We start from the raw sequence: 47131 nt of genomic DNA, 5'->3' as shown, positions 1-47131 counted from the left end.
TCACCACCAATATCCAGGCATTTCACAGCCTCTTGGAGCCTGTCGGACTTAAGCGTCCGTAGCGAGGATTGCGAGAAATTGAGGATAAAAATTTCTGCTTCTGAGGAGAATAGCGGGGCTATTTGACGAAGAAGCAGGAATTTTTAGACCAATTTATCGCAACCGCACGACTGCATGGATGCAGAAGCTAGGGCAACGCAGGAGCAGTTGCCGCGTAGGAAAGTCTTAAGTCCGACAGTCTCCTCGGCGGGCTGTTAACAGGCAACCGAGGTAATGAATGTTCACAAAGGACATGACCATCGCTGAATTTGATCCGGAGCTGAAGGCGGCTATTGATGCAGAAACCCTGCGTCAGGAAGAGCATATCGAGCTGATCGCTTCCGAGAATTATGCCAGTCCAAGAGTTATGGAAGCTCAGGGCAGTGCGCTGACCAATAAATACGCTGAAGGCTATCCCGGCAAACGTTACTACGGCGGCTGTGAGCACGTTGATGTGGTTGAGCAGCTGGCCATTGATCGTGCCAAGGCACTGTTTGGCGCAGGCTACGCCAACGTTCAGCCGCACTCGGGTTCCCAGGCCAACTCGGCGGTTTTCATGGCGATGCTGAAGCCCGGTGATACGATTCTTGGCATGAGTCTGGCCCATGGTGGCCACCTTACCCACGGTGCCAGCGTCAGCTCCTCCGGCCGAATCTATAATGCAGTGCAGTACGGCATTACACCTGATACCGGTGAGTTGGATTACGAAGAAGTTGAACGCCTTGCCCTGGAGCATAAACCCAAGCTTATTATTGGTGGCTTTTCTGCTTACTCCAGGATTGTTGACTGGCAGCGTTTTCGGGATATTGCCGATAAGGTCGGTGCTTACTTCCTGGTTGACATGGCGCATGTTGCCGGGCTGGTGGCTGCTGGCGTTTATCCTTCGCCAGTGGGCATTGCTGATGTGGTCACCACCACCACTCACAAAACCCTGGGTGGACCGCGCGGTGGTTTGATTCTGGCCGCTGAAGATGAAGAGCTGAACAAGAAACTGAACTTTGCCGTCTTTCCTGAATCCCAGGGCGGTCCTCTGTGCCATGTTATTGCTGCCAAGGCTGTCTGCTTCAAAGAAGCGATGTCTGATGAATTCAAGACTTATCAGGCCCAGGTGGTCGAGAATGCCCGGGCCATGACCCGGGTGATGATGGAGCGGGGTATCAATATCGTGTCCGGTGGGACCGATGACCACCTGTTCCTGATGGACCTGATCGGTAAGGAATACACCGGTAAAGATGCCGAGGCAGCCCTTGGCCGTGCCAATATCACGGTGAACAAGAACGCGGTGCCTAATGACCCTCGTTCACCTTTCGTAACCAGTGGTCTTCGTATCGGTACTCCGGCTATTACCCGTCGCGGTTTTAATGAAGAAGACTCAGCAGCCCTGGCTGGCTGGATCTGCGATGTCCTGGACGCCCTGGGTGATGGTTCCGGTGATGCACAGGTGGAAGCAGCAGTGAAAGCCAAAGTGCTGGAAATCTGTTCGCGTCTTCCGGTTTACAAGTAACTGTTTGGTGGGGAACAGAAAGCCGCTGTGCCTTGAATGAGTGCAAGGTCAGCGGCTTTTTTTATAGATCGCAATTGAGGTCCTGAGGTTAAAAAACGGCTTTCTACGTTGAGTGCTTCAGTGGCTGAAACTGCTTCGGGTTCTGATATACGGTTAGAAACCGGGAACTTGTAATAAAACCGCAGCTGGTTATCATTGCTTTGGGACATATAGCAAATGGTGTCCCCTTATCCCCTCAAAAACTCAAGGATTAACTTGCTCAATGCATTGTCCATTCTGTGGTGCTGCTGAAACAAAAGTGATCGACTCGCGTCTGGTTGCAGAAGGCAGCCAGGTGCGCAGGCGTCGCGAATGCCTGTCCTGCATTGAACGTTTCACCAGTTATGAAACAGCAGAACTGCTGATGCCGAGGCTGGTGAAGCGGGATGGTACCCGTGAACCTTTTAATGAAGATAAACTGCGGGCGGGCATGTCCCGTGCCCTGGAAAAAAGGCCGGTAGGTGTTGAGCAGCTGGAAGAAGCGGTGAGCCGCATTACTCATCGCCTGCGGGCCATGGGTGAGAGGGAAGTCAGTTCCCGGATTCTGGGTGAAGAGGTTATGCGCGAATTAAAGCAGCTGGATGAGGTGGCCTATATCCGTTTTGCCTCCGTCTATCGTCATTTCAAGGATCTGAATGAGTTTCGGGAAGAGATCGACCGACTGGAGACTGAGGATCGGGATTAAATGCCTCTGATTCTGTTATTGCTGGCGATTCTGGTCCTGGTTTTTGGTCCCCAGTTCTGGGTCAGGCACACGTTCCGTAAATATGGCAGAGACCGACCGGATCTCCAGGGCACCGGCGGCGAGCTGGCACAGCACCTGATTGAACGATTCCAATTGGATGGCGTATCCGTTCGTGAAGGTCAGGAAGGTGAGGATTATTATGATCCGGAAAACCGGGTAGTTTCGCTCTCCTCATGGCACTATCGGGGGAAGACCATCGCTGCTGTTGCCGTTGCTGCCCATGAAGTCAGCCATGCCTTGCAGCATCAGGAGCAGCACCCCGGGTTTATGCGCCGTCAGCAGCGGGTAAAGATGGCCATGATGATTGAGCGGTTCAGCGTTATGGCCCTGATGGTGACACCTTTTATTTTCTTATTCACCCGGCTTCCCCAGAGTACCCTGATCACTTTGCTATTGGGCGCTTCCGGGATGATTGCCTCACTCTGGGTGCAATTGATGAACCTGCCCGTTGAGATGGATGCCAGTTTTAACAAGGCCCTGCCGATTCTGGAGGAAGGGTATCTTGCCAGAGACGATCTACCGGGGGCCAGAAAGGTCCTGAAAGCCGCGGCAATGACCTATGTTGCTGCGGCACTGGCAAGCTTGCTGAATATTGGACGATGGATAACTATTTTAAGACGATAAGCCGTTGGGCAAATGGATGCCTTTGGAATTGAGTTAAGTAGTTGGCCAAATGGAATCGTCTATTTCTGGCTAAGTGGGCAGTTACTATGCAAGGCACAACGCAGGGAGCCTAGCCGTAGCTATGTGACCGGAGCTTAAATATGGTCAGTTTATCCCTGCTGGTTCTGTTTGTTCCTACGTTTTTCTTTGGTTAAATCTGGCAGAATAAATCAACTGCCAGCGGAGGATCTGTTGCCAGAGAAAAATCTGTTTAATCTGTGGAAGGGGGGGGGTGGAGTTCTCCTCCCTCTCAGAATTCGAATGTCTTGTTTTAAATCCGCAATTTTTCTGGCGTAAAGACGTTGACGGTTCCCGGCATCATTACACTGGTTAAAATCATGGCATTTTACTCTGAATGTACCTCGTTTTTGATAACTCTTTGCTTCATTCCAATCTTTAAGGCACTCAAAGCAAATGTCATGGTCACAAAAACTGGCATCTGCGGGTGCATTCTCACGTGCATGGGGGCCTGACCGTCGAATGTGATTACAGCCTGAAGATCTCTCAATGAGGTTATCACATTTCGGGCATGGCCTGAATCTACTGTCATCCGCCTGGGCCATCTGGTAGACCTGCAGTTTTGCATTCAAATCAGAAAGCCGCTGTTCCTGACTTATGATATGTGCTTCATCACAACTCTTATTGAAATGGGGCTTTTCTTCACAGTTTGCGCAAAACTTGCGAGTACAGGGTACATAACCAATATTGCGTTTGTAAATTTGTCCAGAGCAGCTGATTACCGCCTGTTCAGGCTCTCTCAGGTTGACAAAATACTGTTCATTGCAGTCTCGGCATGTAGCATATTTTGTCACCACAGGGCCAAGCAATGGGGAAAACGGATCCCGGGCAAAAATCCGGAGTTGTGATTGCAGGTGGAAATCTTGCAGCATCTGCAAACATTCCGGGGATGATATCTGTGGAGCAAGCTTGTTGACGGGTATGGAGTGGTGTTTGGACGAATCGCACGTTGGGCAGGCTATGCCAACGCCATTTATTTCATCATTTGTTATGGGGTCTGCGATTCGATATTGAGTGTGCTGTGCCAGGCAGTCAGAGTGAATCCACGTTGATGTTTCACATCCGGGGATAATTGCTGCTTCTGGTGCACTTTGAAAATCACTCAGACAGACAGAGCATTGTGCATCGGTGGGTGGTTGAGTCTTACTTGCATCCGACGTTTCTTGTTGTAGAGGTTCCGGGTTTTGTGCCGCAGTAGATTCTGGCATGGGAGCAACAGGATTTAATAAATGGCGGGTTCCGTGCAGGTAGGCACCATCAGTTGCTCTCATTTCATAAGTTATGGTTCTGGGTATGTTGGGGTCAGCCTCTAAAACGGACTGTAAGGTACGATCCAGCCATGAAGCCAGGGCATCAGTATTCGGGTCTTCATTAGATCGTCCAATATTGTTAGAAGCATTACTGCTAGAAGCAGTACTGTCAGGAGCGATATTTAAATTGGAATTGGGAATCATATTTAGGTATTTAAATTCTTGATTTACTTTAAATAGACTAAATTTTGATCCCAAAGTTTCATTTTCTTTAAGTAATCTGTCTCAGTGTATTATTAATATCAATTATTCTTTGATTGCTGCTGCCCCGCCAGGGCAGTGACAGATCTCTCTTATCCAGCTCAAAACGTCCATCAATCAGCACATCAATGTATTGCACAACGTCCTGTTGAGCCTGACTGAGTTCTTCCAGCGTGTAGCCAGTCCAGAGCCAGATATTTTTCTGCGGATATTCAGCTTTTACCCGCTGAACCAGCTTCAGTATGCCGGATAGATTGCCGGGAAACAGTGGGTCTCCGCCGGACAGCGACAGCCCATCGCGCTTGATGCGGGAATCCCCCAGGTCGGCAATAATCCGGTCTTCCATGGCCTGGTCAAAAGGTATTCCCTTGCGGGCATCCCAGGTGGTGGCGTTATGGCAGCCTTGGCAGCGGTGTTCACAGCCACTGACAAACAGGGTGCAGCGGGTGCCTTCACCATTGACCACATCGATTGGATAGTACTGGAGATAGTTCATGCTCTTTGCTTTTCCATGGTACCTGTGGTGTTCGTTCCCGCGCAGAGCGTGTTGCAAAAGGTATAAAAGCCTTGAACCACAAAGGCACGAAGACACAAAGGAAGCCTTTTTTGTATGCTGAGCGTAGCTCAGACAAGCTCGGCAAAACCTTTGTGTCTTTGTGTCTTTGTGGTTTTTTTAAGGCCTTTCGCAACAACCTCAGAGCGAGGGAACGAGGCACCCGTATCAGAGGTGCTTCACCCGACGAACCACTTCTTCCTGCTTACCTTTAATAAACGGGCGGCTGTTCGGTTGACCCAGGTAGCCACAAACACGACGGGTTACGGACATCTTGTCGGAGTCACGGTTTTTGCACTGCGGGCATTCAAAACCACGGCTGGTGGCGTTGAACTCACCTTCATAATCACAGCTGTAGCAGGAGTCATTGGGTGTATTGGTGCCGTAGTATGGGACCTTGTCGTAGGTGTAGTCCCAAACGTTTTCCAGAGCCTTAAGGTTGTTGACCATGTTCGGGTACTCACCGTAACAGATGAAGCCACCGCTGGCGTGTTTGGGGTATACCTGTTCAAAGTCGACCTTGTCGTATGGGTTGACCTTCTTTTCCACATCCAGATGGAAAGAGTTGGTGTAGTAGCCTTTTTCAGTCACGCCTTGAATAACACCAAATTTCTTTTTGTCCAGACGGCAGAAACGGTCACACAGGCTTTCGCTTGGGGTTGAGTAGAGGCTGAAACCGTATCCGGTTTCCTGTTTCCACTTATTCACCGCGGCACGCATCGTTTCCACAATGGCAACGGCTTTCTGGCGCAGATCTTCACTGTCGTACAGATCACCAGAACCATTTTTGCCACCATAAAGGGCATTGATCGTCTCATGGATACCGATGTAGCCAAGGGAGATGGAGGCACGGCCATTTTTGAACATATCGCTGATTTTGTCATCGGGCTTCAGGCGAACACCGCAGGCACCTTCTACGTAGAGAATGGGCGCTACCCGTGCACGGACACTGTCCAGACGCTGGATACGGGTCATCAGGGCTTCTTTCGCCAGCTGCAGACGCTGTTCCAGCAGCTGGTAGAAGGTCTCTTCACTGCCTTTACTTTCAATCGCTATGCGGGGCAGGTTGAGTGAGACGACCCCCAGGTTATTACGGCCATCGTGAATCATCTTGCCGTCTTCTTCATAAACCCCCAGGAATGAACGACAGCCCATAGGTGTTTTAAAGCTTCCGGTCACTTCAACCAGCTTGTCATAGTTGAGAATGTCCGGGTACATCCGTTTGCTGGCACACTCCAGTGCCAGCTGCTTGATGTCGTAGTTCGGATCTTCAGGGCTGAAGTTCACCCCTTTTCTGATGGCAAAGACCAGCTTTGGAAAGACCGGTGTCTTGCAGTTTCTGCCCAGGCCACGAATCCGGTTTTTCAGAATGGACTGCTGCACCAGGCGCTCTTCCCAACTGGTACCGAGACCAAAGCCAAAGGTGACAAACGGCGTCTGACCATTGGCGGTGTGCAGGGTATTTACCTCATACTCCAGTGCCTGATAGGCGTCATAGCAATCCTTTTCGGTCATCTCCATGGCGTATTCACGGGCTTTTTCTTCATCACGGATCCAGCGCATACCTTGCTGCCGGTGCTTTTCAAAGGTTTTGCGTACGTAAGGTGCGTGAATACGGTCAATCTCATTGATGCTGGTACCGCCATAGATATGGCTGGAAACCTGGGCAATGATCTGGGCTGTGATGGCCGCTGCGGTAGTGATTGATTTGGGCGTTTCAATTTCCGCATTACCCATGCGGAAACCGTTGGTCATCATCCCTTCAATATCGATCAACATGCAGTTGAACATTGGGAAGAAAGGCGCGTAGTCCAGGTCGTGGTAATGGATTTCACCACGGTCATGGGCCGCAGTAATATGCTTTGGCAGAATATGCTGTCTGGCGTAGTGCCTGGCGACAACACCGGCCAGAAGGTCCCGTTGGGTGGGGATGATTTTACTGTCTTTGTTGGCGTTTTCGTTGAGCAGCTCTTCATTATCCTGGTTGATAATGCTCAGAATATCCCGGCTCAGGGCATTACGCGACTCACGTTCAATATCCCGGGTCTGACGATATTCAATGTATTTGCGGGCAGCGTTATGGTATTCGCTGCTCATCATCAGGTGCTCTACCTGATCCTGAATATCATAGATATCCACCAGTTCCAGACCTTCCACGGTGCTGGCTACTTTTTTCGCAACGTACTCAGCAAAGTCATGGTCTTTGATCTGAGCATCATTGAGGGCGCTGGCAACGGCTTTTACGATGCGTGGCGCATCAAAAGGCTGGCGTGAGCCATCGCGTTTGATGATCTCAGTCATGGTGAATCTCCGGACAAAATAGAGTAATGAGATATTGCGCCTTTTTGGGTGGAATATCTACAGGTGGTGGTATGCGTGTTTGGTTGACACTATATATGGTGTTTTGCGGCGACTATGATCTACTAAACTGTTTGATTCTGCAATATTGACAAAACGTAAATCTGCTGGGGAAAGCGCGGTTTTCATTCGGAAGTCAGGAGTTACTGACAGGGAAAGTCTCACATACCGTGTGGTTAAACACGATGAGCCTGCTGGAAATAGCACTCTGTAGGTATATGCCGAAATATTTCCATATCAAGCGGAAAATGACGGTGACTGTGCAAAACAGGTGCAGCATGCATGGAAAGCGCACTTCATCGCCATTTGGCAACGCTTTCCCGGTTCAGAATCGGTATTGAATAAAATGTAAAAAAATTTGGAATGAAGGAATTTTTTCTTGGAAAAGTGGTCGAATATTGAATCTATCGAAAACAATTTAGCAATAAAGTACAAAAATGGACCCATTTTCTCATTACCTTTTTTTTTCCCCTGAGGATTTTAACTGGCTCACTGAAACAACAATATGTGATGCAAAAGAAATTGGAATAAAAGATGGAATTTTCTGTGACAAAAAAGTTAAAGTGATTGATTCGGCTGATTCTGGCTATATTGCTGAAATGATCGAACGATATGGTGTTTTTGATTCACCCATTTGGCCAAAAATTAAGGAGATTCCTCCGCTATTTCCTAAGCCTGATGATCTTTGCCATATGTCCGCAGATAGTGAAGGAAATAAACGCCCACTATCTTCGCACCTCGAAAATTGCGATAAATCCGGAAATAGTGATATTTTCACAGAAATAAAAATGAATGAACCAGGTGCTCAGATAGCAAATTCAATAAAGGTCTTGCACACTGTCACGAAGTCTTTTCAGTGTAATCAATGTGAGAAGCGCTTTAATCGAAAGATGAATCTGCTAAAACACATCCGTATACACAAGGGCTTAAAGCCCTATAAGTGTCAGTTATGCAAAAGGAGCTTCACTCAATCCAGTAACCTGAAAATGCATATCCGCACCCATAATGGGGTGAGACCCTATAAGTGCGATAATTGTGACAAGCGCTTTGCCCAAAGAAGTGACCTGAAAAAACATACCCGTATCCATACCGGCGAAAGGCCCTATAAGTGCGAGGTGTGCGAAATGAGCTTCAGTATGGCCAATGGCCTGACAAAACATAGCCGCATACATACCGGCGAGAGGCCTTATACGTGCAAGGTTTGCGAAAAGAGCTTCAGACTCGCCAATAGCCTGAGTAAACATAGTCTCATACATGCCGGTGACGGTGGTACTTTTAAGTGTGAGGTGTGCGAAAAAAGCTTTGCACTTAAGACTTATCTAACTAAGCACCAGAAAACCAAACGCCATTTGCAAAAACAGGCTGAACTGTCATCAACCTAACCATCAGGAAATACTGGTCGCTGTCCTCCGGACAGGCAAACGGCCGTTTATGAAAAACAATTATAAAATTTACGTCATCTTTGTGGCAGGGATATTGATGGACTCTGTTGATGATGCGATGATTTGCGCCTTTTTTTGTATCTGTCCTGAAATGGAGAGAGGAGATTGAGTTGAGCGCTAGTTCTGGAAAAGCATCCCTGGCCAATTGCGAGTTTGATCAGCAGCAGGAAACCGTATTATCTGCCTATCTGGCATCACGCCCTGGCGGGAAAAGCGGTCAGGTTATGACGCTGCCAGCCATCAAAGGCCTGATGTTTGCCATTGCCAACTCACCGGTTAATGTTCCGCCGGATCGTTGGATGACCCTGGCGCTGGCGACCAAAACACCAGAGTTTGAATCCCCACAGCAGGAAGATGATATCCGCCATATTCTGTTTAACCTGCTGGATAAAACCAGAAAGACCATCACGGGTGGTTTTGAGGTACTGCCGGAAGAGTGCCGGGCTGACGATGTTTATTGTTCAGAATTTTCCCGCCTGCAGGAATGGGCGACAGGTTATGGGCAGGGCTGTCAATTACTGATGGATGTCTGGATCCAGGTGCTGAAGCATCCCGGGGTTCAGCCTATGGAAGAGTCCTGGTCCAGCTGCATGGTGCTGCTGAACGTCTGGAGTCGTGCAGACAGCCTGCTGGAAAAAGCCAAAAAGAAAGATGGCCCGGATGTGAATAAGATGCTGCAGGCAATGCCAGCGGTGGCCCGGGAGATGGCGGTGATGTGTCACGATATTCGCGAGATCTGGCAAAAGGCCCTGGAAAAGCCCGCTCCGGTCAAGGTGACCAAAGTTGGCCGCAATGACCCGTGTCCATGTGGCAGCGGCAAAAAGCACAAGAAGTGCTGTGAAAAGGCTTAAAAGAAAGAACTGTTAACCACAAAGGCACCAAGACACAAAGTAACGGCATTTTGATGGTAATGAATTGGCTCGCAATAATTCCGACATTCCTGAGCCTTGAAACTCCGTTCGTCCTGAGCCTGTCGAAGGGCGTATACTCCGGCCTCGATTATCGTGCCAGTCACCCTTCGACTCCGCTCAGGATGAACGGAGACCGAGTTTAAAATGTCGGAATTATTTAAGGACAATTCCTAAGAACTTCGCTCTTACCTTCTGTTGCTCTTCTTCGTGTCCTCTGTGCCTTTGTGGTGCAAAAAAAGTTTTTTAAGTACGCCCGTCTTCCCCTTCGCCCACCGTGCGCAGCCCGATATCTGATCGTTGCACGGTTACCCGCTCGCCCGGCAGTTCGGCTGGTGCTTTATAAAAGTGCAGTTCCCGTTGCGGGAATGGAATGGTGATGCCCTCCCGGTCAAACCGGACTTTTACTTCACGGGTAATATCCCAGTATACATCCCAATAGTCGTCTGTTTTTACCCAGGGACGAACGACAAAATCCACGGATGACTCATTGAGCACATGCAGACGAATCATATGCTCTGGCGTTTTCAGAATTTTCGGGTGGCTGCTGACAATATCTTCGAGAATCCCTTCTACCTGCTCAACATTGTCGCCGTAGGCAACCCCGAAGACCATATCAACCCGGCGAATGCGTTCCGAGGTGATGTTTTTGATGGTTTCTCCCCAGATCTTGGCATTAGGCACCATAAAGACCTGGTTATCGAAGGTGCGAATGGTGGTGTTGACCAGGCTCATCTTGCCGACTTTGCCGGCAACACCGCCTGCCTCAACAAAGTCACCCACATCAAAAGGGCGGTAGATCAGGATCATCATTCCGGAGGCGAAGTTGGACAGGGTATCCTGCAGGGCAAAACCGATGACAATACCGGCAACACCGAGACCGGTCAGTACCGGTGTCAGGTCCAGACCTACCTGTGCCAGCGCGAACAGGAGGCCAAAGATGATCACCAGGTTACCACCAACATTGATAAAAAATTCCTGAACCAGTGTACTGAAACGGGCTTTTTTATGGGTGACGGCACGGGATATTCCCCGCCGAACCAGACGCGCTAACACTATCGCTGCCGCCAACAGAGCGGCAAACAGGAACAGGCGGGAGAGGATGCCACCCAGATTGGCTTTGAACCAGTGCGTCAGGTCGTCCCATAGCCCGACAATTACCGTACGCAGCGTATCAATGTTAACCACGGCTTCGGCCAGATTGCCGGTCGCCTTGAAGATCAGTTCATTGTAATGATCCACCGGCAGCTCCTGTTCTTCCATCATCATCACGATCTGCCTCAGGTTGGCGACTGCGCTGCGCACCAGGCGATCCTGGCTGGCAATTTTACTTTCCAGAGAGCTGCGGGCATCAGCAGGAAGGGATTTAAGCTCGGTCTGTAACAGCTCTTTCTGACGGTTGTTGTTGCGCAGGTAGGCAGCCATAAACTCGGCATAGCGAGTGATCTCATGGTCAAGTTTCTGCTGTAACGCGGTGGTATCAACCTGCCAGCTTTTCAGTAAATTCAGGTTATCCAGTCTTTCGCTCTGTAACCAATTGATATAGGCGTAGAAGTCATTGATATTGAACAGCACCAGCAATTGCTTGTCCGTTTCAGCCTGTTCGTATTGCTCAAACATTTTACGCAGGTCGGATGAGGCGGGGGTCAGTCGGGCTTCAAAAAAGCGATTTTCTGCGTTCACCACCTCCTCGCCCAGTTGCACGGCGGCTGTTGTATTAACGGCCTTAACCTGGTCCAGGAAGTTATTTACCCGTTGCGTGGTCGTGCGAATATCGGAGACGATCTGCTGCTGAATCAGGTCGCGGTTCATTTCTGATGTGGTTGTCTCCCAGCTGGCTTCCATCTGAAGCACGCGCTTGCCGGTGGCTTTAATATCCGTTATTACCGCAGCATGAGCATCAATCAGCTCCGTTGGTAACGGTGGCTGGGGAGCGGTGATGTTGGCAAAGGCGTTGAAGGAAAAAAACAGAAATATCCAGACAAAGTTTCTGAACATCGGAAGTCTCCGAAAGGAACATCAGACGCTGTTCCAGTTTAGGTGTTGATTGTTGGCGCTACGGGAAAATTTGTGGGCCAGAATTTTACCTCTGCTTTGTTTAAAGAGATATGCTGATGTTGTATTTCGAGCAAAATACTGGTTCTGGAGGAGAGAGAAGGCTGGCAAAAGCCAGCCTTTGGATGGTTATTTCAGATGGATTGTCAGGTTTGGCTGATCACTGTGTTTAACCGCCCCTTCATCATAGTTCCAGAGGGAGGTCACGGTTTTCGTTTCTGTATAGAAACGCACTGCCTGCTTGCCATAGGCATGGAGGTCACCCATAAACGAACCTTTCCAGCCAGTGAATGAGAAGAAGGGGAGGGGGACAGGAATAGGAATATTAATCCCTACCTGACCCACTTCAATGTCACGCTGGTATTTACGGGCAGCAGCACCAGAGCTGGTAAAGATTGATGTACCATTGCCGTATGGGCTGGCATTGATCAGCTCAATGGCTTCCGCCAGTGTATCCACCGTTATGCAGCAGAGCACCGGGCCAAAGATCTCTTCCCGGTAGATGGCCATCTCCGTGGTGACATCGGTAAACAGTGTTGGCCCGACCCAGTTGCCTTCCGGAAGTCCGGCAACCGTGCAGTCACTGCCGTCCAGCAGGCAGGTTGCGCCTTCTTCTCTGCCTTTGGCGATTAACCCCAGTACACGATCTTTGGCGGCTTTGGAAATGACCGGGCCGTAGCCGGCTTTGGGGTCGTCCCAGGCACCCGGTTTAACAACGGATAGCTGGTCTTTTAACTCCTCAATCCAGTGTTTACTGTCCCCGACAAAGACCGCCACGCTGATGGCCATGCAGCGTTGACCGGCAGCCCCCACAGATGCCCCAACAAGACCATTTAATACCCGGTCTTTGTCGGCATCGGGCATGATCACCATATGGTTTTTCGCCCCCGCCATACACTGGGCACGCATCATATTTGCGGTGGCTGTCTGGTAGATGTATTGACCAACAGCTACCGAGCCTACAAACGACACCGCTTTGGTATCAGGGTGATTCAGGAGGTAGTCTACCTGCTCTTTACCGCCGTGAATGGCTTGCAGTACCCCCTTGGGAGCACCCGCTGCCACAAACAGCTCAATCAGGCGCATCACCGTGAGTGGTACCTGCTCTGAGGGCTTCAGAATAAATGTATTGCCAGCGGCAATCGCCAGAGGGTACATCCACAGTGGAATCATGGCCGGAAAGTTAAATGGGCTGATACCAACACAAACGCCCAGGGGCTGGGTATAGCTACAGGTGTCGATATTACTGGCAACATTCTCAACGGTTTCACCCATCATGGCTGAAGGGATATTGGCCGCCTGTTCGACCACTTCAATACCACGCCATACATCGCCCCTGGCATCAGCAAACGTTTTGCCGGTATCCAGGGAAACCAGTTCTGCAAGGGCATCATGGTTGTCTTTAAGCAGGGCGACATAGCGCATCATCAGACGTGCACGGTCCGATACCGGGACATCCCGCCACTGCTTAAAGGCTGCTTTGGCACTTTTCACGGCTTTTTCCATTTCGGCTTCGGTGGCAAAGGGCAGTTCCGCCAGCAGTTCCTGGGTTGCAGGGTTGGTGACAGAAATAAACTGTGAGCTTTCACTGGCGATGAATTCGCCATCAATAAACAGGGGGATTCTATTGGGCATGGGATTACCTGTCTTATTTTATGATTAAGCGTGTTCTTCCCTACCGTTACTAAAAACCTACGATAATCAAGATTATCTGGGTTTATCTACACCGTCAACGCAGCTGCATACCGAAATATGTCTTACGCTACTCTTATGTAGGGTTTAGGGTCTGGGCGACCCCGTCGAGCTGTAACGTGTCTCGACCATAATTATCTAAATTCACACTGGCATTATGGTCACGATCATGATGAGTTTTGCAGTTTGGGCACTCCCACTCCCGAACGGATAACAACAGGCTGTCGTTTAGAAAGCCGCAACCTGGAACAGAACACCGCTTAGAGCTGGGAAAAAAACGGTCTGCAACAACCACCTGACAACCCCGTAACACTGCCTTGTACTCAATAAACTGACGCAACATGCCAAAGCCTGCATCATTAACAGCCCTTGCCAGTTTACGGTTTCTGGTGGGGCGGCCTTCCGTCATGCCTCTCACATTCAGATCTTCAATGGTAATGACCCTGAAGTTGGCAGTGAGATAGTCGCTAACCTCATGCAATACAGCCAATCGCTGGTTACTCACACGATAATGAAGTTTGGCAACGGCTCGCTTGGCTTTCGCAGAGCGGTTGCTTCCCTTCGTTTTGCGGCTTAAAGCCCGTTGTTTTTGTCCCAGACGTTTCAGCGAGAGCTTTAGCTTCTGATTGGCAGCGAAGGTTTTACCATTTGAGCAAACCGCCAAATCCCTGATGCCAAAGTCAACACCAACCGATTCTTCCTCTTGAGCTTTTGGGTCGTAGTCTTGAGTATCAATCAATATGGAAGCAAAGTATTTACCCGCCCGTTTACTGATCGTGACCTGGCAAGCGGTGCCAGTAAATCTCAGCGCTTCACGCATTTTGATTCTGGTTTTGAGTTTTTCTATGCGCAGGGTTCTGCCATGAACACCAAACTTGGGTTTTTCACGTAAGGAAAAGCTGTCGTTTAACCCGCGTTTTTTAAACCTTGGGTATCCTGCTTTATTGCCGTTTTTCACCCGACGGAAAAAATGGGTAAATGCATTATGAAGGTCATCGACGGTATTACGTGTTACACGTTGACTGACTTCTGCATACCAGGGAAATTCAATTCGAAGTTCTTTGTATTTTTCATGGGCGGCCTGCTTCGACCACCTGACTCCTTCCTGACTAAAGTGAGCCAGCAACTGGTTGAAGGCATGGCGACGGGAACCGCAGGCACGATCCAGATAATCTGCCTGTTGCGCGGTTGGTCGCAATTCAATCTTGTGTGCCAGCAACATCTTTCAGCGTTTCCAGCATTTTTTTGTGCTTCTTGCTTCGGCTGCCATACAGTCTTGCACTAAAAACGGTAATGATTTCCAGTACATCATTGGCAAGTTCTTCCGGTTGGCCGGCCCCCTCGAATGAGGGTTGGTCGCCTTTATGTATGATAACGATCTCAATGCCCTGTATCTCACAGAGAGCAAACACCAGCTCTGCACCAAACCTGAGTAACCTGTCTTTATGGGTTAACACCAGTCTTGTAATCTGGCGTTTCATAATCAACTCAAGTAACTGGTTGAGCCCTTTCTTCCTATAATTCATGCCTGAGCCAAGGTCACGAATAACTTGCGTTCGCCAACCTTTGGCAGCGCAGTACGTTTCCAGCAGCTCTTGCTGCCGGTCAAGATCTGCCCTTTGGTCATGGCTGGATACACGGCAGTAGCAAAGTGTCGGGGCGGACTCATTGCTAATACCCATCAACTCGGATAAATCATAATATCGAGTCCCCCCCTTGGTTTTTCTGGCGGGCAATAACTCGCCTGTACTCTCCCACCGTCTAAGTGTGGAGTGGTCAGTACCCAATAAGCGGGCAGCTTCACCAATCTTGACTAATCTCTTATTCATAACAACAGATTATGGTAGATAATCATAGATTATTCAAAGCTGTTTAAAGCCCAGAGGATGTGGCGTTGCCGGGCGCTCTTGCGGCCGCGTAGCAACTCCAGCTCCTTTGGGGATATAGCCAATACATCTTAATGGCAGGCTCAAAGGGTTTGCCATTTGAGCCTTTCTTTCTATTGATAAACAGAGATGGCGGCTTTTACCGCTTCGCCGGGTGTGAACCTGTGGCCCTGTCTCAGCAGCGCAGATTCCAACGCTGAGAGACAGTGCAATACATTGGTTTGATTAGCGGCATACCCCATCAGGCCGATCCGCCACACTTTGCCGGCAAATGCGCCGAGACCTGCACCAATCTCCAGATTATATTCCGCCAATAGTTGCTGTCGAACCGCAAGGTCATCGACACCTTCCGGTATGACCACGGCATTCAGCTGAGCCAGTCGCTCCTCTTCAGGAACCAGCATTTCCAGTCCCATGGCGGCCAGTCCGGCAACCAGTGCCTGATGATGTCGCTGGTGCCGCTGCCAGCGGTTTTCCAGCCCCTCTTCCTGCAACAGGCAGAGCGCTTCGTGCAAGGCGTATAATTGGTTGACGGGTGCCGTATGATGATAGGATCTTTTGCCATCCCCCCCCTCATCTTGAAACCAATAGCCCATAACCAGGTTCATATCGAGAAACCAGCTGCGTACGGGTGTTTTTCTGGCCTGGATTTTCTCCACAGCGGCTTCGCTGAAGCTGACCGGTGACAAGCCGGGAACACAGGACAGGCACTTCTGGGAACCGGAATAAACGGCATCGACTCCCCACCCATCGACTTCCAGCTCTGAACCGGCCAGCGAGGTTACGGTGTCGACAATGGTCAGGCAATTATGCTTTCTGGCCAGCTGACACAGTGTTTTTGCATCCGAACGTGCACCGGTAGAGGTCTCGGCATGAACAAAAGCCAGAACTTTGGCATCGGGGTGGGCGTTCAGTGTTTCTTCCACGGCTTTTGGGTCTACTGCACGCCCCCAGTCGGAATCGACGGTAATCGCGGTACCGCCCATGCGTATGACGTTTTCTTTCATCCGGCCGCCAAAGACACCGTTTATGCATACGATTACCTTGTCGCCTTCTTCGACCAGGTTGGCAAAACAGGCTTCCATTCCTGCCGAACCGGGTGCGGAAATGGGCAGTGTCAGCCGGTTGCTGGTCTTGAAGGCATATTGAATCAGTGACTTCAATTCATCCATCATCCGGATGAACTCAGGGTCAAGATGCCCAATGGTGGGGCGCGCCAGGGCTTCGGTAATTCTGGGGTGAACATCTGAGGGGCCGGGGCCCATCAGGGTACGTTTCGGGGGGTGAAAAGGGGCGATAGTCATAACTGCCTGTTATTCTCCACTTATGGGCACTGCTGTCGTGTAGAGCGTGCCAGTCTATTATTCTGGGGAAGCCTGACAGCAGAGGGCTTGTCAGGCAGGGCTTTCAGTTGATGTTGCTATTCGGCTCGCTTCAATACTACTTCGGGCAGCGGATATTCATCAACAACGACCTTACCAGAGGACGGCATGATTTCCGCTTTGCCTTTCACAACGGTTTTACCATTCTGGTTGATCACATTGGTCGAGACGGTTGCACGCTTTCGTTGTTCATTGATTTCCAGAATTTCCAGCTCAACCGTTACCGTATCACCGACTTTTACCGGGCGCAGGAATTTTAGCTCCTGGCCCAGATAGATACCACCGGGTCCCGGCAGTTTTGTCGCCAGGGCACAGGAAATCAGTGAGGCGGTCCACATGCCGTGGGCAATACGACCTTCGAACTGGGTGGTTGCGGCAAATGCCTCGTCCAGATGAACGGGATTAGTATCGCCGGATACTTTGGCAAACAGCAGGAGGTCTTCGTCGGTCAGTGTGCGGGTCAGGCTGGCCCTGGTGCCAATGGTTAATGCTTCGAATGGGATGTTTTCCAGCTTGCGCATAAGTAAAGGCTCTATTGCTTTGTTAAAGTATGGGTAACTGTTTTGTCAGAACGGTCTGAGCGTATATTTTCATTGGCAATGATTATCGCACCTTTTGTGGTGTGTCGGGTACCGGAGGACTGCCGTCATGGTTTTTTCCTGACCACTGTTTGCGTCTTGGTGGAAAGGTTAACACTATGGCTGGAGTGACTGAATCAGAAGTTGGAGCCGTTATTCTTTAGCCGTGGGGGGGGCTGTGTGCCGGGCCTCACATCCAGTGCTAACAACTCAGTCAGAGAGATTATTCCTCTGCTTTTCGGGGCGGTTTTTATGGATGGCTGGTCACCCAGATCGTAGTGGACAGATGTTGCTTTTGTGGTCATTCCGTGCAGCTTCTTTTTGATAAACCAGGGGATCCTGTCTGAAATGGCAAGAGAGTCGATCTTCAACGTTTTATTTCCTGAGGGCAGGTTTCTGAACCGAGTGTGATTTGACTGCAGTGCCCGGATTACTGTTTTCTCAATTTGCTTCTGCAGTAGCGGTAATTGTTTGTCACTCACCCCATGTGCAGTGAGGGTGTTTAAGTCTATATCCCCACCCGTGATATCCAAATGAATCATTATGCCCAGCTGATTATTACCTGCTTTTTTTCCGGTGATTTTTTTCCTGGCTGAATCAGGCAGTTGTTGCATAAACTCCGCTAATTTAGCAAAAGGAATTTGTACCATAATATCCAGCGAGCCACTCATATCTTCATCCAGCGTCATCTGACCAGTCTGTATATGAAATGGGCCTGCGTTGTTGTCACTGAACTTAAGATTGTCAAAAAAGATAGTTGGTTTCGACGTCTGGTCCCCAACCAGATTACTGTTCAGACCCGCATGTAGATCAAGCAATGACAGGTTGGTCTCTTCAGGAATGTATTCGGACATAGCCGGTGCCAGGCTGTTCAGGTTTCTGACTTTGATATTCGTGATCTGTGACTTCAGCCGGGCACCGGTCTCTTCCTGATTCCAGAATGTTGACATTGCCGGGGAGTCATCCAGATCAGAAACAATAGCTCCTGGCAGGTGATGCTTTAGCCCTGAGCAGTAGCGGTTGATTGACGCAGCGATTAATGACAGAAGGTTGCTCTCACCAACAAGCTCTGGCTGATTGATTTCAATAGCGAGTGTGACAGGTGCTTCCCCGGAAGCTTCTGCGGAACCGGACGGGTAATAGTCAACATCAAAACTGAGTTTGTCGGCACTGATGGTCAGGCTTTCTATCCCATTACCGTGCCTGTCAGTTCCCTGAGGCCTGACAATACCGGGCTGTATACCTTCAAGATGTATATTTCCGATCTTTATAATGGGTTCAACTTTGTCGGCGCTGTTATTATCCGGAGCCTGAGATGATGAAGTGGCAGAGGTATTACTCTGGTGACTTCTGCCACATATCGTTCCTTCCGGGCTATCCTTATTTGCACAAAGTTCCAGCTTTCCTTTGGTGATATGGATGTCCTGCTGTTTGCCCATATAGAGTTTGACAAGGGACATGCCGAGTGCCCGCAATTCTGATTTCGGGACTCCAACCGTTTTAATGCCAGCTTTGGCCAGTGCCCAGCCAAGCAGATCAACTTTGCTGTCGGCTATGGCCAAACCGTTTTCATCTGCCTGCTCCCCTGCTGCCGCAAGCCCGGCCTGTGCCAGAGAGGCGGCAAAACCCATGGTTCCAATGCCAAACTTTGCAACCTCAGATACTCCCTGACCTAACGATGACCAGCCTTCACTGAACGTCTGATAAGTTGTGTTGGCAAGATCGTATGAAAATAACGCCACTGCCCTGGCAACTTCTCTGGCTGGTGCTGTCAGCCAGCCAAGGTAGGAGGTTGGCTCTGTTGGAACCGCTGAGCGTTGATGAAGACCTTTTTGGGGAACCTCATTGACAGGTATTTCCCGCAAACCCCGGGTTTGAGAAATAGTCTGGTGGCTGTTTGAGGTATCAGGGGGACTCAGATTGGCAATAAACTGGCTCTGCGCTGGTCCGCCGATACCTGAAGATCTGTTCATAGTTCAGAAATCGGCGGCTTATGGATATTGTTAACTGTGCTTTTCAAGCCAGATGCACAGCTGATCAATCACTTCCTGATGGTTGGTTTCATGAAATAATTCGTGTCTGGCACCTGGGTATAGTGTCAATGTTGTATTGCTGTGACCAGAACTGATCCATGCCTTTTGCAGGTTTTTTAAGCCATCCGGTGCGCTGACAGGGTCTTGGTCTCCCCCTATGATCAGTACTGGCAGCTGATGGTTGATTTTCTTTAACAGGCTTTTTGAACTGATTTCCTGCAGTCCCCCGAACAGGTCATGCCAGAGCTGGTTGCTGCAGCGAAAACCACAAAGAGGGTCCCTGACATATCGCATAACCGATTCAGGGTTGCGGCTTAACCAGTCAAACTCTGTCGTATTGGGTTTAAAGCGGTTGTTGTATCCGGCAAATGTCAGTTGGTGGATGACAGGGCTGTGCCACATCACTCCCTGGCGCAGGGTTTCAATTTTGGCGACCAGCCGGGCGAGCATCAGCAATGGCTTTGTCACCAAGTTTGACCCAGAGAGAATGGCACCGGATATATTTGGGTTATGCCTGCCCAGATAGCTTTGCAGGATATAACTGCCCATGCTGTGACCCAGAAGAAAGCAGGGTAGAGTCGGGTGCTGGGCAAGGGTGTGGTCAACGACCCGCTTCAGGTCCTGAACCACATTATTCCACCCATCATGGTTACCAAAATGCCCCTGGCTGGACGTTTTATTGTTGTTGATGGTTGCGCCATGCCCGCGATGGTCATGGGCATAGACATGAAACCCTCTTCTGGTCAGCTGCTCCGCCAGCTCCTGGTAGCGGGCACTGTGCTCAGCCATGCCATGACTGATATGGAGCACAGCCTTTGGATTTTTTTTCGCCAGCCACTGGTAAACCGGAATACGGTGGTGGCCTGATTGGCTATTGATGGTTACCAGTGATGGTGGCGATTCCGGTTGGGTCATGCAGCGTCCTTGAATAGGCTTTTAGATTGATTATGCTTAACATCTGAATTGAATGGAAACTGGCTCGAGTATTTTTACGTTTATTTTATCGAAGTGTGGCTGAAGGTTGTCCGTAGTGATCACGGACAGTGCTTCTACCTCAATCATCTGTTCAATATCAAAAGAGGTGGCATCACCGGAGCGGTTATCGATCAGCTTGTATTTTTGCAGTGATAAAATCGTCCTCACTGACACATCACCATTATCAAGAACTCTTGTTTCCGTTCTTATTTGTCTTTCAGGCATAGACAAACTCAGGTTTTTACCAATGAAATACAGATTTAATAAATTGTGGAAAATATTGGCAGATCGTTGGCTACAGAGAAAAGTAAAAATGTGTATCTGTTTATGAGAGCGCAGGATCTTGTCAAGTTTTGCTTCAATCAGGGATTGGAATAGCTGTTCACGAGTATCATGGTCTGTAAGGTTCCCTGTGTCAAAGGTCATTTGGTCGATAATAACACCACTCTCCTCCCTTTCCTTGAATGAGCAGGTTTTTGTATTGCTATAAATGCTAAGCAGGGGGCGGTCTGACGGAGAGTAAATGTCAATATTCATGCCTCTTAATAAATCATTGGAAAAAATGTCACTTAATTTCGTGCTGGAGGAGATTTTGAGATCTTTTTGATATTCTGTTTTCAGGTGCAGGTTGCACTCATCCAACTCTTTGCGCTCCAAATCGTCCATTGACATTGAGTAGTGGTTTTTTGACAGATTGGTTAAATGTCTTTTAATATCCAGGCCGCTATTGATACAGGCTTCGACCTGATCAAAAACTGTGGTCATCGTTGTTATACTCCGGGCGGGATGGGCCGGGGTTGTTAAATGGTGTTCCACTGACTTTCTGTCCTCAGTAAAGCGTTGAATAGCGCTGCCCGGGTTGTCACCGAATGTTATCAGGTAGTAATTTGTCAGGGTTTGTAATTGCTCATCCCGGGATAATGTCAGCTCATTTAACTGGTTCAGAAATTTGCTCATTCTATTTGGCGAAAGAAGGCTGCCAATAAAAACCTTAATGGCCCCGGTTTCGGTAATATGCTGCCAAAGACGTATAAATTCCTTAACGGGTTTGGTCATCTCAGGATCCCCGGATAAACAAGGCGTACTGTTACTGCAAAGGGGCTTTGCCCGTTTTCTCTGGAGCGATGACACGGGCCACCGCTGACTCACTACTGGCTGAAGAAGAGGTACCGTGGGGGAGATCAATCTATCAGAAAGATTGGTGCTCAGTGATGAATTTATGGGGCTTGAAGACTGAGGTTGTGCTGTCTTCAGTGGTCGTTGTACTTTATTGCTATCAGATGGTGGCGTGTAAGTGCCTGTTAGCAGGTGATTGCCGCTTATTCTGTCCATTGGCTTTTCTCTTGTGAATACTATTGTTCAAGCCTTCGTTGAAAGCAGGTTAGAAGTATTTACCGCAGGTCGTCTATCAGGAGCAGAAGAAAACTGATAATCTCGAAAAATTTTCCAATGCGATAGTTGCAAGACAGGTTAAACAGTTTGCGAGCCAGTTCTTATTCTATACAGCTTCAACATGGATGCGGGAGGCTTACCCCATGACCACCGGTTTCTGGAAAGACAAGTACCCGGAAGGTATTCCTGCAACGATTGATGTTGGGCAGTATCGCTCAATTATTGATGTACTGGAGTACAGCACCCGCAAGTTTGCCAGCAAACCGGCATTCAGCAACATGGGGCATGAGCTGAGCTATTCCCGCCTTTATGAGCTTAGTGGTCATTTCTGCAGTTACCTGCAAAATCACACCGGTTTGCGCCCCGGCGATCGTATAGCCATTATGCTGCCCAATGTCATGCAGTTTCCTGTGGCGGTCTTTGGCGCACTGCGTGCGGGATTGATTGTGGTGAACACCAATCCTCTCTACACCGAACGTGAGATGGAGCACCAGTTCCGCGATTCCGGTGCCAAGGCGCTGGTGGTGCTGGCCAACATGGCGCACATGGCTGAGAAGGTGATTCCCAAAACGGCCATCAAGCATGTTGTGGTGACGCAGGTCGGCGATATGCTGCCTACCTTTAAGCGGACACTGGTGAATCTGGTGGTCAAACACGTTAAGAAAATGGTGCCGGATTATTCGCTGCCATCGGCGGTGTCATTTACCACTGTTCTCAGTCGGGGAGCCTTGCACCATTGCACGGATATTCGCCGGGAAAATGATGATGTTGCCATCTTGCAGTATACCGGTGGTACGACAGGTATCGCTAAAGGTGCCATGCTGACTCACCGTAATATTCTCAGTAATATGTTCCAGGTCAAGGCGCTTGTTGGGGGTAATTTGCGGGAAGGTGAGGAGCTGATTATTGCGCCATTGCCCCTTTATCATATTTTTGCTTTTACCGTGCACTGCATGGTGGCTATCTTGCTGGGTGAGCACAATATGCTCATCACCAATCCCCGGGATATGAAATCCTTTATTAAGGATTTGACCGGTAAGCCCTTCAGTATGTTTATTGGGCTGAATACTCTGTTTGTTGGTCTGATGAATCAGGAAGCCTTCCGTCGTCTTGATTTCTCCTATTTGAAAAACACCATTTCCGGCGGTATGGCACTGCAACTGGATACTGCAGAGCGATGGGAAAACCTGACCGGCAGTCGTATCTGTGAAGGCTATGGTATGACGGAAACTTCGCCGGTGGTGACGATCAACCCACTGGGTAAAATTAAACTGGGTACCATTGGTCTGCCGGTGCCGTCCTGTGAATTGAAGCTGGTTGATAGTGATGATCAGGATCTGCCCATTGGAGCAGTGGGTGAACTCTGCATAAAAGGGCCTCAGGTGATGAAGGGCTACTGGCAGAGTGAGCAGGCCACTGAAGCGGCGATGCCGGATGGCTGGCTGAGAACCGGCGACATTGCCCGAATAGACGAGGAAGGTTATGTCACCATTGTCGATCGCAAAAAGGACATGATCTGTATTTCCGGTTTCAATGTGTACCCGAATGAACTGGAGGAGGTGCTTTCTGCCCATCCCGATGTCTCTCAGTGTGCCGTGATCGGGGTTCCCGATAAACGTTCGGGAGAGGCGATCAAGGTGTTTGTGGTGTCCAGTAATCCGGAACTGACCAAAGAAGAAGTGATTCACTTTTTCCGGCAGAACCTGACGGGCTATAAAGTACCCAAAATGGTTGAGTTCAGAGATGAGTTGCCCACGACCAATGTGGGTAAGATCCTCCGTCGTCATTTGCGTGATGAAGAGCTGGCAGCCCGGAGCCGCCGGTAGTGGCAAGTTCTGCTTGGGAATTGTCCAGGAATAACTTCCTCTTTTTTGCCACGGAGGCACGGAGTTACAGAGAAAAGATGTTTTTTCTCCGTGCCTCCGTGACTCCGTGGCAAGGTTTTTTTCTTTACTGGATAAATACTTAGCATCGAAAATGTGGAAGTTATTTCAGGACAGTTCCTTATTCGGGTAATGACAGTTGCCCGGAAAATTTAATGAGTGGTTAGAACTCCTGTCAGGGGCCATTCAGGCCGCTTTTCCAAACCAGTATAATCATCACTGATTCCATATAAACGGGAGTACCTGGGTGTCTGGCTTTTCCGATAAGCAACTGCGCCAGTCCATCAATCAATGCATGATACGCGACCGTTACCGCTTGCGTGGTCAATTGCGTCGGCTGAAACGGGATGATGAGGCAGGTCTGGAGCGGATTCAGAAAAAAATAGCGTCATCGCTGTTGCTGGTAGAGCAGCGACAAGCGGCTCTTCCTGAAGTCCGTTATGAGCAGGCGCTACCGGTGATTGACCGGAAAGAGGATATCGCCAGGGCTATCCGTGATCACCAGGTAGTGGTGATCGCTGGTGAAACAGGCTCAGGCAAGACAACTCAGCTGCCAAAAATCTGTCTTGAAGCGGGTCGTGGTATTTTTGGCATGATTGCCCATACTCAGCCCCGGCGACTGGCCGCCCGTTCCGTTGCTAATCGCATTGCTGAAGAGCTTGGGGGCGTGCTGGGGGAGCAGGTTGGTTACCAGGTGCGTTTCACCGATCACTCCACCGAAACCACCCTGATCAAGTTGATGACTGACGGTATTCTGCTGGCCGAGATCCAGACTGACCGTTTTCTTAACCGCTATGACACCCTGATCATTGATGAAGCCCATGAGCGCAGCCTGAATATTGATTTTCTTCTGGGCTATATCAAGCTGATTCTGCCTAAACGACCAGACCTGAAAGTCATCATCACGTCGGCCACCATAGACGTCGAGCGGTTTTCAAAGCACTTTGATCATGCGCCGGTGATCGAAGTCTCGGGCAGAACCTATCCGGTAGAGACATTATATCGTCCACTGGAAGATCTTGAGCTGGAAGGGCGTGATGCCGACCAGCGATTACAGCAGGGGATTCTGGCCGCACTGGAAGAGATTGACAGCCGTGAACGCGCAGGAAAGGGCAAACCACTGGGCGATGTGCTGGTGTTTCTCAGCGGTGAACGGGATATCCGGGAAACTCACCAGTTCCTTAGGGATGCAAAACTGCCCCACACTGACATTCTGCCACTGTATGCCCGCCTTTCTGCCGCCGAGCAGAACCGGATCTTCCAGGAACACTCCGGTCGTCGTGTTATTTTGTCCACCAACGTCGCCGAAACCTCGTTAACGGTGCCGGGCATTCGCTATGTGATTGACCCCGGTACTGCGCGTATCAGCCGCTACAGTGTCCGGTCAAAAGTTCAGCGGCTGCCGGTTGAGGCTGTGTCACAGGCATCGGCCAATCAGCGTAAAGGGCGCTGTGGTCGTGTTGCCGAAGGTATCTGTATTCGCCTTTACTCTGAGGAGGATTTTCTTTCCCGTCCGGAGTTTACCGATCCGGAGATTCTCAGAACCAACCTGGCGGCGGTGATCTTGCAGATGTTGCGGATGGGGCTGGGCGATATTGCCGCGTTTCCGTTTGTTGATCCACCGGATGGCAAAGCCATTAATGATGGCTTCAAGCTGCTGCAGGAGCTGGTGGCGGTGGGGAAAGACCGGCGTATTACCCCGATTGGCCGACAGCTGGGGCAGCTGCCGGTAGATCCACGCCTTGGACGGATGCTGATTGAGGCGAATAGCAATAATGCCCTGCATGAAGTATTGATTATTGTCAGTGCCCAAGCGGCACAGGATCCCAGGGAACGCCCGCAGGATAAGCAGCAGGCAGCAGATCAGCGACACCGTGAGTTTTATCACGATGACTCGGACTTTATGACCTATGTGAATCTCTGGGAAGCCTATGAGGAACAGCGGCAGGCACTGTCCCAGAATCAGCTGCGCAAATACTGCAATAAACAGTTTCTGTCTTTTATGCGCATGCGCGAGTGGCGCGACCTCCATCGACAGCTGACACTGGCCTGTAAAGACCTGCAATTTCGCGTGAATGACAGCCCTGCCAGCTATGGCGATGTGCATAAGTCACTGCTATCCGGCCTTTTGTCCCAGTTGGGCAGTAAAGATGATGAAGCGGATTATATGGGGGCCAGAAACCGGCGCTTCTATCTGTTTCCGGCATCGACGCTTTATAAGCGCAAGCCCAAATGGGTGATGGCGGCAGAGCTGGTGGAAACCTCCCGGCTCTTTGCCAGAACCAATGCCAAACTGGAGCCCCAATGGATTGAGCCGCTGGCAACGCATCTGGTGAAGCGCAACTATTTTGAACCCCACTGGGAGAGGAAGCGTGCCCAGGTGGTGGCGTTTGAGCAGGTGACACTGTACGGCTTGATTGTGGTCGGCCGTCGTCGGGTGAATTATGGCCCGATAGATCCGGTGGTTGCCCGGGAAATCTTTATTCGTGAAGCCCTGGTTGAAGGGCACTTTGATTCCAAAGGTGCGTTTCAGAAGCATAACCTGGCATTGATTGACGAAGTGGATGAGTTGGAAGCGAAGTCCCGTCGCCGGGATATTCTGGTGGACAGTGACACGCTCTACCACTTTTACGATGCCCTGATTCCTGCGGATATCTGTAACGGTGCAGGCTTTGAGCAGTGGCGCAAGGGGGCTGAACGACAGAAGCCTGATTTGCTCCACCTTACCAAAGACTATCTGATGCAGCATGAAGCAGAGCATATCACCGTCAACAGGTATCCGGATCGCTTCCGCTGGGAGGGGTTGGAGCTGCCGCTCAGTTATCACTTTGCCCCGGGTGAGACGGATGACGGCGTCACCCTGACCGTGCCGGTGGAGGCATTAAGGTTACTGCCCAGGCATCGTCTGGAGTGGCTGGTGCCCGGTATGCTGTTCGACAAGTGTGTGGCCCTGGTTCGATCCATGCCCAAGCCGGTGCGCAAGAATTTTGTCCCTGTGCCTGACTTTGTTAATGGTGCCCTGGAATCGCTCTCTGCCTGTGACGAGCCGCTGACCGACATGCTTGGACGACAGCTGATCCGTATGTCCGGTGTGCGCATTCTCGAAGAGCACTGGAACACAGATAGCCTGGATGGACATTTGCTAATGAATATCCGGGTAGTGAATGAAGATGGTGATGTTATTGGCCAGGGGCGTGATTTAAATCAGCTCAGACAACAGTTCTCTGATCATGTGCAGGATACGATCCGTAAGCTGGCGAAAAGTCATCTGGAACAGGAAGGTCTGCTGGACTGGACCTGTGGCGAGCTACCCCATGAAATTACCCGGAAAGCCGGAGGGCTGGTGTTAAAGTCATACCCGGCCCTGGTCGACCAGCGTGATTCCGTGGCGGTTCAACTGTTCGAAAGTCCGGCGATGGCCGACTTTGAAAACCGCAAAGGGTTGACGCGACTGCTCAGGATCAGGCTGTCCACCCAGCTTAAGTTTGCCTTGAGTAAAATGGTCCGATTGAAAGAAACCAGGTTGCTGGCCACTAACCTGATGAATCAGAACCTGCTTGAAGATGATGTGCAGAGTTTGATTATCAGCGGCGTCTATCTGAATAAGGACAGCGAGCTGCCCAAAAACCGTGAATCATTCATGGCATTGCTGGAGCAGCGTAAAGGCGACATTGTGCCTTTTGCCGAGAAGATTGACCCCATTCTTAATGAGATCTTTCGTATTGCCCAGGGGATTAGCCGACAGCTGAAAGGTAAGATCAGTTTTGACCGGGCCCTGGCCCTGGCGGATATCAAGCAGCATGTGCAAAGGCTGTTGCAACCGGGGTTTATGACGTCAGCGGGTATGGAGTGGCTAAGCCATTATCCTCGTTATTTCAAGGCGATTGAAGTCAGGTTGGAGAAGCTGCCAGCCCAGGTAAACCGTGATCGGGCCTGGACGGAAGAGCTGGCCGCTCTTCAGCAGAAATATGATAAACGCCGGGAGGCTCATTATCAGCATAAAGTGATCGATCCAAATCTTCAGCAGTTCTATTGGATGATTGAAGAGTACCGGGTTTCCCTGTTTGCCCAGCAACTGGGGACTCGTTTTCCGGTATCGGACAAACGACTGCGGAAATTGTGGGAAGAGGTGGAAGCGATTTAATTCACCAGTGTTCTCTCACCAATGTTATCAAGGAGTGTTGAAGGCAGATTATTTACCAAAGTTAAGCGCATTAACATTGTTAATCAACCGCTTGCCCGGGAAGTCTGCCCACAGCACACCAAGTCGCTTGATATGTTGTTGCCATCAAGGTCAGGGAAACGATCCATCGTGTGACCACCGTAAATATCTCAAGCATGGGCCTGATCGATACATCGGCCCTTGATAGATCCGGTTAATGAGTGCTTGTTATTTGACCTGTCAGAACCTGTAGATTTTGTTAAGTCCGACAAGCTACTACTCTGCCGGTTGATGCCCGGCAGATAATTCAGGTCAGGGGCTGGCCACAGCGGTTAACTACTTATGGCCAGGCAATCCTCAGGCAGGTTGTGCTTCTTTTTCGTCACGGATTTTATCGACAATGGCAGTGGTTGAGCAGTTCTCCAGGAAAGCCAGTACTTTCACTTCACCACCGTATTCATGAACAATCGGGGCACCGACCACTTCGTCCAGTGAGTAGTCGCCACCTTTTACCAGTACATCCGGCTTGATTGCCTGAATCAGATTTTCCGGGGTGTCTTCATCAAAACTGACAACCCAGTCCACCGCTTCCAGGCCGGCAAGTACTGCCATTCGCCGGTCCACCGGGTTAATCGGGCGTCCTTCGCCTTTCAGGCGGGTGACAGAATCATCGCCATTAATGGCCAGAATCAGCCTGTCCCCCTGCTTGCGTGCCTGCTCCAGGTAGCCAACATGGCCAGCATGGAGGATATCAAAACAGCCGTTGGTAAATACGATCTTTTCGCCGTGAGCCCGGGCATCTTCAACCGCAACCATCAATTGCTCGGCAGATACCGCACCTCTTTCAGCACCCAGCTCCCGGTTCACTTCACGTCTCAGTTCGGGCATGGAGACGCTGGCGGTGCCTAATTTGGCCACAACAATGCCAGCGGCAATATTGGCCAGACCGGCAGCCTGCGGCATGTCACAGCCAGCGGCCAGGGAGGCGGCCAGTACCGAGATAACCGTGTCGCCTGCACCTGTTACATCGAAAACTTCTCTTGCCCTTGCCGGGAAGTGAACTTCAGGCTCTTTTTCCCGGATCAGGGTCATGCCGTGTTCACTGCGGGTAATAAGCAGTGCTCCCAGCTCAAGGTCTTTTAACAGTTGTTGACCTTTACTGACCAACTCTTCTTCGCTGCGGCAGGGGCCAACAATCGTCTCAAACTCTTTCAGGTTGGGCGTTATCACCGTGGCACCACAGTAACGCTCAAAGCTGCTGCCTTTGGGGTCCACGAGAACGGGAATATTGTGGGACCGGGCCAGGCGAATCAGTTGCTGGCAGCCCTGCAGAGTGCCCTTGCCGTAATCAGAAAGGACAATGGCGCTCAGGTTATGGATAAGCTGGGCGGCCTTTTCTTCAATGACATCGGGACTCAGACGATCAAAGGTTTCTTCATGATCCAGACGAATCAATTGTTGATGCTGGGAAATGACCCGTAACTTGGTAATGGTTGGCGCACCGGGAATTCGGGCAAAGCTGCAGTAGATGCCAGCGGCCTCCAGTCGGGTCTGAAGGACGTCGGCGGATTCATCGTCACCGGTTGCCGCGATAACCCATGCTGGTGCGCCCAGTGTGGCAATATTGAGGGCAACATTGCCCGCTCCGCCCGGACGGTCTTCTATCTGTCCGACTTTGACTACAGGCACCGGCGCTTCCGGTGATATCCGGGAGGTGGCACCATGCCAGTATCGATCCAGCATGATATCGCCAATTACCAGGACTTTGGCCAGATCAAAACGGGGAATCGTCAATTTCATCAATGAGGTCCAGTCAGCTTAATGGCAGTTGCTTACCATACCACAGCCGTGCAATATGCACCTTAAAGTCAGTTGACGGGTATTTTGGCAAAGGTTGTACAGCGTGTGCTGGTACACCTTATACGCCTTGTTTCGTGTTTCCGGATCGGGGCAATGCAGCTGTTTTACGGTAAATTGGCGACTTTACCATAGATGTTTTCTGCTGCGTAAGTGAGAAAGAATATTAATCCTGTGACGTCAGATAGTCGTCGTGCTTACCGACATCAGTATCATCGCCTTTAGCTTGGATATCTTGGCATTTGGACAGGTATTTTTGCAGTTTATTATTCTGGGAGTCTTTAAGTTCAGTAGCGTATTGAGGGTTATGTTCAAGTAATGTTTTGAGGCTGGCTGTATCATTACGCTGGATCAGCAAAGCGATTTTTTTGGCAAGGGATAGTGTTTTTTCTGAGGGATTTTCTAATTTATAAGAACTGGCATGGACTACGGTTGGTGATGGTTGAGCTGATGCAGATGATTGGTGTTCTTTTGGTTTTGACGATCTTGCCGATTGCTCGCTCAAGCTATTCAGCAGAGATTTTAAGGTTCTGTTTTGAAATTTTTCAAGGTTATCCGATTGAACTTCTTTTGTTCTTGGGCAATAAGTTAGCCCTGCCGGGTTCAGCTTGGGCCTTTTGAACAACGCATGGTAGGGGTGGCTTTCAGGCAGCGACTTTGAGAATGAGGTGATTAATTTGAATGGCGGGATGTGGCCGGATTGTGTTTTTATGCAGGGAATAACAAGGGTTTTATCCTGACTTTTCCATAATCCCAATGTTTTGAAGAGTATGGCAATGTCACAATTATCATCACTGGTATCAGGGCAAGTTGAGTCAGTTTCTGTGGGGGAATTGGATATTGAGTCAGCAACTGCGCTTTCAGTTTGAGCCTGAACACGTTTTGAGGTCGCAGGATGATCATAAAAAGTACAAATTGTGGAAAGCAATGCCCCAATAAAATCCGCAGTGGTACGGTATGTTCTAAAAGGGTCATCAGGTATAAAAAACGTAACATTCCGGTGGGAGATGGTCTCAGTAATTATTCCTCTTTTATGTCCGAAAATGCTCGATAGTTTATAGGTGTTATGTTCGCTGAACATTATTAGTACGTTAGTCTTATCAGGTGGAAATAATTCTGGTATTAAAATGTGCTCTGGTATGTTGGAGACTCTGCGGGTTGCCATATTTAACGTACCTGACAGAAAAGCCTCGGCAATGTGTGCTGGATTTTCCTTGTCAAACCTGCCCATTTGAATTGATCGGAGTATCAATGCTCTCCTGCATTTGGTCATGAACTTGATGAGTTCGTTAAACATTAAATTTCGTGGGTATTTAGTCGAGATCTCTTGCCACTCCTGAATACATGCTTGCAACTCATTGGGCAGAGAGCTTTCCGGAATGTCATTATTTTGAGTGCCTTTAAGCGGTATATAAGAACCTGAGCTTGAGGATGCAAGTATTGTTGTGTCAGCACTACCGGGAAGCACAGCTCTTGCTGCAATGTCAGTGGCCCTGGTGGATGTTATGTCATTGCAGCCGGACTGACAGGATGTATGCGTCTGACATGTTGCCACTGTTCGGTGAGGAGAAAAAACACATTTGGAGCGATCAGAAGCGGATGCTAAAGGCTGGGTTAACTGATGGGAAGGTGCTGCCGAGAGGTTTGCCGGGTTAGTGCTTGGAGATGTTTCCATTGGAAATGCCTGTTTAAGCTCAAGATACGACCAGTACATGGTTTCAATTTAATTGATGAGTTCCTTCTATCAATGACTCCCAAGCTCCGTTCATCCTGAGCTGAGCCGAAGGGCACCCGGGGTGAACGGAGATTTTACACATCAAACTTATTGAAATGATGTACTAAGTAAGATTGAAAAAGGGAGCAAAAGTTCCATTTTCTTCCTGAGTAATATTTAAACTTGTTCTACGGTAACAGGCGGTTCATCCTGAAACTGCATCTTGTGCAGTTTGGCGTAATGTTCACCTTTCGCTAGCAGTTCAGTATGGGTTCCTCGTTCAATAATTCGGCCATGCTCCATTACCAGGATGCAGTCGGCATTCTCAATGGTTGACAGGCGGTGGGCAATCACCAGGGTGGTACGGCCTTTCATGATGCTATCCAGGGCTGCCTGAATGTGGCGCTCGGATTCTGTATCCAGGGCTGAGGTTGCTTCATCCAGAATCAGGATGGGCGCATCTTTAAGCACCGCACGGGCGATGGCCAGACGCTGACGCTGGCCGCCGGACAGGAGAACGCCGTCTTCGCCAACAATCGTGTGCATACCGTCCGACATGTCTTTGATGAACTCTGTGGCATGGGCCGCTTCTGCAGCCAGGCGGATATCTTCCTGATCGGCCGTATCCCCCAGGGCACCGTAGGCAATATTTCTGGCAACGGTATCATTGAACAGGGTGATGTTCTGGCTGACCAGGGCAATTTGGCTGCGCAGGTTTTTCAATTCAAAGTCATTCAGGGGAACACCGTCAATCAGGATATCGCCTTCGGTATGGTTATAGAACCTGGGAACAAGATTGGCGAGGGTGCTTTTGCCGGAACCGGATCGTCCCACCAGGGCGTAGGTTTGTCCTGGTTGAATGGTAAAGCTGATGTCTTGCAGTGCGGGTGATTCCGCACCCGGATAAGCAAAACCAATCTGCCTGAATTCAACACAGCCGGTGACCCGGTCGCAGGTGTACTGGCCATGATTGGCTTCTGGTGTTTCATCCACCATGGCGAAAATACTTTCTGCCGCCGCGATGCCCTTCTGGATACTGGCGTTCACTTCGCTGAGCTGGCGGATCGGCTTGGGCAGCAGGGCGGCCGCCGTCACATAACCCACCAGGGTTGCGGTGGTTGAGTCACCTTTGACAAACAGAACCATAAACAGCAAAAGGGCAAGGGCTATGGAGACAATAAATTGCAGAACCGGCGTATGGACGGAGCCCGCTTTGGCCAGCTTAAGGTTCTGGTGGGTATTGGCGGCACTGGAAGACCGGAAGCGATCACATTCATAACTTTCACCTCCAAACCCCCTGACCTCACGGTAGCCATTAATGGTTTCCGAGGTGACATGGGTCAGGTCACCCATGGAATTTTGCATATTTCTGCTGATCCTGCGGAAACGTTTGCTGGCATAGGCAACCACCATGGCGATGATTGGCAGTGCGGCAATAAAGATCAGGGTCATCTTCCAGCTGGTGTAAAACAGGAAGCTGAGCAGGAAGACAACGGTCAGGCCTTCCCGGACGGCAACACGAATGGCATCGGTAGCCGCGGCAGTCACCAGGCTGACGTTATAGGTAATACGGGCAATCAGGTGACCGGAGTTGTTGTTATCAAAGAATGCATTGGGCAGGTTGATCATGCGCTCGAACATCTCGGTTCTCAGGTCATGGATAACAAAGTTCGCGACCTTGGAGATGTAGTAATTACCCAGATAAGAGCCGATGCCCCGAACGATGGCGATAATGACCATCAGTGACGGGATCAGCCAGAGTGATGAAATAGCTGAGTTGGGAAGCCATGCCTGGTTCTGCAGCAGGGTAACCTCTTCGCCTTCCAGCGCCTGGACAAAGTATTCAAGCAGCTTGGCGAAACCGGGCTGGGTCAGGGCAAAGATAGCCAGGCCAAGGAGACTCAGGGCAAAATAGCCTGTGTAGGGTTTTACGTAAGTCAGCAGTCGAAGGTAAATCTGCAGACTGCCAGGATTAGGGTTCTGTTCTGACATGGTATAGGATCATTTCTGGCTCTGGACAGACGTTGCCATGAGCGTAATTGCCGCTTCCGATTAAAAGAAAAGTCTGGCTGGGAAGCACGTTCTGGCGGCATTTTCATTAAAATAAAAATCAACCCGCGAGCATAACAGCGATATCAGCCATTTAAAAAGCCTTTTTACCGGGCGTTTGCGGAAGCGCTTCAGGAAAAATAGCAGGTTTGCTTAATCGGTTGCTCGGGCATCATAACAAACAACAATGTGTAACAACCCTGACCTTTGACCGCAAGGCTTCAAGGTTGCCTGAGTTCAGCCTGCTCTGGCCGCAGTGATTGCCGGGAGGTACAGGTCCTAAGGACCAAAGCCGGAATCATCATCCTCAGAATCACTGTCGCTGAAATCGGAAAGATCCGCCGTTGATGAGTCCCCCTCTGATCCTTGGTCAACGGAGTCGATACTGCTGTTGAAGCTGACAGCGGAATCACGGCGCTCATGAGCGCCACCTTGCAGATAGTCCTCCTGTTCCGAGATCAGCGCTGCCCGGTAATCTTCATCGGGATCGTCCACCCGGGCCATCTGTTCAAGACCCCTGACAAACTCTTCAGGATTGATTAACGAGGCTTTCATACTGGCTGCCACACGGGCCTTGGCATTGAGAAAATTGGGATTTTTCGGACGGGTTTTCCAGAGTGGATTTTGCTGGACTGCATAACCTCGATTCATCAGCTCACCCAGCACAGAGTGAAACTGCTCCTCATTGAAAATCATGCAAATCCCTTCTGCCATATTTAATGAGGCTGGCAGAAAAGCGGTAATGGGGTAATTGGCCTGCTCATCAGTGGCCAGACTGTGAACATCAACATTATGATGAATAACCCGGTGTTTTCTGCCCAATGCCCGTTCATAATAGCTAACCATATTCCGGGTTCGGTTTGACACATTGCCCATATCCGAGTCCTCCCTGAAGAGGGTTTGCCCGGATTCATCTTTTACCGAATAAAAATCGTTCTGCAGTTTTTTTTCCAACTGATCATAGCCAGCCAGTCTCTCCTGCAACACCTCTTTGGATATTTCCCCGGCAGCAAAGGATTTCTTCAGTCTCGCTCGATACTTGTCGACCTGCCGGGTGACAACCTGGTCTGAGACTAAAGGTATGGGTAATCGGTCTAAACGCTCCAGATCCAGTTTCTCCAGGGGAAAAACCTCCATCAGTGGATCAATATCTGCGGTCATGGGCTGTGCCGTGTCGCCTGGCTCTGTTGCCGGCTGCGCAATCACCATAACAGGTGCTGGGGATATATGATCAGCGTCGTAAACAGCCCATTGGCCATCGGGTTCTCTTATCAACAGCTGGGTATGTTCAGGCCCGTCACTGCGATTGCAGGCCTGTGTCTTGAAATAGAGACACAGGTCACCGTGTTCATTGACCTGCTCATTTCGCTGATACAGATAGCCATTGCGTTCAAGCTCCTCAAGGCGGTTCTGGCTAATTCTTAATGGCACAGCCTCGGCGTACGGGTTGCCTTGGCGGTCTACCCCTTTCAGGCACTTTTCTGCCTGCTTGCTGTATTTTTCTATTTTACTGTCCCTGTCCAGGGCCAGTTTGCTGTACTGCTGAAGCACCGGAATGGTACCTGCCTGAGCCCCCCAGTTACTGCTTTTTGCCTTGATCCTGAAATGCTTGGTGGGCCACCCTTCATCAATCAGGGTGCGACAGACCGGCTCCACAGGTCGGGTAAACAGTGCTGCACCGCGGTTATCAGCGGCCTCTTTCAGCTGGCTCAGAAGATCATAGGGGATGCCCTGGAGGGAGTGTGCTGCAACCCGTTGCAGGCCGGTGATTACTTTGTCCCGGGAAGTATGTTCCTGCACAGGGTCAGCCAGAGTGATCAATGAGTTACTAAGGCTTTTTTGTGAATCTTTATCCAGTCGGCTCGCAGTTCTGTCACTGTTAACACCCTTGCCAATATGGGTATCACTGCGCTCAGTGATCGGGGAAACCTGCCGGGTATTGGCAAACACCCCTCGAGTATTATCGTTGACCGGCCTGGGTTTATTTTCTTGAGCTGGATATTGAGTTGGTGTGTTTGTGGTAATTTTTTTAGCCATAGTATGCAGGTTTCCCCAACTCATCCCTTTGCGAGCGAAACTATCAATGTTTTGCATCGGCAGTCTTTGCTCCCTTTAAAGAACAGGGTCTCCACAAATTCTCACGACCAGCATAGATGGTGTTGAGGGTTTGTAATCTGAATTTTTGCGTCACCCTGCACAATTAAAATGCTTGAGGTGCAGGGCAATCGCAGAGAAGTTTTCCGGGTTTTGAACAGCCTCTGAGCAGGAGTAAAAAATCACCTCATAAACTCTGCGGCTGTCAATCATTTCCAGTGGTGATGTTACGTATTTACTCCTGGGCAGGTCTGGCAGAACATTGCCTCACTGAAAATTTACTCCCTCCCTGATCAGCTTCTGAGCCAGCTGACCGATCGCGGCATGCCACGATTAAGGTCTGCCAGTATTGAGCAGGAACCAACAGCTGTTTCGTTATAGGCAAGTGTGTTCACCGATTAAGTAGGTAGAATGCGAAAAAACGATGGGCGATAGCGTGCTTGCGACCAGATAATCAGGCGAACAACCTGATTTATAAAGGTAAGTTTGAGGTGTCGACACATTAATTTGTGATTCGGACTTCTGTACATCGAGATGCTCCTACCCGGACATGCTGCGGAGTAATTCTAAGGTGTGAAGCTCCGGGGACAAAGCCTCTAAGCTGGTAGTCTCAACGGCGGCGGGCCAGGAGCGAACCAGACGGTTGAACGTAAGTGAAGAGTTATAAGCTTCGTCACCGCCAATTGGCCAAAGAGATTGACAGGCAGAGCCCAAAAGGGATGCAGGCAGGATCAGAGCTTCTGTACGCTAAATCTGACGATGTCATTATGCCTGCCGCACCCTCCCCAGTTCATTTTACTCAAGCTTATCAACTGGGTAAGCCCTACTCACCCCTTCGTATATGGAAGGTATCCTGACTGTAAGGAAAGGATATGGTGGAGAGGGTAAAGGATGTCGGACAAAGTGAGTGTCTGCAGCGTTAACAACCTGTCCGGCATCAAAGACCTCCCGAATTCCTTTAACGGCTTTATTCTAATAGCTATAGAGCTACGCCGAAGCTCCATTCACTGACGCTTTATCAGGTTATGCATCAACGATCCTCATTACAAATCCAGTGGGCGGTTATCCACGCGCTGATGGTGCGGGAGATGAAAACCCGCTTTGGCGATCACCGTCTGGGCTATGCCTGGGCGCTGCTGGAGCCCCTGTTTCAGATCCTGTTTTTCTCCTTAATGTACGCCTTTGGCAGCAGAACCATGGTGGGCGGATTGGCGATTCCGGTCTTTCTGGCCACCGGTATCGCACCGTTTCTTTATTTCAAGAAAGTCATTAGCCAAAGCCTTGGGGCGGTCACGGCCAACCAGACTCTGTTTCTCTTTCGTCAGGTGCGGGTCTTCGATGCGTTCCTGGTGCGCTTCCTGCTGGAAATGGCCACACAGATATTGTCAAGGTATTGCTGGTTGACCGCTCCCTGGCCAAAGACAAGGATAACTATGGCTGTACAGCTCTCCACTTTGCTGCTCGTGATGGTCACACAGATATAGTCAAGGTATTGCTGGACATTGACCGCTCCTACCACCTTAACCTGGCCGTAGATATCGATAACTATGGCTATACGGCTCTTCACTTTGCTGCACGCGATGGACACACAGATATCGTCGAGTTGTTACTGGCCGCTGACGACTCCTTGGCCAATGTTAGGACTTTATATGATGGATTTACAGCTTTAGAGTTGGCCACCCATTTTGATCAAACTGCGTCCAGGGAACTCCTTATTCCTATGACGGAACCAGGGTCGAGCGAAACGGAGTCCGAGGCTGAATTTTGGGGCTCTCTCTGTTTAATAATTGACTCATAACCATCCCGGAGCGTTGCCTGACTGGTGCCGTTGCTGTTGTTGGTGGTAGTAATAGTGGCGCCAACCCGTACCCCTTCAGGAATGAGCCCCTTGAACTGTTGTCAGATACTCGTGGTTGCCATTGCTTGCGTTCCGGATAAACGATGAATGTCTTGTAAAAGCTGTTTCCGTACCTGACTGTTGATTAAAACGACAATCCTCCTGTTAAAAATTCTATTTTTTGTGGAACTCAATCGGCTGATTCTTTGTCCTACTCAAAGTTTTAAGTCAAGTAGCAGGCTAAAGCGATGAATGGTGTCGGTGGAACCGGGGCAGATTTATTCTTTCAATGTTCTATCTGCAGTCGTGACGACGGCTATTATGGCCAGCTTGGCGGGCGTTCACTGGTGCAAACCTCTTGCAATCCGAAACCCCACGTTTTCCACCTGGAATGCATCACACAATGGTTTGACAATGAACAGAAGACAGTAAGAAGGCTTGATGAACGCCAATGCGCTGAATGTCACCAAAAGGCACTGCCATTGATTCGTATGGACCGTATGAGACCACTTAATGACGAATCCCCATATTGTGAAACCCGGATATTTAATGCCTGCCGTACCGGGAATACGGCCAACTTGAAAATGCTACTGAGCCAAGATAGGACTTTGGCCAATCGGGCTTACCATTCGGTGACCACCGGTCATCCTGAACACCTGTTAGCCGTTGCCTTAAAGAACGAACATACTGATGCAGTCCGGCTCTTGATTGATTACCAGGCCGATGTCAATGCCGTCGAGCACAATGGTGAGACCATCCTGCACATTGCTGCCCGGATGCGCCGCACCGAGGACTTCCAAATGCTGGTCAGGGCAGGGGCGGATATCAATAACGTACTGAGCACCGCTGTCCGAAAGGGTGATGCTCTACTCCTTGGATACCTGATCAGCACAAAACCCAGCCAACCTGCCCTTAATAACGCCCTGCGCGAAGCCGCAGAGCAGGGGCAAACGAGGTGCCTTGAAATCCTGATCAGAGCGGGAGCAAACGCCCTTGATCGTGCCTTGTACATCGCTGTTCTGTCAGGAGACATCGAGGCTCGACGCATTCTGGAACAACATGGTGCAAATATTATTACCGTAATTCACACTGCTGCCAGAGAAGGTTCTTTGGAATTTTTCAATCTCCAGCTTAACTGGAGTCACATCAATGAAACCAATGAAGAAGGTCAAACGCCGTTGCATATCACCGCAGCCAACGGGCATAGCGGGTGCCTGGAAAGGCTGCTTGAAATCAACAGAGAGAAGGTCAATGCTCGCAGCAATAGCGGCGAAACAGCCCTGCATCTGGCCGCTTGTAACGGCCACGGCAAATGCCTGAGTCCGCTGATTGAAAATGGGGCGAATTTGAATGCAACCAATAATAACGGCGAAACGGCCCTCCACTTGGCAGCTGGTAAAGGCCACAAAGCCATTATCAACGTATTGCTGGAAATTAAACCCTCCCTGGCCAAAGAGAAGGATAACGCTGGCAGTACGGCTTTCGACTTGGCTTGCTGCAAGGGCCACAAAGAGAGCGCCGAGGCCTTACGGGCAGCTGACGGCAACAAAGCGCCGCTTGACCGCACAGACACCGACAAGGCCGGGGTATTGTCGGACAGTAACCGATCCAGGTGCCTTCAGGATTTTCACGATGCCGCCGACAATGGCAACATAAAGTTGATCAGGAAATTGCTGAATTCAGACTCTTCCTTGGCCAAAGAGAAGGATATAAATGGCTGGACGGCTCTACACTTCGCTGCTTTTCGGGGCTACAAAGACATTATCAAAGAATTGCTGAAAATCGAACCCTCCCTGACCAGGGAGAAAAATGAGTTTGGCCATACGGCTCTCGACTTGGCTCGCCTCATTGGCCACGAAGAGATCGCCAAGGTCTTACGGGCCGCTGGCGGAAACAGAGCGGCTGTTGCCCGCACAGACACCGACAAGGTCAGGGTATTGTCGGACAGTGACCGATCCAGGCGCATTCGGGATTTTCACTTTGCCGCCAACAGTGGCAAAACAAGGTTGATCAGGGAATGGCTGTATTTAGACTCTTCCTTGGCCGAAGAGAAGGATGAAAATGGCTGGACGGCACTACACTTCGCTGCTAGTCGGGGCCACACAGACATTATCATCGCATTGCTGGAAATCAAACCCTCCCTGACCAAGGAGAAAGATGAGATTGGCAATACGGCTCTCGACTTGGCTATCCTGTTTGGCCACACTGAGTGCAAGGAACTTTTTGTTGAGGGCAATGGAGCCCAACCATCGGTTGAAGACAATGGACCCAACCATCGGGCTGCCTTCAACAATGAGCAATAAAATTTCGCGGAGAACTGATTCTTGATTATTTCAAACCTCCACCTCATACTGCGCCATGCTCGACGCAGTGCCTTTTATCTCACCATCCAGAATAAACGCCTTTTCACCAACGTTTACAGTCTCTCCCTTAACGGTAATCACCGAACCATCCCGAAGCTCTGCCTGACTGGTGCCGTTGCCATTGTTGGCTGCAATGGTGGCGACAACCCGCACCCCTTCGGGAATGAGCGCTTTGAACTGTTGTCAGATGTTAGTGGTGGCCATTGCTTGCATTCCAGATAAACGGTTACTGTCTGGTAAAAATTGGTTCCGCACCTGACTTTTGATTAAAACGACAATCTTCTTGTTAAAAATTCTTTTTTTGTGGAACTTAATCTGCTGATTTTTGTCCTACTCAGAATTTTGAGTCAAGCAGCAGGCTAAAGCAATGTCGATGAATGGTGTCGGTGGAAACGAGGCAGATTTATTTTTTCAATGTTCTATCTGTCTTGGTGACGACGGCTATTGCGGGCAGTTTGGCGGGCGTTCACTGGTCAAAACCTCTTGCGATGGCGCTCACGTTTACCACCTGGAATGCATCACAGAGTCGCTCGAAATTGTACAACAGTTAGCAATGGCTCTTGACCAACGTCAATGTGCAGACTGCAAGCAACCTGCACTGCCATTGATTCGTATGGACGGCATGAGACTACTTAATGACGAATCCCCTTATTGTGAAACCAAGATATTTAATTACTGTCGTACCGGAAATTGGCGCGATCTGAGAGTGCTGCTGCGCCAGGACAACACTTTGGCCAATCGGCTTTATTATTCGGTGACCACCGGTCATCCTGAACACCTGTTAGCTGTCGCCTTAAAGAACGAACATACTACTGATGTAGTCCGGCTCTTGATCGACTGTCTGATCGAATGTCGTGCCGATTTCAATGCCGTCGAGCATAATGGTGAGACCATCCTGCAATTTGCTGCCCGGATGCGCCGCACCAAGGAATTCAATATGCTGGAGAGGGCAGGGGCGGATATCAATAACTTAGTGCGCACCGCTACCCAGGGGGGGCGATGCTCCACTGCTTCAATATCTGAGCAGCACCGAGTCTGGCCCACTTGCCCTTAATAAAGCTCTGCGCGAAGCCGCCGAGCGGGGGCAAACGCAGAGTCTTAGAATCCTGATCACAGCGGGAGCGAACGACCTTAACAAAGCCCTGCGTGCTGCTGCCGAGTGGGGGCAAACGCAGTGCCTTACGCCCCTGATCGAGGCGGGAGCGAACGACCTTAACGTCCTTAATGATGCCTTGCGCATCGTTGTTACGTCGGGAAACATCGAGGGCCGACGTGTTCTGGAACAACATGGTGCAAATATTTTTAATGTGCTGGACACTGTTGCCAGTGAAAGTTCTTTGGGAATTTTCAAGCTTTTCCACGAGAGCTGCTTCAACGAAACCAATGAAGAAGGTCAAACACCGTTGCATATCATTGCAGCCAAAGGGCATAGCGGGTACCTGGAAAGGATGCTTGAAATCAGCAAAGAGAAGGTCAATGCCCGCAACAATAGCGGCGAAACAGCCCTGCATCTGGCCGCTTGTAACGGCCACGACGAATGCCTGAGAAAGCTGATTGAAAATGGGGCGAATTTGAATGCCACCAATAACAATGGAGAAACAGCCTTGCATCTGGCAGCTCAAAACGGCCATGGCGGATGCCTGAGACTGCTGATTGGAAATCAGGCAAATTTGAATACCACCAATAAGAACGGCGAAACAGCCCTGCACATGGCCGCTTTTAACGGCCATGTGGGTTGCTTGGGACCGCTGAATGGAAATGGGGCAAATTTGAATACCACTAATAAGAACGGGGAAACGGCTCTTCACTTGGCTGCTGGTAAAGGCCACACAGCCATTATCAACGAATTGCTGAAGATTGCCCCCTCACTGGCCAAAGAGAAGAATAAGTTTGGCCAAACGGCTCTCGACTTGGCTTGCTGCAAGGGCCACGAAGAGATCGCCAAGGTCTTACGGGCAGCTGACGGCAACAAAGCGGCTCCTGACCGAACAGGCACCGTCAAGGCCAGGGTATTGTCGGACAGTGACCGATCCAATTACGTTCGGGGTTTTCACGATGCCGCCAAAAATGGCGACACAGGGTTGATCAGGAAATTGCTGAGGAATGATTCCTCCCTGGCCAAAGAGAAGGATAACTGGGGCTGGACGGCTCTCCATGAGGCTGCTAGGTGGGGCCACACAGAGATCGTCAGGAAGCTGGTGTCCGTTCCAGAAATCAATGTCAATGAGAAGGATAACGATGGCAAGACGCCTCTCCATTGGGCTGCTGAGGCGGGCCACAGAGAGATCGTCAGGGAGCTGGTGTACAGAGGAATCAATGTCAATGAGAGGACTAAATCTGGCTCGACGGCTCTCCATCTGGCCGCTATGGGTGGCCACACAGAGATCGTCGAGGTGCTGGTCCGTTCAGGAATCAATGTCAATGAGAGGACTAAATCTGGCTCGACGGCCTTTCGTTTAGCTGCCCTGAGGGGCTACACAGGCTGCAAGAAACTGCTTGAACGCTATAAACAGGCTGCCTTCTACAGTGGGCAATAAAATTGCGCGAAGAACCGATTGGGTATTCCGGAAGCATTCGGCCACCCATTCCGGTAACATCCGGCCACCCTTTTCCAGCCAGCGGCGCAGTCTATTTCAATAACCGTTACCCTCGTTCTTGAGACCCTTTCAAGGATGATGGGATTGCATCATGAAGAGACTGCCCATGCGCAAAATTCGTGAAGTTTTCAGGCTCAAATTTGAGCACAACCTCAGTGAGCGAAAGATCGCCCAAAGCTGCAATATCTCCCGCTCAACCGTTAAAGATTATCTGGCTCGGCTTTCGGTTTCTGAACTGACCTGGCCACTGCCTGACTCCATTGATGAGCATACGCTGGAGCAGCAATTGTTCCCCGTCAAACCATCATCAGGCAGGAACAAGCAGGCTCAGCCTGACTGGAGTCAAATTCATCAGGAACTCCGGCATCCCGGTATGACTCTGATGCGACTCTGGCAGGAGTACAAAGCCTGTCATCCGGATGGTTATCAGTACAGCTGGTTCAGTGACCAATATCGGTCATGGAAGAACCCGGTGGATGTGGTCATGCGGCAAAACCGTATAGCCGGAGATAAGCTCTTTATTGACTACGCAGTTCAAACGATGCCTGTCGTTGACCAGTACACTGGTGAAGTACGACAAACACAGATTTTTGTCGCTACACTGGGAGCTTCCAACTACACCTATGCGGAAGCCACCTGGAGCCAATCGCTTCCGGACTGGGTCGGCTCTCATGTACGTGCCTTTGACTATTTTGGAGGCACTCCCTGCACAATGGTACCTGATAATTTGAAATCAGGCGTAAAACAACCCCATCGGTATGAACCGGTGATCAATCCCACCTATCAGGATCTGGCTGAGCATTATCAAGTAGCCGTTGTTCCCGCCCGGGTCAGGAAACCTCAGGATAAGGCCAAGGTTGAATCTGCCGTACAGGTGGTCGAACGCTGGATACTGGCCAGCCTGCGTAACCAGACATTCTTTACCCTGTCGGCACTGAACAAAGCGATTCGCAGCCTGCTGGATGAGCTGAATAACAAACCGTTCCAGAAATTACAAGGTAATCATCGTTCACTGTTTGAGGAGCTGGACAAACCGGCACTCAAGCCTTTACCTGCAGAGCGTTATCAATACGCTGAGTGGAAAGAGGCTCGGGTACACATTGACTACCATGTGTCAGTAGACGGCCATTACTACTCCGTGCCTTACCAACTGGCTAATGAGCAATTAAACAGTCCAGACATAGAACAAATGTCGTTTGATGAACGGTTGGGGGCTGATGGTTGATCGGGAAATGACTGTCCGTGATAACCGGCGCTTGAAAACCCGTTTAAAAAATGCACGACTAAGGCAGCATGCCTGCATGGAAGACATTGACTTCCGCCACCCTCGCGGACTCAAGCGTGAGCAGTTTCAACAGTTACTGGGCAGTGGCTGGATAAAGGATCATCAAAACGGCCGAAGCTGCTTGGACTGCACTTACTGCCGAGCTATTCTCCGGAGTTAAATCCTGATGAACAGGTCTGGAATCAGCTCAAAGAAAAGCTGGGAAAAGCTGCTTTGAAGACCAAAGATGAGTTCATAGATTTTGTTCGTAGTAAGATGCGAGCGCTACAAAAAACGCCTGAAGTTGTTAAAGGTTTTTTCAGGTTGCATGACACCAGCTATGCCTGCAGGCAGTGCTACCTATAATGGTTAGAAATCTGTAGGGTTCTTTCTTGGTTAACACAGCCCAGGCAATGCGAGCATTCTTATTGGCAACTGTCACCGCTGATATATTCTTGCCCCTGCGCTGGTCAAGCTCTTTAATCCAGTTATTACGTCGATCGTCGTGTTTGTCGGCTACCCTGACAACGGTTCTGCCACCGTGTATCAACAGGGTTCGCAGGTAGGTATCGCCCCGTTTACTGATCCCGAGCAACGTGGGCACGCCACCGGTCGATTGCTGCTTTGGCACCAAGCCCAGCCAAGCAGACCATTCCATTAGGTCTTGATTCTTGAATGTCGTAAAGGCCGAAAGAGTTACTGGTATTTTGGGAGCAGAAACTCAGGATTGACCGGAAAGAGCGTCAAGCCCAGTACTTCTAGTGCTGGGAAGGATAGCTCGGAGTCCGATAGGACTCCTAATGCGGTCTATTCTGTTGTTCGATGTATTGTTTTGATATTGGTTCATCCAGTAATGGACGAAGTTGGTGCCGATGAAGCCGGCACCGCCTGTGACCAGGAGATGTTTCATTAACTTATCTAAGAGTGAGTAATTGACAAAAAAGGGCTTGCATCTACATTGAATCAGGCATAACCATAAGGAAATGCTAATACAGGAGGTCAAGCCGTATGGCCAAACCAGACTTTCAGAATTTATACGAAAATGACTATTACGCTTGGGTAAACAAACAGCTTGAGCTTCTGCGTTCCGGGCAGTGTCATGCAGTCGATATTCAAAACCTGGTCGAAGAAGTTGAGGATATGGGCAAAAAAGTAAAGCGTGAGCTTGAAACCCGTTTAAGCGTACTGCTCATACATTTACTTAAGTGGCAATATCAACCCGATCGACGTGGGGCAAGTTGGGAGATCACCATAAAAGGTCAACGACGTGACCTGGAAAAACTCCTGTCGAAAAACCCCAGCCTAAAGCATATTCTGGATGAAACCATAGCCAGTGCCTATGCCGATGCAGCCTATTATGCTCATATTGAAACAGGTTATCCTGAAGAAGACTTCCCACCTGATTGTCTCTGGACGTTTGAGCAGTTTATGGATGCTGACTTCTGGCCTGATCGCTTTAAAGATTAGGCGCGCTAACGCCCTTCGGTCAGATGTTGATGGCTTATCGCAACTCTGCAAGCACCTCTTTGAGACCTTTCCGCCAGTGCTCGATATCTGTCTGAGGTCCTCGCTGGGTGCGGGGTTTCATGATTTTTCCCTGGCTCAATGGCTGAGTTGATTTCGGTTTTTTTTCTTTGAACTCCGGGGTCAGAACTGCTCCCATTGTGTCTTATCAATGACATCCCAGGCTTTCCAGAAATTGCAGTGGTGTCATTACCGCCAGGTTTTGCGTTTTATAGTCTTTTATATTACGGGTAATGAGCAGGTTGGCACCCCCGCTCTGTGCGGTGAAGTATTGAATACCGTCTTCAAAGTCTGTGAAAGTCGAGTGCAGCGCAATTTCAAGACTTGCTTCAGAGGTGGCCATTACCTTGAGCAGGCTTTTGAGTTTTTGCAGTGTTGCCCGTGCTGCCTTCTGGCCTTTTATTCTGCGGAGAATATAAAAGACGTTGGCAAACACCAGAACCGATGTTGCACCATAAAATTCACCGGACTGGATTTTGGAAAAAATAGCGGCACTTTGTTCAAACCAGGGTTCTCGTTTTGCCAGTAAGTCCAGCACAACTTCGGCATCCAGAAACAAGGTGGGGGTCATTGGTATTTGTCCTGCAGAAAATCGATGTAGTTCCTGGCGTCTTCCAGCTCTTTTTCGCTGATAATGCCCGCTAGATCGGCTACTGCACCAGTGAGTTGTGGTGCCTGTGAATGTTCTGTACGGGGTAAGCTTTTTAAATAATTCTCTACCAGCTTCGATAAGCTTTGCTGCTGCTGTGCAGCATAGGCTTTGGCTTGCTGCACCACTTCAGGATCAACGGTCAGGGTTAATTTGTTCATTATGCATTGTCCGCAATACGTATTGTTTTAAAAAAATAGTACGTAATCCAGTAATTGACAAGCCGGCGGATGGAAAAACACTTTCTGAAATCCCACATAAACAGCAACGGAAACCTGCATGGGCACTTGGGTTTTACCAGGCGAGTTATAAATCTACCGAGGCAGCGGTCTGTGCGACTTTGGCATCCGGCAGTTATACCCAGAAGGCTATTGCTGATTATTTTGGCCTGCATTATTCCACGGTGAGTAATACCAACTCCACCTTCTAAATATGAACTGCGCAGCCATTTTGAACCGCTGGATCTTCGTTGGAATTCCTCGCAATAGCCCTGCTATTACTCGTCATTCTGCCTTGCCCAGCGGTTCAAAATGACTTGCTCGTTATCATATTTAGAAGGTGGAATTGGTATAAGATGCTTGCACGGCAGGCATAGGGTTGACGGTGACAGGGCTCCAGGGTTGTTTTTGTTTCAGTAATGGAAGCGGCATTGGAGTATGAACAGGTTGCCGTTGCTGAAGGCGTATACCAATCGATGTTCCTGGTCTATCCTGCGCGACCAGAATCCTGAAAAGTTACCTTTGAGTGGCTCCGGTTTTCCTGTGCCTTCAAAGGGGCTACGCAGACATTCTTTAATGAGTTTTCTTAGCTTCCCGGCTTTTGGTTTGTCGGTGGCCAACCAGTATTGGCAGTCTTCCCATGCTTCTTCAGACCAGCTTAACGTGACCTTTTTCGGGGTACTCATAAGTCAGGCAGATCCCTTTGGATACCCTTATTGGCTTTGAATTGTTCAGCGGCGGATTTCAACCGACGGGCATTTTCAGGAGAAGAGAGCAGATAAAGCGTTTCCATCAGGCTGTCGTAACTTTCTTTCGACATCACCACCGCATCTTCTGCGTCGCGTCGATGAATGATGGTGTGGGTTGCATCATTAACAACGCTGTCCAGAACCGCTTTGAGATTTTTTCTCATTTCTGTGTAGGAAACCACATTCATTTTATTTTTCCAGATACCTGTACGTGATAAAGTACAGGTATAATTAGCTCTTGTTATTTGGCAAGAAAAATCGGGGTCTTGACCCTGCTCTGCTTTTATTACCAGCAAACATATATAATTGATGGCCCGGTTTATTTCAGCCAGGGCTTTTTCTTCCTTTTTTATCGTTTCGTTAATTAATCATTAGGTAAACCCCCGGCTATGCCGGGG

At 49.8% G+C, this 47131-nt stretch carries 37 protein-coding genes and 1 pseudogene; 16 read left to right on the top strand and 22 right to left on the bottom strand.

Going from position 1 to position 47131, the window contains the following annotated elements:
• Positions 1 to 277 precede the first annotated feature (277 nt).
• The 3 genes from glyA to CX664_RS09835 all read left to right on the top strand — a co-directional run bounded on the left by glyA (position 278) and on the right by CX664_RS09835 (position 2951).
• Positions 278 to 1543, top strand: coding sequence for a serine hydroxymethyltransferase (gene glyA / locus CX664_RS09850; RefSeq protein WP_101746572.1), 1266 nt, complete (start codon positions 278 to 280; stop codon positions 1541 to 1543).
• 262 nt (positions 1544 to 1805) lie between these two features.
• Positions 1806 to 2267 (top strand): transcriptional regulator NrdR, encoded by a 462-nt coding sequence (gene nrdR / locus CX664_RS09840; RefSeq protein WP_101746570.1) that lies wholly within the window; start codon positions 1806 to 1808, stop codon positions 2265 to 2267.
• The gene (locus tag CX664_RS09835; protein WP_101746569.1) at positions 2268 to 2951 is read left to right on the top strand and encodes a zinc metallopeptidase; all 684 of its coding nucleotides are present in this window, start codon (positions 2268 to 2270) and stop codon (positions 2949 to 2951) included.
• A gap of 209 nt (positions 2952 to 3160) precedes the next feature.
• Here CX664_RS09835 and CX664_RS09830 read toward each other — a convergent pair whose 3' ends face one another.
• The 3 genes from CX664_RS09830 to nrdD all read right to left on the bottom strand — a co-directional run bounded on the left by CX664_RS09830 (position 3161) and on the right by nrdD (position 7373).
• On the bottom strand, positions 3161 to 4462 hold the full coding sequence (locus CX664_RS09830) for an Rcat domain-containing protein (protein WP_101746568.1): 1302 nt from the start codon (positions 4460 to 4462) through the stop codon (positions 3161 to 3163).
• A 67-nt stretch (positions 4463 to 4529) separates the two neighbouring features.
• Positions 4530 to 5015: an anaerobic ribonucleoside-triphosphate reductase-activating protein gene (nrdG, locus tag CX664_RS09825; RefSeq protein ID WP_101746567.1), complete on the bottom strand. Its 486-nt coding sequence runs from the start codon at positions 5013 to 5015 to the stop codon at positions 4530 to 4532.
• A 225-nt stretch (positions 5016 to 5240) separates the two neighbouring features.
• Entirely contained in the window at positions 5241 to 7373 is a 2133-nt protein-coding gene (gene nrdD / locus CX664_RS09820) for an anaerobic ribonucleoside-triphosphate reductase (RefSeq protein ID WP_101746566.1), read from the bottom strand.
• Positions 7374 to 7867: 494 nt separating this feature from the next.
• On the opposite strand from nrdD, the gene CX664_RS09815 reads away from it, so the two are divergent.
• Positions 7868 to 8812 carry a C2H2-type zinc finger protein gene (locus CX664_RS09815; protein ID WP_101746565.1) on the top strand — a complete coding sequence of 315 codons (945 nt, stop codon included), beginning with the start codon at positions 7868 to 7870 and terminating at the stop codon, positions 8810 to 8812.
• 170 nt (positions 8813 to 8982) lie between these two features.
• Positions 8983 to 9723 (top strand): UPF0149 family protein, encoded by a 741-nt coding sequence (locus CX664_RS27410; protein ID WP_101746564.1) that lies wholly within the window; start codon positions 8983 to 8985, stop codon positions 9721 to 9723.
• Between the two features lie 303 nt (positions 9724 to 10026).
• On the opposite strand, the gene CX664_RS09805 is transcribed toward CX664_RS27410, so the two are convergent.
• The 9 genes from CX664_RS09805 to CX664_RS09765 form a co-directional block, all read right to left on the bottom strand.
• Positions 10027 to 11778, bottom strand: coding sequence for a mechanosensitive ion channel family protein (locus tag CX664_RS09805; protein WP_101746563.1), 1752 nt, complete (start codon positions 11776 to 11778; stop codon positions 10027 to 10029).
• A 186-nt stretch (positions 11779 to 11964) separates the two neighbouring features.
• Positions 11965 to 13470: a CoA-acylating methylmalonate-semialdehyde dehydrogenase gene (locus tag CX664_RS09800; RefSeq protein ID WP_101746562.1), complete on the bottom strand. Its 1506-nt coding sequence runs from the start codon at positions 13468 to 13470 to the stop codon at positions 11965 to 11967.
• 133 nt (positions 13471 to 13603) lie between these two features.
• Entirely contained in the window at positions 13604 to 14749 is a 1146-nt protein-coding gene (locus tag CX664_RS09795) for an RNA-guided endonuclease InsQ/TnpB family protein (RefSeq protein ID WP_101746561.1), read from the bottom strand.
• Positions 14727 to 15356: an IS607 family transposase gene (locus CX664_RS09790; RefSeq protein WP_101746560.1), complete on the bottom strand. Its 630-nt coding sequence runs from the start codon at positions 15354 to 15356 to the stop codon at positions 14727 to 14729. The genes CX664_RS09795 and CX664_RS09790 overlap by 23 nt, the downstream gene beginning before the upstream one ends.
• A 170-nt stretch (positions 15357 to 15526) precedes the next feature.
• Positions 15527 to 16717 carry a pyridoxal-phosphate-dependent aminotransferase family protein gene (locus CX664_RS09785; protein WP_101746559.1) on the bottom strand — a complete coding sequence of 397 codons (1191 nt, stop codon included), beginning with the start codon at positions 16715 to 16717 and terminating at the stop codon, positions 15527 to 15529.
• Positions 16718 to 16833: 116 nt separating this feature from the next.
• Positions 16834 to 17316, bottom strand: a complete 483-nt coding sequence (locus CX664_RS09780) for a MaoC family dehydratase (protein WP_101746558.1) — start codon at positions 17314 to 17316, stop codon at positions 16834 to 16836.
• A gap of 194 nt (positions 17317 to 17510) precedes the next feature.
• The gene (locus CX664_RS09775; protein WP_101746557.1) at positions 17511 to 19346 is read right to left on the bottom strand and encodes a hypothetical protein; all 1836 of its coding nucleotides are present in this window, start codon (positions 19344 to 19346) and stop codon (positions 17511 to 17513) included.
• Between the two features lie 30 nt (positions 19347 to 19376).
• Complete coding sequence (locus tag CX664_RS09770) at positions 19377 to 20321, bottom strand: alpha/beta hydrolase (RefSeq protein ID WP_101746556.1); 945 nt, start codon at positions 20319 to 20321, stop codon at positions 19377 to 19379.
• A 36-nt stretch (positions 20322 to 20357) separates the two neighbouring features.
• The gene (locus CX664_RS09765) at positions 20358 to 21713 is read right to left on the bottom strand and encodes a hypothetical protein (RefSeq protein WP_145999926.1); all 1356 of its coding nucleotides are present in this window, start codon (positions 21711 to 21713) and stop codon (positions 20358 to 20360) included.
• A gap of 203 nt (positions 21714 to 21916) precedes the next feature.
• Here CX664_RS09765 and CX664_RS09760 point away from each other — a divergent pair, with 203 nt between their 5' ends.
• On the top strand, positions 21917 to 23599 hold the full coding sequence (locus CX664_RS09760) for an AMP-binding protein (protein ID WP_101746573.1): 1683 nt from the start codon (positions 21917 to 21919) through the stop codon (positions 23597 to 23599).
• A gap of 304 nt (positions 23600 to 23903) precedes the next feature.
• Entirely contained in the window at positions 23904 to 27800 is a 3897-nt protein-coding gene (gene hrpA / locus CX664_RS09755; RefSeq protein ID WP_101746554.1) for an ATP-dependent RNA helicase HrpA, read from the top strand.
• A gap of 375 nt (positions 27801 to 28175) precedes the next feature.
• On the opposite strand, the gene hldE is transcribed toward hrpA, so the two are convergent.
• The 4 genes from hldE to CX664_RS09735 form a co-directional block, all read right to left on the bottom strand.
• Complete coding sequence (hldE, locus tag CX664_RS09750) at positions 28176 to 29618, bottom strand: bifunctional D-glycero-beta-D-manno-heptose-7-phosphate kinase/D-glycero-beta-D-manno-heptose 1-phosphate adenylyltransferase HldE (RefSeq protein ID WP_101746553.1); 1443 nt, start codon at positions 29616 to 29618, stop codon at positions 28176 to 28178.
• 223 nt (positions 29619 to 29841) lie between these two features.
• Positions 29842 to 31350, bottom strand: a complete 1509-nt coding sequence (locus tag CX664_RS09745; protein WP_145999925.1) for a hypothetical protein — start codon at positions 31348 to 31350, stop codon at positions 29842 to 29844.
• A gap of 216 nt (positions 31351 to 31566) precedes the next feature.
• Positions 31567 to 33381, bottom strand: a complete 1815-nt coding sequence (msbA, locus tag CX664_RS09740; protein ID WP_101746551.1) for a lipid A export permease/ATP-binding protein MsbA — start codon at positions 33379 to 33381, stop codon at positions 31567 to 31569.
• 336 nt (positions 33382 to 33717) lie between these two features.
• Positions 33718 to 35475 carry an anthrax toxin-like adenylyl cyclase domain-containing protein gene (locus tag CX664_RS09735; RefSeq protein WP_163371306.1) on the bottom strand — a complete coding sequence of 586 codons (1758 nt, stop codon included), beginning with the start codon at positions 35473 to 35475 and terminating at the stop codon, positions 33718 to 33720.
• A 1082-nt stretch (positions 35476 to 36557) separates the two neighbouring features.
• Between CX664_RS09735 and CX664_RS25640 the strand changes: the two genes are divergently transcribed.
• The 3 genes from CX664_RS25640 to CX664_RS09720 all read left to right on the top strand — a co-directional run bounded on the left by CX664_RS25640 (position 36558) and on the right by CX664_RS09720 (position 39672).
• Positions 36558 to 37016 carry an ABC transporter permease gene (locus tag CX664_RS25640; protein ID WP_145999924.1) on the top strand — a complete coding sequence of 153 codons (459 nt, stop codon included), beginning with the start codon at positions 36558 to 36560 and terminating at the stop codon, positions 37014 to 37016.
• Complete coding sequence (locus tag CX664_RS09725; RefSeq protein WP_101746548.1) at positions 36926 to 37330, top strand: ankyrin repeat domain-containing protein; 405 nt, start codon at positions 36926 to 36928, stop codon at positions 37328 to 37330. Before CX664_RS25640 ends, CX664_RS09725 begins: the two co-directional genes overlap by 91 nt.
• 287 nt (positions 37331 to 37617) lie before the next feature.
• Positions 37618 to 39672 (top strand): ankyrin repeat domain-containing protein, encoded by a 2055-nt coding sequence (locus CX664_RS09720; protein ID WP_101746547.1) that lies wholly within the window; start codon positions 37618 to 37620, stop codon positions 39670 to 39672.
• A 30-nt stretch (positions 39673 to 39702) separates the two neighbouring features.
• Here CX664_RS09720 and CX664_RS09715 read toward each other — a convergent pair whose 3' ends face one another.
• Entirely contained in the window at positions 39703 to 39885 is a 183-nt protein-coding gene (locus tag CX664_RS09715) for a hypothetical protein (RefSeq protein WP_101746546.1), read from the bottom strand.
• A 220-nt stretch (positions 39886 to 40105) separates the two neighbouring features.
• Here CX664_RS09715 and CX664_RS09710 point away from each other — a divergent pair, with 220 nt between their 5' ends.
• The 5 genes and pseudogenes from CX664_RS09710 to CX664_RS28095 all read left to right on the top strand — a co-directional run bounded on the left by CX664_RS09710 (position 40106) and on the right by CX664_RS28095 (position 43959).
• Complete coding sequence (locus tag CX664_RS09710; protein WP_145999923.1) at positions 40106 to 40786, top strand: ankyrin repeat domain-containing protein; 681 nt, start codon at positions 40106 to 40108, stop codon at positions 40784 to 40786.
• A 253-nt stretch (positions 40787 to 41039) separates the two neighbouring features.
• Positions 41040 to 42269: an ankyrin repeat domain-containing protein gene (locus tag CX664_RS27400; RefSeq protein ID WP_420810354.1), complete on the top strand. Its 1230-nt coding sequence runs from the start codon at positions 41040 to 41042 to the stop codon at positions 42267 to 42269.
• A 151-nt stretch (positions 42270 to 42420) separates the two neighbouring features.
• A pseudogene (gene istA, locus CX664_RS09700) lies at positions 42421 to 43497 on the top strand (IS21 family transposase); the annotation flags it as partial.
• A 31-nt stretch (positions 43498 to 43528) separates the two neighbouring features.
• Positions 43529 to 43774 carry an ATP-binding protein gene (locus CX664_RS28100; RefSeq protein WP_101746542.1) on the top strand — a complete coding sequence of 82 codons (246 nt, stop codon included), beginning with the start codon at positions 43529 to 43531 and terminating at the stop codon, positions 43772 to 43774.
• Positions 43702 to 43959, top strand: a complete 258-nt coding sequence (locus tag CX664_RS28095) for a transposase (protein WP_101746541.1) — start codon at positions 43702 to 43704, stop codon at positions 43957 to 43959. Before CX664_RS28100 ends, CX664_RS28095 begins: the two co-directional genes overlap by 73 nt.
• On the opposite strand, the gene CX664_RS09685 is transcribed toward CX664_RS28095, so the two are convergent.
• Entirely contained in the window at positions 43913 to 44299 is a 387-nt protein-coding gene (locus CX664_RS09685; RefSeq protein ID WP_269676037.1) for a transposase, read from the bottom strand. The genes CX664_RS28095 and CX664_RS09685 overlap by 47 nt on opposite strands.
• A 302-nt stretch (positions 44300 to 44601) precedes the next feature.
• On the opposite strand from CX664_RS09685, the gene CX664_RS09675 reads away from it, so the two are divergent.
• Positions 44602 to 45060, top strand: a complete 459-nt coding sequence (locus CX664_RS09675; protein ID WP_101746539.1) for a DUF29 domain-containing protein — start codon at positions 44602 to 44604, stop codon at positions 45058 to 45060.
• A gap of 205 nt (positions 45061 to 45265) precedes the next feature.
• On the opposite strand, the gene CX664_RS09670 is transcribed toward CX664_RS09675, so the two are convergent.
• The 4 genes from CX664_RS09670 to CX664_RS09655 all read right to left on the bottom strand — a co-directional run bounded on the left by CX664_RS09670 (position 45266) and on the right by CX664_RS09655 (position 46921).
• A complete protein-coding gene (locus CX664_RS09670) occupies positions 45266 to 45688 on the bottom strand; it encodes a type II toxin-antitoxin system VapC family toxin (RefSeq protein ID WP_101746538.1) in 423 nt (140 codons plus the stop codon).
• Complete coding sequence (locus CX664_RS09665) at positions 45685 to 45927, bottom strand: DUF6364 family protein (RefSeq protein WP_101746537.1); 243 nt, start codon at positions 45925 to 45927, stop codon at positions 45685 to 45687. Before CX664_RS09665 ends, CX664_RS09670 begins: the two co-directional genes overlap by 4 nt.
• A gap of 470 nt (positions 45928 to 46397) precedes the next feature.
• Positions 46398 to 46670: a Txe/YoeB family addiction module toxin gene (locus CX664_RS09660; RefSeq protein ID WP_101746536.1), complete on the bottom strand. Its 273-nt coding sequence runs from the start codon at positions 46668 to 46670 to the stop codon at positions 46398 to 46400.
• Positions 46667 to 46921 carry a type II toxin-antitoxin system Phd/YefM family antitoxin gene (locus CX664_RS09655; RefSeq protein WP_101746535.1) on the bottom strand — a complete coding sequence of 85 codons (255 nt, stop codon included), beginning with the start codon at positions 46919 to 46921 and terminating at the stop codon, positions 46667 to 46669. The genes CX664_RS09660 and CX664_RS09655 overlap by 4 nt, the downstream gene beginning before the upstream one ends.
• Between the last annotated feature and the right edge of the window lie 210 nt (positions 46922 to 47131).

It is taken from the genome of Endozoicomonas acroporae, from assembly GCF_002864045.1.
In the GTDB taxonomy this organism is placed as follows: domain Bacteria; phylum Pseudomonadota; class Gammaproteobacteria; order Pseudomonadales; family Endozoicomonadaceae; genus Endozoicomonas; species Endozoicomonas acroporae.
This window is presented reverse-complemented; position numbering and strand designations above follow the sequence as displayed.

Bases quoted from the DNA above. Each gene is read 5' to 3' on its own strand.
- CX664_RS09720 (WP_101746547.1), top strand. From the start codon at position 37,618: ATGAATGGTGTCGGTGGAACCGGGGCAGATTTATTCTTTCAATGTTCT.
- CX664_RS09760 (WP_101746573.1), top strand. From the start codon at position 21,917: ATGACCACCGGTTTCTGGAAAGACAAGTACCCGGAAGGTATTCCTGCA.
- nrdD (WP_101746566.1), bottom strand. From the start codon at position 7,373: ATGACTGAGATCATCAAACGCGATGGCTCACGCCAGCCTTTTGATGCG.
- glyA (WP_101746572.1), top strand. From the start codon at position 278: ATGTTCACAAAGGACATGACCATCGCTGAATTTGATCCGGAGCTGAAG.
- nrdR (WP_101746570.1), top strand. From the start codon at position 1,806: ATGCATTGTCCATTCTGTGGTGCTGCTGAAACAAAAGTGATCGACTCG.
- CX664_RS09775 (WP_101746557.1), bottom strand. From the start codon at position 19,346: ATGAACAGATCTTCAGGTATCGGCGGACCAGCGCAGAGCCAGTTTATT.
- CX664_RS09790 (WP_101746560.1), bottom strand. From the start codon at position 15,356: ATGAATAAGAGATTAGTCAAGATTGGTGAAGCTGCCCGCTTATTGGGT.
- CX664_RS09660 (WP_101746536.1), bottom strand. From the start codon at position 46,670: ATGAGTACCCCGAAAAAGGTCACGTTAAGCTGGTCTGAAGAAGCATGG.
- CX664_RS09735 (WP_163371306.1), bottom strand. From the start codon at position 35,475: ATGGCTAAAAAAATTACCACAAACACACCAACTCAATATCCAGCTCAA.
- CX664_RS09795 (WP_101746561.1), bottom strand. From the start codon at position 14,749: ATGTTGCTGGCACACAAGATTGAATTGCGACCAACCGCGCAACAGGCA.
- CX664_RS09830 (WP_101746568.1), bottom strand. From the start codon at position 4,462: ATGATTCCCAATTCCAATTTAAATATCGCTCCTGACAGTACTGCTTCT.
- CX664_RS09780 (WP_101746558.1), bottom strand. From the start codon at position 17,316: ATGCGCAAGCTGGAAAACATCCCATTCGAAGCATTAACCATTGGCACC.
- CX664_RS09800 (WP_101746562.1), bottom strand. From the start codon at position 13,470: ATGCCCAATAGAATCCCCCTGTTTATTGATGGCGAATTCATCGCCAGT.
- CX664_RS09765 (WP_145999926.1), bottom strand. From the start codon at position 21,713: ATGGACAGAATAAGCGGCAATCACCTGCTAACAGGCACTTACACGCCA.
- CX664_RS09665 (WP_101746537.1), bottom strand. From the start codon at position 45,927: ATGAACAAATTAACCCTGACCGTTGATCCTGAAGTGGTGCAGCAAGCC.
- hldE (WP_101746553.1), bottom strand. From the start codon at position 29,618: ATGAAATTGACGATTCCCCGTTTTGATCTGGCCAAAGTCCTGGTAATT.
- CX664_RS09815 (WP_101746565.1), top strand. From the start codon at position 7,868: ATGGACCCATTTTCTCATTACCTTTTTTTTTCCCCTGAGGATTTTAAC.
- CX664_RS09805 (WP_101746563.1), bottom strand. From the start codon at position 11,778: ATGTTCAGAAACTTTGTCTGGATATTTCTGTTTTTTTCCTTCAACGCC.
- CX664_RS09710 (WP_145999923.1), top strand. From the start codon at position 40,106: ATGAATGGTGTCGGTGGAAACGAGGCAGATTTATTTTTTCAATGTTCT.
- CX664_RS25640 (WP_145999924.1), top strand. From the start codon at position 36,558: ATGCATCAACGATCCTCATTACAAATCCAGTGGGCGGTTATCCACGCG.
- CX664_RS09655 (WP_101746535.1), bottom strand. From the start codon at position 46,921: ATGAATGTGGTTTCCTACACAGAAATGAGAAAAAATCTCAAAGCGGTT.
- msbA (WP_101746551.1), bottom strand. From the start codon at position 33,381: ATGTCAGAACAGAACCCTAATCCTGGCAGTCTGCAGATTTACCTTCGA.
- CX664_RS09670 (WP_101746538.1), bottom strand. From the start codon at position 45,688: ATGACCCCCACCTTGTTTCTGGATGCCGAAGTTGTGCTGGACTTACTG.
- CX664_RS09745 (WP_145999925.1), bottom strand. From the start codon at position 31,350: ATGGAAACATCTCCAAGCACTAACCCGGCAAACCTCTCGGCAGCACCT.
- nrdG (WP_101746567.1), bottom strand. From the start codon at position 5,015: ATGAACTATCTCCAGTACTATCCAATCGATGTGGTCAATGGTGAAGGC.
- CX664_RS09835 (WP_101746569.1), top strand. From the start codon at position 2,268: ATGCCTCTGATTCTGTTATTGCTGGCGATTCTGGTCCTGGTTTTTGGT.
- CX664_RS28100 (WP_101746542.1), top strand. From the start codon at position 43,529: ATGAACGGTTGGGGGCTGATGGTTGATCGGGAAATGACTGTCCGTGAT.
- CX664_RS09785 (WP_101746559.1), bottom strand. From the start codon at position 16,717: ATGACTATCGCCCCTTTTCACCCCCCGAAACGTACCCTGATGGGCCCC.
- CX664_RS09675 (WP_101746539.1), top strand. From the start codon at position 44,602: ATGGCCAAACCAGACTTTCAGAATTTATACGAAAATGACTATTACGCT.
- CX664_RS09770 (WP_101746556.1), bottom strand. From the start codon at position 20,321: ATGACCCAACCGGAATCGCCACCATCACTGGTAACCATCAATAGCCAA.